The sequence below is a fragment of the Shewanella sp. SACH genome, from assembly GCF_001887095.2.
Classification (GTDB): Bacteria; Pseudomonadota; Gammaproteobacteria; order Enterobacterales; family Shewanellaceae; genus Shewanella; species Shewanella baltica.
The window spans coordinates 389,867-447,537 of sequence record NZ_MPDG02000002.1 but is presented as its reverse complement, the minus strand read 5'-3'; the positions used below and the strand labels follow the sequence as shown (position 1 = coordinate 447,537).

General features: G+C 46.6%; 54 protein-coding genes and 1 pseudogene (1 of these 55 cut by a window edge). 23 read left to right on the top strand and 32 right to left on the bottom strand.

Annotated features, from left to right (window positions below):
* Both BM607_RS09905 and BM607_RS09900 read right to left on the bottom strand, forming a co-directional pair.
* On the bottom strand, positions 1-13 hold the beginning of the coding sequence (locus tag BM607_RS09905; RefSeq protein ID WP_071938531.1) for an NADH:ubiquinone reductase (Na(+)-transporting) subunit B. The gene continues 1,238 nt to the left of window position 1, outside the view; the window shows 13 of its 1,251 coding nt (coding positions 1-13); its start codon is at positions 11-13; the stop codon falls past the left edge of the window.
* Positions 13-1,386 (bottom strand): Na(+)-translocating NADH-quinone reductase subunit A, encoded by a 1,374-nt coding sequence (locus BM607_RS09900; RefSeq protein WP_071938532.1) that lies wholly within the window; start codon positions 1,384-1,386, stop codon positions 13-15. The genes BM607_RS09905 and BM607_RS09900 overlap by 1 nt, the downstream gene beginning before the upstream one ends.
* A gap of 454 nt (positions 1,387-1,840) precedes the next feature.
* On the opposite strand from BM607_RS09900, the gene BM607_RS09895 reads away from it, so the two are divergent.
* The 3 genes from BM607_RS09895 to BM607_RS09885 all read left to right on the top strand — a co-directional run bounded on the left by BM607_RS09895 (position 1,841) and on the right by BM607_RS09885 (position 4,591).
* Entirely contained in the window at positions 1,841-2,881 is a 1,041-nt protein-coding gene (locus tag BM607_RS09895; RefSeq protein WP_071938533.1) for an NADP(H)-dependent aldo-keto reductase, read from the top strand.
* Positions 2,882-3,337: 456 nt separating this feature from the next.
* Complete coding sequence (ompV, locus tag BM607_RS09890; RefSeq protein ID WP_071938534.1) at positions 3,338-4,111, top strand: outer membrane protein OmpV; 774 nt, start codon at positions 3,338-3,340, stop codon at positions 4,109-4,111.
* 21 nt (positions 4,112-4,132) lie between these two features.
* Complete coding sequence (locus BM607_RS09885) at positions 4,133-4,591, top strand: hypothetical protein (RefSeq protein ID WP_006084046.1); 459 nt, start codon at positions 4,133-4,135, stop codon at positions 4,589-4,591.
* Between the two features lie 185 nt (positions 4,592-4,776).
* On the opposite strand, the gene BM607_RS09880 is transcribed toward BM607_RS09885, so the two are convergent.
* From BM607_RS09880 to BM607_RS09865, 4 genes are read right to left on the bottom strand one after another with little or no spacing between them, the layout of a single operon-like run.
* The gene (locus BM607_RS09880) at positions 4,777-6,069 is read right to left on the bottom strand and encodes an ATP-binding protein (RefSeq protein WP_071938535.1); all 1,293 of its coding nucleotides are present in this window, start codon (positions 6,067-6,069) and stop codon (positions 4,777-4,779) included.
* Positions 6,066-6,770, bottom strand: a complete 705-nt coding sequence (locus BM607_RS09875) for a response regulator transcription factor (RefSeq protein WP_006080306.1) — start codon at positions 6,768-6,770, stop codon at positions 6,066-6,068. The genes BM607_RS09880 and BM607_RS09875 overlap by 4 nt, the downstream gene beginning before the upstream one ends.
* 1 nt (position 6,771) lies before the next feature.
* Positions 6,772-7,155, bottom strand: coding sequence for a DUF3019 domain-containing protein (locus tag BM607_RS09870; protein WP_071938536.1), 384 nt, complete (start codon positions 7,153-7,155; stop codon positions 6,772-6,774).
* Between the two features lie 10 nt (positions 7,156-7,165).
* Positions 7,166-8,005: a MipA/OmpV family protein gene (locus tag BM607_RS09865; RefSeq protein WP_071938774.1), complete on the bottom strand. Its 840-nt coding sequence runs from the start codon at positions 8,003-8,005 to the stop codon at positions 7,166-7,168.
* 725 nt (positions 8,006-8,730) lie between these two features.
* Between BM607_RS09865 and BM607_RS09860 the strand changes: the two genes are divergently transcribed.
* Both BM607_RS09860 and BM607_RS09855 read left to right on the top strand, forming a co-directional pair.
* A complete protein-coding gene (locus BM607_RS09860) occupies positions 8,731-9,027 on the top strand; it encodes a hypothetical protein (protein WP_071938537.1) in 297 nt (98 codons plus the stop codon).
* Positions 9,028-9,081: 54 nt separating this feature from the next.
* Entirely contained in the window at positions 9,082-11,358 is a 2,277-nt protein-coding gene (locus BM607_RS09855) for a TonB-dependent receptor (protein ID WP_087486515.1), read from the top strand.
* A 69-nt stretch (positions 11,359-11,427) separates the two neighbouring features.
* Here the strand turns inward: BM607_RS09855 and BM607_RS09850 are convergent, their stop codons facing one another.
* Positions 11,428-13,128 (bottom strand): methyl-accepting chemotaxis protein, encoded by a 1,701-nt coding sequence (locus BM607_RS09850; RefSeq protein WP_071938538.1) that lies wholly within the window; start codon positions 13,126-13,128, stop codon positions 11,428-11,430.
* 347 nt (positions 13,129-13,475) lie between these two features.
* Between BM607_RS09850 and BM607_RS09845 the strand changes: the two genes are divergently transcribed.
* The 4 genes from BM607_RS09845 to BM607_RS09830 all read left to right on the top strand — a co-directional run bounded on the left by BM607_RS09845 (position 13,476) and on the right by BM607_RS09830 (position 17,962).
* Complete coding sequence (locus BM607_RS09845) at positions 13,476-14,813, top strand: cysteine desulfurase (protein ID WP_071938539.1); 1,338 nt, start codon at positions 13,476-13,478, stop codon at positions 14,811-14,813.
* Positions 14,814-14,894: 81 nt separating this feature from the next.
* Positions 14,895-15,341, top strand: a complete 447-nt coding sequence (locus BM607_RS09840) for a SufE family protein (RefSeq protein ID WP_071938540.1) — start codon at positions 14,895-14,897, stop codon at positions 15,339-15,341.
* 198 nt (positions 15,342-15,539) lie between these two features.
* Positions 15,540-16,706, top strand: coding sequence for a membrane dipeptidase (locus tag BM607_RS09835; RefSeq protein ID WP_071938541.1), 1,167 nt, complete (start codon positions 15,540-15,542; stop codon positions 16,704-16,706).
* Positions 16,707-16,789: 83 nt separating this feature from the next.
* Positions 16,790-17,962, top strand: coding sequence for an AAA family ATPase (locus BM607_RS09830; RefSeq protein WP_071938542.1), 1,173 nt, complete (start codon positions 16,790-16,792; stop codon positions 17,960-17,962).
* 27 nt (positions 17,963-17,989) lie between these two features.
* Here the strand turns inward: BM607_RS09830 and BM607_RS09825 are convergent, their stop codons facing one another.
* Together BM607_RS09825 and BM607_RS09820 are read right to left on the bottom strand one after the other, a co-directional pair.
* Positions 17,990-18,232, bottom strand: coding sequence for a cupin domain-containing protein (locus BM607_RS09825; protein WP_349289759.1), 243 nt, complete (start codon positions 18,230-18,232; stop codon positions 17,990-17,992).
* Between the two features lie 219 nt (positions 18,233-18,451).
* Positions 18,452-18,568: pseudogene (locus BM607_RS09820) on the bottom strand (cupin); the annotation flags it as partial.
* A 180-nt stretch (positions 18,569-18,748) separates the two neighbouring features.
* On the opposite strand from BM607_RS09820, the gene BM607_RS09815 reads away from it, so the two are divergent.
* Both BM607_RS09815 and BM607_RS22135 read left to right on the top strand, forming a co-directional pair.
* Positions 18,749-20,809 (top strand): toxin-antitoxin system YwqK family antitoxin, encoded by a 2,061-nt coding sequence (locus BM607_RS09815; RefSeq protein WP_249269579.1) that lies wholly within the window; start codon positions 18,749-18,751, stop codon positions 20,807-20,809.
* Positions 20,810-20,926: 117 nt separating this feature from the next.
* Positions 20,927-21,379: a hypothetical protein gene (locus tag BM607_RS22135; RefSeq protein ID WP_249269578.1), complete on the top strand. Its 453-nt coding sequence runs from the start codon at positions 20,927-20,929 to the stop codon at positions 21,377-21,379.
* 156 nt (positions 21,380-21,535) lie between these two features.
* Here the strand turns inward: BM607_RS22135 and BM607_RS09810 are convergent, their stop codons facing one another.
* Together BM607_RS09810 and BM607_RS09805 are read right to left on the bottom strand one after the other, a co-directional pair.
* Positions 21,536-21,910, bottom strand: a complete 375-nt coding sequence (locus BM607_RS09810) for a PH domain-containing protein (protein ID WP_006084057.1) — start codon at positions 21,908-21,910, stop codon at positions 21,536-21,538.
* A gap of 200 nt (positions 21,911-22,110) precedes the next feature.
* On the bottom strand, positions 22,111-24,027 hold the full coding sequence (locus BM607_RS09805) for a U32 family peptidase (protein WP_071938254.1): 1,917 nt from the start codon (positions 24,025-24,027) through the stop codon (positions 22,111-22,113).
* A gap of 216 nt (positions 24,028-24,243) precedes the next feature.
* Here BM607_RS09805 and rluA point away from each other — a divergent pair, with 216 nt between their 5' ends.
* From rluA to BM607_RS09790, 3 genes are all read left to right on the top strand, one after another.
* Positions 24,244-24,921: a bifunctional tRNA pseudouridine(32) synthase/23S rRNA pseudouridine(746) synthase RluA gene (gene rluA, locus BM607_RS09800; protein WP_011845850.1), complete on the top strand. Its 678-nt coding sequence runs from the start codon at positions 24,244-24,246 to the stop codon at positions 24,919-24,921.
* Positions 24,922-25,016: 95 nt separating this feature from the next.
* Positions 25,017-25,478, top strand: a complete 462-nt coding sequence (gene asnC, locus BM607_RS09795) for a transcriptional regulator AsnC (RefSeq protein ID WP_006080290.1) — start codon at positions 25,017-25,019, stop codon at positions 25,476-25,478.
* Positions 25,479-25,684: 206 nt separating this feature from the next.
* A complete protein-coding gene (locus BM607_RS09790) occupies positions 25,685-30,139 on the top strand; it encodes a rhombosortase-dependent M36 family metallopeptidase (protein WP_083548562.1) in 4,455 nt (1,484 codons plus the stop codon).
* Between the two features lie 71 nt (positions 30,140-30,210).
* Here the strand turns inward: BM607_RS09790 and BM607_RS09785 are convergent, their stop codons facing one another.
* From BM607_RS09785 to BM607_RS09735, 11 genes are all read right to left on the bottom strand, one after another.
* Complete coding sequence (locus BM607_RS09785) at positions 30,211-30,723, bottom strand: hypothetical protein (protein WP_071938255.1); 513 nt, start codon at positions 30,721-30,723, stop codon at positions 30,211-30,213.
* Positions 30,724-30,765: 42 nt separating this feature from the next.
* Positions 30,766-30,948, bottom strand: coding sequence for a hypothetical protein (locus BM607_RS22130; RefSeq protein ID WP_071938760.1), 183 nt, complete (start codon positions 30,946-30,948; stop codon positions 30,766-30,768).
* A gap of 207 nt (positions 30,949-31,155) precedes the next feature.
* Positions 31,156-31,926: an ABC transporter permease gene (locus BM607_RS09775; RefSeq protein WP_071938543.1), complete on the bottom strand. Its 771-nt coding sequence runs from the start codon at positions 31,924-31,926 to the stop codon at positions 31,156-31,158.
* The gene (locus BM607_RS09770) at positions 31,923-32,861 is read right to left on the bottom strand and encodes an ABC transporter ATP-binding protein (RefSeq protein WP_071938544.1); all 939 of its coding nucleotides are present in this window, start codon (positions 32,859-32,861) and stop codon (positions 31,923-31,925) included. The genes BM607_RS09775 and BM607_RS09770 overlap by 4 nt, the downstream gene beginning before the upstream one ends.
* Before the next feature lie 206 nt (positions 32,862-33,067).
* Positions 33,068-33,598: a hypoxanthine phosphoribosyltransferase gene (gene hpt / locus BM607_RS09765; RefSeq protein ID WP_071938545.1), complete on the bottom strand. Its 531-nt coding sequence runs from the start codon at positions 33,596-33,598 to the stop codon at positions 33,068-33,070.
* 7 nt (positions 33,599-33,605) lie between these two features.
* Complete coding sequence (locus BM607_RS09760) at positions 33,606-34,265, bottom strand: flavin prenyltransferase UbiX (RefSeq protein ID WP_006080284.1); 660 nt, start codon at positions 34,263-34,265, stop codon at positions 33,606-33,608.
* 1 nt (position 34,266) lies between these two features.
* On the bottom strand, positions 34,267-35,658 hold the full coding sequence (mpl, locus tag BM607_RS09755; protein ID WP_071938546.1) for a UDP-N-acetylmuramate:L-alanyl-gamma-D-glutamyl-meso-diaminopimelate ligase: 1,392 nt from the start codon (positions 35,656-35,658) through the stop codon (positions 34,267-34,269).
* 198 nt (positions 35,659-35,856) lie between these two features.
* Complete coding sequence (locus BM607_RS09750) at positions 35,857-36,480, bottom strand: hypothetical protein (protein WP_006080282.1); 624 nt, start codon at positions 36,478-36,480, stop codon at positions 35,857-35,859.
* Positions 36,481-36,649: 169 nt separating this feature from the next.
* Entirely contained in the window at positions 36,650-37,516 is an 867-nt protein-coding gene (locus BM607_RS09745; RefSeq protein WP_071938547.1) for a sterol desaturase family protein, read from the bottom strand.
* A 143-nt stretch (positions 37,517-37,659) separates the two neighbouring features.
* Positions 37,660-38,691 (bottom strand): DUF2804 domain-containing protein, encoded by a 1,032-nt coding sequence (locus BM607_RS09740; protein ID WP_071938548.1) that lies wholly within the window; start codon positions 38,689-38,691, stop codon positions 37,660-37,662.
* Between the two features lie 216 nt (positions 38,692-38,907).
* Positions 38,908-39,471 (bottom strand): porin family protein, encoded by a 564-nt coding sequence (locus BM607_RS09735; RefSeq protein WP_071938549.1) that lies wholly within the window; start codon positions 39,469-39,471, stop codon positions 38,908-38,910.
* Positions 39,472-39,617: 146 nt separating this feature from the next.
* On the opposite strand from BM607_RS09735, the gene BM607_RS09730 reads away from it, so the two are divergent.
* The 4 genes from BM607_RS09730 (at position 39,618) to BM607_RS09715 (ending at position 42,917) form a co-directional block, all read left to right on the top strand.
* Positions 39,618-40,184, top strand: coding sequence for a YajG family lipoprotein (locus tag BM607_RS09730; protein ID WP_071938550.1), 567 nt, complete (start codon positions 39,618-39,620; stop codon positions 40,182-40,184).
* Between the two features lie 29 nt (positions 40,185-40,213).
* On the top strand, positions 40,214-40,798 hold the full coding sequence (locus BM607_RS09725; RefSeq protein WP_071938551.1) for a peptidylprolyl isomerase: 585 nt from the start codon (positions 40,214-40,216) through the stop codon (positions 40,796-40,798).
* Positions 40,799-40,871: 73 nt separating this feature from the next.
* Positions 40,872-41,192, top strand: a complete 321-nt coding sequence (locus BM607_RS09720) for a hypothetical protein (protein ID WP_006080276.1) — start codon at positions 40,872-40,874, stop codon at positions 41,190-41,192.
* Positions 41,193-41,501: 309 nt separating this feature from the next.
* The gene (locus BM607_RS09715) at positions 41,502-42,917 is read left to right on the top strand and encodes an MFS transporter (RefSeq protein WP_012588511.1); all 1,416 of its coding nucleotides are present in this window, start codon (positions 41,502-41,504) and stop codon (positions 42,915-42,917) included.
* Between the two features lie 121 nt (positions 42,918-43,038).
* On the opposite strand, the gene BM607_RS09710 is transcribed toward BM607_RS09715, so the two are convergent.
* Positions 43,039-43,524, bottom strand: coding sequence for a YajQ family cyclic di-GMP-binding protein (locus tag BM607_RS09710; RefSeq protein ID WP_006080274.1), 486 nt, complete (start codon positions 43,522-43,524; stop codon positions 43,039-43,041).
* Positions 43,525-43,679: 155 nt separating this feature from the next.
* Between BM607_RS09710 and BM607_RS09705 the strand changes: the two genes are divergently transcribed.
* The 4 genes from BM607_RS09705 to BM607_RS09690 all read left to right on the top strand — a co-directional run bounded on the left by BM607_RS09705 (position 43,680) and on the right by BM607_RS09690 (position 47,027).
* Positions 43,680-44,042 (top strand): VanZ family protein, encoded by a 363-nt coding sequence (locus BM607_RS09705; RefSeq protein ID WP_006080272.1) that lies wholly within the window; start codon positions 43,680-43,682, stop codon positions 44,040-44,042.
* Positions 44,043-44,091: 49 nt separating this feature from the next.
* Complete coding sequence (locus BM607_RS09700; protein ID WP_071938552.1) at positions 44,092-45,027, top strand: 2-dehydropantoate 2-reductase; 936 nt, start codon at positions 44,092-44,094, stop codon at positions 45,025-45,027.
* A gap of 351 nt (positions 45,028-45,378) precedes the next feature.
* The gene (locus BM607_RS09695) at positions 45,379-45,717 is read left to right on the top strand and encodes a P-II family nitrogen regulator (RefSeq protein ID WP_006080270.1); all 339 of its coding nucleotides are present in this window, start codon (positions 45,379-45,381) and stop codon (positions 45,715-45,717) included.
* Positions 45,714-47,027 carry an ammonium transporter gene (locus BM607_RS09690; protein ID WP_012090145.1) on the top strand — a complete coding sequence of 438 codons (1,314 nt, stop codon included), beginning with the start codon at positions 45,714-45,716 and terminating at the stop codon, positions 47,025-47,027. The genes BM607_RS09695 and BM607_RS09690 overlap by 4 nt, the downstream gene beginning before the upstream one ends.
* Before the next feature lie 179 nt (positions 47,028-47,206).
* Here the strand turns inward: BM607_RS09690 and BM607_RS09685 are convergent, their stop codons facing one another.
* The 6 genes from BM607_RS09685 to BM607_RS09660 form a co-directional block, all read right to left on the bottom strand.
* Entirely contained in the window at positions 47,207-48,727 is a 1,521-nt protein-coding gene (locus tag BM607_RS09685; protein WP_071938553.1) for an EAL domain-containing protein, read from the bottom strand.
* Positions 48,728-48,900: 173 nt separating this feature from the next.
* On the bottom strand, positions 48,901-49,773 hold the full coding sequence (locus BM607_RS09680; RefSeq protein WP_071938554.1) for a DMT family transporter: 873 nt from the start codon (positions 49,771-49,773) through the stop codon (positions 48,901-48,903).
* 195 nt (positions 49,774-49,968) lie between these two features.
* On the bottom strand, positions 49,969-50,817 hold the full coding sequence (kdsA, locus tag BM607_RS09675; protein WP_071938555.1) for a 3-deoxy-8-phosphooctulonate synthase: 849 nt from the start codon (positions 50,815-50,817) through the stop codon (positions 49,969-49,971).
* A gap of 64 nt (positions 50,818-50,881) precedes the next feature.
* The gene (locus tag BM607_RS09670; protein WP_071938556.1) at positions 50,882-52,129 is read right to left on the bottom strand and encodes a DUF819 family protein; all 1,248 of its coding nucleotides are present in this window, start codon (positions 52,127-52,129) and stop codon (positions 50,882-50,884) included.
* Positions 52,130-52,283: 154 nt separating this feature from the next.
* Positions 52,284-53,072: a tetratricopeptide repeat protein gene (locus BM607_RS09665; RefSeq protein WP_006080264.1), complete on the bottom strand. Its 789-nt coding sequence runs from the start codon at positions 53,070-53,072 to the stop codon at positions 52,284-52,286.
* Entirely contained in the window at positions 53,072-53,467 is a 396-nt protein-coding gene (locus tag BM607_RS09660) for a SirB2 family protein (protein ID WP_006080263.1), read from the bottom strand. The genes BM607_RS09665 and BM607_RS09660 overlap by 1 nt, the downstream gene beginning before the upstream one ends.
* Positions 53,468-53,586: 119 nt before the next feature.
* On the opposite strand from BM607_RS09660, the gene BM607_RS09655 reads away from it, so the two are divergent.
* Positions 53,587-54,000, top strand: a complete 414-nt coding sequence (locus tag BM607_RS09655; protein WP_071938557.1) for a GNAT family N-acetyltransferase — start codon at positions 53,587-53,589, stop codon at positions 53,998-54,000.
* 135 nt (positions 54,001-54,135) lie between these two features.
* Here BM607_RS09655 and prmC read toward each other — a convergent pair whose 3' ends face one another.
* Genes prmC through hemA form a run of 3 tightly spaced genes read right to left on the bottom strand, consistent with a single transcriptional unit; the run spans position 54,136 to position 57,343 of the window.
* Positions 54,136-54,984 carry a peptide chain release factor N(5)-glutamine methyltransferase gene (gene prmC, locus BM607_RS09650; protein ID WP_006080260.1) on the bottom strand — a complete coding sequence of 283 codons (849 nt, stop codon included), beginning with the start codon at positions 54,982-54,984 and terminating at the stop codon, positions 54,136-54,138.
* Positions 54,985-54,986: 2 nt separating this feature from the next.
* Positions 54,987-56,078 (bottom strand): peptide chain release factor 1, encoded by a 1,092-nt coding sequence (gene prfA / locus BM607_RS09645; RefSeq protein ID WP_006080259.1) that lies wholly within the window; start codon positions 56,076-56,078, stop codon positions 54,987-54,989.
* Positions 56,079-56,092: 14 nt separating this feature from the next.
* On the bottom strand, positions 56,093-57,343 hold the full coding sequence (gene hemA / locus BM607_RS09640) for a glutamyl-tRNA reductase (RefSeq protein ID WP_006084077.1): 1,251 nt from the start codon (positions 57,341-57,343) through the stop codon (positions 56,093-56,095).
* Positions 57,344-57,671 lie beyond the last annotated feature (328 nt).

The following is a 57,671-nucleotide window of genomic DNA, read 5'->3' as shown; positions in this document are numbered from 1 at the left end:
CTTGCTTAGTCATTAACCTTCCCTCTCGATAACATCTAGACAGGCACGTAATTCTTTACCAAAGTCATATTTGCCGGGACACACAAAAGTACACAGCGCCAGATCTTCTTCATCTAACTCCAATGCACCTAAGGCCTGCGCCTCATCGGTATCACGCACCACTAAGTCTCGAACGAGCAAGGTGGGTAAAATATCCAGTGGCATCACGCGATCTAGCTGACCAAAGGCCATCATGGCGCGGGCTGAACCGCCCTGATGGGTAGTGAATTCGAACAGCTTAGTGGCACCAAACAAACGTGATGTCACCGCGCGGGTAATAGAGAATTTATCCGAGCCACCCCGTACCCAAGAAAGCACATGGTGCTGCGCATCTTCGCTCAGCACTGACACTTGGTTGTGGAATCGGCCTAAAAAGTCATGCACACCAACCGCGGTATGGCCAGATAACACTGAGCCCGATACCACGCGGTTTTGGCCGGGTTTGATGTCATCACTGACTAAAGGACTTAACTCGGCGCCCAACTGAGTGCGCAGTAAACGCGGATTTAGCACGCTCGGGCCACCTAAGGCGACGATGCGGTCGGTATATAACTCACCGGTTTGGAATAACTTGCCGTAGGCAATCACGTCTTGATAGCCGATATGCCATACCTGACGCTCTAAACTCACAGGTAGAATAAAGTGAATATGAGTGCCGACTAAACCTGCAGGATGAACCCCGTCAAAACGGCGCAGCTCAAGTTGCGGCAATGCCTCTTTCACAATCGCTTCGCCCTTATCCTGACACAGGTAAACCTTGCCCTCGGTTAAGCGGCTCAACACCAGCAAGCCAGCTTTAAAAGCCTCGGTTTGCTCGGCGATGATCAAACGCGGATCGGCGGCCAGTGGATTAGTATCAATTGCGGTAACAAAAATCCCTGCGGGCGTGCTATCGAGCGCAGGCACGCGCGAGAAAGGCCGCGTACGCAGTGCAGTCCATAGACCGCTTTTCACTAATTGCGCCTGAACGGTTGACCTTGCTAAAGCGGCGATGTCTTGATGGATTTCGAAGGAAATCTGTCCATCGCGGTTTTCGCCGTCATCACAACGAATGACAACCGATTGTAGAATTCGGCGCTCGCCGCGGTTAATCGCCACGACTTGGCCACTAGCGGGTGCAGTGAACAACACGCCCGGTGTTTTTTTATCTTCAAACAGGGCTTGGCCCTTTTGAACCCAATCGCCCTCTTCGACCAACATCGTCGGCTTAAGCCCAACGAATTCTTCACCCAGAACAGCCACTTGGGATGGCTTAGCACCGAGTTCAATGACCTGTCGCGGCTCGCCAGCAATCGGCAAGTCGAGGCCTTTTTTGATCGTTACAATTTGGTTTGAAAAATCTGCCATCACAAATATCAACCATGAAAAATTTTTAGATAAATTCAGGGTAGAGATTTGTTAACCCAGTTTCCGATATTGGCGTCACATTCCGCCGCAAATTCGTAAGTTAGATACGTAAATTTACGCCGTTTTGTGACATAGATTCACTTCCAAACTCGCCGCGATCTATAAATGTAGTTTTATAACAATTTATTCATAAATACGTTATTACTGATTTAGTCATACCTAAGGTTTACAAAAATAAGCCAAAATCCCCATCTCAGTGCAGCAAAGCGATAAAACCGTTAAAAGCGCGACTCAGAGAACAAACTTCAACCAATGGCATGCCTCAAAAGTGCGCAATACCGTTTAGCGGGCTGGCTATTTTTAGCGCACTAACATTTCAACCTATGGTTTAACCTTTGCTTTACAGCAAAAGCTTGGTAGCCTCAAACTAAGAGAGTTTTCGTAGGAGAAATAGATGGAATACAGACGCATACCGCATTCTAATCTCGAGGTCAGCAAAATCTGTTTGGGCACTATGACTTGGGGCGAACAAAATACCCAAGCCGAAGCATTTGCACAGCTGGACTACGCCATAGGAAATGGCATCAACTTTATCGATACGGCGGAAATGTATCCCGTCCCACCTAAGCCCGAAACCCAAGGGGGAACCGAGCGTATTCTGGGGCAATATATCAAGGCACACGGCAACCGTGACGACCTAGTGATTGCCACTAAAATTGCCGCACCGGGTGGTAAGAGTGATTATATTCGCAAGAATATGGCGCTGGACTGGAACAACATCCACCAAGCGGTCGATGCCTCCTTAGCACGCCTCCAAATCGACACTATCGATCTTTATCAAATCCATTGGCCCGACCGAAATACCAACTTCTTTGGTGAACTGTTTTACGATCAACAGGATCAAGAACATCAAACGCCGATCCTCGAAACCCTAGAAGCCCTCGCCGAAGTCATTCGCCAAGGTAAAGTGCGCTATATCGGTGTGTCGAACGAAACACCTTGGGGCTTGATGAAGTACCTGCAACTGGCCGAAAAACATGGTCTGCCGCGTATTGTGAGTGTGCAAAACCCTTATAACTTGCTCAATCGCAGCTTCGAAGTCGGCATGAGCGAAATCAGCCACCGCGAAAACCTGCCGCTGCTCGCTTACTCACCACTGGCCTTTGGCGCCTTAACCGGCAAATACTGCAACGACCAATGGCCTGAAGGTGCACGCCTGACCTTGTTTAAGCGTTTCGCCCGTTACACAGGTTCGCAAATGGCACTGGAGGCCACGCAAGCCTACGTCGATTTGGCCCGCGAGTTCAAACTCACGCCAGCGCAAATGGCGTTAGCCTTTGTTAACTCACGTCAGTTTGTCGGCTCCAACATTATCGGCGCCACCGACTTGTATCAACTGAAAGAAAATATCGACAGCCTAAAAGTCACACTATCGTCTGAGCTATTAGTGCGATTAAACGAACTGTCCGATAAATTCAGATTACCTTGCCCTTAGCCCCCGAATCTTAGCCCCCGAATCTTAGCCCCTAGGCTTAACCCCTAGGCTTAACCCCTAGGCTTAACCCCTAGGCTTAACCCCTAGGCTTAACCCCTAGGCTTAGCCCCTAGGCTTAGCCGGCTAAGTCGTTTGAATAACCAATAGCATCAGGCCAATACACCTGATGCTATTGATTTCATTCAGCTCAACGCCACTTTCCCATTCTAAATACCGCCTCCTTGTCGCACCTCGCTTTAGGTTAACGGCAAACCCTCTACCCCAAACTCTCTTACACTGACCAAGCACAAAGCTATCGTATTACCCTCGTTAAACTCGCAGCAGCATACTCAGCCCGATACCCTTCGACGGTCCTCCGGTAAAATGCTTCAGGTTACATTCGGATACAGAGTCCTGTTAAGAACTGAAATATAGTGGCGCCACAGTCACTAGACAGATGTCTTAAGGATCAAAAAAATGAAAAAACTTTGCTTTGTAATCACAAGTGTTTTGATGTCGAGCCACGCGCTTGCTGAAAGCAATACCTACATTCGTAACGGTAATATCTATAGTCATCAAGATCAGTTCTTTGCTGGCGCAGGTGGAGCTACTGGCAGTCAGTTTTATAAGGGTCAAGATCACCAGACAGGTATCTACCTCAATGGCGGCTACCACGGAGAGGACTTCAACGCCGATCTGTCCGGTATCAACTACCGCTTTTTAGGCACCAACGACAGTGCCGTTAACTTCAGCATTTTTGTGGTTGCCAATCCCGGCTTTGATGCCAATGACGCCGATATTTTAACTGGCATGAAGGATCGCAAATTCAGTGGCGATCTGGGTTTAAACGCCGACATTCATTTAGGCACAGGCACGTTATCAACCAAATTCCAACACGATGTGACAAATGTTTATGATGGTTTTCAAGCTGATATCACCTACTACCATCCAATAAATCTGGGCTTTGGGGATCTGGTGCCTTATGCGGGTGTGCACTATTTCAGTAAAGACTTCGCAAACTACTACACAGGTGTGACGTCATCTGAAGCCACGGCGCAGCGCCCTGCTTATCAAGCCGACGGCACCTTCGCATATAAGCTAGGTTACGCTTTGGTTATTCCAGTCACTAAGCATTTAGACATTACTCAAGCCACTGGTTACTCGCACATAGCTGCCAACATGGCTGACTCTCCGCTAATCGACAGTAGCAACCAGTGGGTTACTACTCTTGGCGTGAGCTATAGCTTCTAACTAACCTGACGAGACAAGACCATGACATCGATCAAAAAAACGTTTTTGTGTGCTGGATTAGCCCTGATGCTTTCAGCTTGCGCCACTTCATACGATACCGAAAAACAATTTTGGTCTTTCGGTAAAGGCTTTGAAACCGCACAGATTGCACCCGATAGCTGGCAGATTAGCTTTGTTGGCAATACCAACACTGACCGCGCATTGGCCCGAAAGTACGTCATGCGTAAATCGGCTGAGTTATGCAAACAGGCAGGTTATAGCTACTTCACTTTCACTCGCGAACAAACCGATCGTGACGCAGTGGGCCAATTTGGGGTAGGAAAGAACAGCAGTAACGACATTTTGTGGGGGAGTTCGACGATGAATCAAGAAACTTCTGTCATGGTCGAAGTCACAGGTTTACATAGCAAACCAGAAAATACCAGTTCACGTATCTACGACACGGATTACATACTTAACAATGTCGATGTGAAAGGTTAATTGCGAATCAAACGAGCACCAGCCTAGCTTCTAGGCTGGTGCTGTTTTATCGCTACATCGAGACATTGCTCGCTTTGCCTGATGGTTATGCAGCATTAAAATCCAGTCTTAAACTCTTGCCTTAAACTCCGCTTTAAAATTCAGCCTTAAATTCCGGTCTAAATCTCCAACCCTAAACTCCAGCGTTAAACTTCAGCCTTGAATTTTAGTGACATGCGAGCGCCACCGAGCTCAGGGGAGCGTCCAATACGTAATGGGGCATTCATCCAACAACCAATTCTGTCGACAATCGCCAATCCCATGCCATGACCGGAATTTCCACGACTGTGCTGACCTCGTACAAAAGGCTTAATCACCTGCGCAGACTCCAGTTCATCTATGCCTGGACCGTCATCGTCAACGTGTAACCAGGTCCCGCCCTCCTCGACTGCCAACGTCAGCCGAATCTTTGCCTTACCAAAACGCAGCGCATTATTAAGCAAATTATTCACCTGCATTGATAAGTACTTAGGGTCTGTCTTGATCTTGAGAGCTGTGGGATAGGGAACCAGTTCAACCGAAAAATCGGGGTACACTTGACCTTGATACTTTTCGAGTAGCCAAGCATTGAGTTCAATCGACTGCCAATCGGGCTGGATATTCGCTTCATCGAGGCGGGCATAACTCAGCAACGTCATTACCAAGTCTTCCATAGTGTCTAGATCGCGGTTCAAGCGCTGGAAATACTTCACTCTGAGCTGTTCGCTTTGGGTTTCTTCCAGCGCCTCAATGCCAAATCTTAGCCGTGCGATCGGAGTTTTTAAATCGTGAGAAACAGCTCGACTGAGCAGTTTATTGTCATCGATCAATTGCTGAATACGATCCGCCATACGGTTGAATTCGCTTTCAATAGTACCTATGTACGACGTTTTTCTAACAGGAATTCTCTGCTGCAACTCCCCCATACCAAACGCTTGGGTCGCCTTACTGAGATTAACCAGCTGACGGATCAAGGGTGACACCCACACCAACAAAATCAGCACCACGCCGCCATAAAAAAGCATGGTATACAGCTTATTCAAGTCAAAGCTGACATCGGTGGGCGTGACGATATCGGTGTTAATGTTCAATACCTGCCCCGTTTTTGGCAGTAAATAATGCAAGGAGATGCCGTCATCGGACTCCAGCAGGAGTGATTCCCCAGCATAAAACGCGGTTTTTAGGGCTGAGGGTAAAACGAAATCGGCTTCACTCGCTAAAGACAATTGCTCTGAATTTAGCTGGTTCCAGCTTGCGATAAAACTGTGATTGTTAACGCTATCGTTATCGAGCGTTTGCGCCAGTGTGCCGCCCAGTAGTTTTAATGCGGCGAGGTGAGTGGCTGGGGTTTGCGTGTCATTATCATGATCTAGCAGACTGGCAAACTCGCTTATCGACCAGCCTAGGCTCGCAATGGCCACCAGCACCACCAGCACCAGTGAAGTCATCAACTTCTTCATAAAGCTTGCTCACCTTCGTCGCGGCAAAACAGGTATCCCTTGCCACGGATGGTTTTCACTTTATAGGGCTGGCTTAACGCTTCCTGCAATTTTTTGCGTAAACGCGATATGCGAATATCAACCGAGCGATCTAGGCCATCGTATTCAATGCCTCGAAGCTGAGCCACCAGTTCATTACGACTCACTATCGTGCCCGCCTTCAATGCCAGCAGCCACAACACATCGAACTCATTGGCATTCAAATCCAACGGCTGTTTATCAATAGTGACCGATTTGGCCGTCGCATTGAGTACCAGCGAATCAAACACTAACTGTTGTTTTTGTTCCTCATCACCCACACGGCGTAACAGGGCTTTTATCCGCGCTAACAACACCTGTGGCCGGATCGGCTTTGTCAGGTAATCATCTGCCCCGACATCTAATCCGCGGATCTCATCCCCATCCTCAACACAAGCCGTCATAAAGAGAATGGGTCCAGCATAAAATGCCCTCGCTTCCTTACAGACATCGAAACCATTCTTAACGGGTAACATCACGTCGAGTAACACTAAATCAGGTATCTCTTCGGCTATCATCTCTAAGGCAAAATCGCCTTGGCTGGCAACCGTGACTTCGTAACCGTGATCCAGTAAATAATCACTGATCCACTCTGCCAGCGAGATATCGTCTTCGACCACTAAGATGTGCTTTTCAACTGACATATTAGAATAACCTCCAACCTGACTGACTCTGTTTAGGGGCCTTATAAACCCAAGTCACCACTACTTTGACCTGCGCCAGTGGTTGCACATCATCATTACGGATCAAACTAAAGGTCGCCGTTTTATCGCCTTCAAAACTATATTGGTATTCTTGCATGGCTTTGCCGCTCCAGCAGATTAGCTGGTGCTGGCGGTCAGTGAGTATGAGGCAATACTCGCCGCTCGCAGGTGTTTGCCATCGAAACAACACATCTTGATAGCAAGTTTGCCCTTTATGGAGCGCAATGCAGCGCTCTGGGGTCGCAGTAAAAATCACCGAATCGTCCTGACCCCAAGCAAAAAAAGGCGCATTCAGTAACACTAGCCATAAATAAAATCGCTTCATGCCCACGCCCCTAAAACACATAGCTGATAGAGGCATTAAAGTACGATGCATAGCCAGCTTGATTGAAAGGGCTGTCGGTCACTTCTTGGGATAACACATTGAAGCGATACATGGCTCTAAATACAAAACTCTCGCTCAGCGGATAGGCAACACCGAGCTCCATGCCGTAGCTAAAAGAACTGCTCGGGTGATATTCGGGAAAGAGTTCGGTTGCTTCTTCTTTGCTGACACCAAAAAGATAACGATTCAAGGTGGCTGATGAGTAGCCCACGCTCCCCAATACGTGAAAATTCCAATTACGTACCTGCCAAGACTTACCCAATCTGGCGGAACTCTGAATACCCTGATCATCATAATAATCAGATACTAATCTGTACTGGAAAACGTAGTTATCGCCCCAGTAACGCGTGGCACGAAAACCTGCGCCAATATAGAGCGAATCTTCCGATAGTAGATAAGCATTGCGGCCAGCTTCATCGAGTGTGCTGGGGTCCACATCTGGACGTGACCATGAACCCTGTAAATTCGCCAATAACAGATCAAAGGACCAATCCTCTGAACTCCAAAGATTCACCCCAAGATTAACCCCATCCTGAGATTGGTGGATCATCTCAACAAACATGCCTTTGTACTGATACATGCCACTGACCAACAGCGACAATTGCGCAGCGCCGGAATCGGTTTGCCGAACATCAATTTGGTTGACCCCGTAAACACTCATACCCAGTTCAAAATCACCGCCGTCGGCAAGGCGATTTGAACCTCCATTGACACTGCTAGCAATATCCGATGCCGCAGCGGTACCGGGAAGAATGCTGAGCGTTAACACAAAAAACCAAAGAATACGCATGCCCATTTAATTCACATTTCTAGTCGTTATTTAGCGCTACATATTACAACAGTTTGTTAGGGTGTGTTGACGTTTCAGGGTTGTTTTTGCAGCGATTTGGCTGGCTTTTATGCAAGGCAAAGCCCGTGTGGTGTAGTTATTCTACATAAACGGGCGATAACGCGGCAGAAATGCCAGCCAAACGCTGCCCGAAGGGTTCGTCTGGCAAGCTCTTGCTCTTTGTCACTCGTCATTTGAGTAGAATAACTACACTTCACTCCTCGTTTCGCGATCACGAACTTGCCAGAGCGAACAAAATTCAATCTCGAAACGTCAACACGCCCTAGTCTTTTTATCCGCCACTGCACAAGCAGTGACATTTTTGCGACGATAATATCGTCAGATAAGAAGTACAGTCAGCAAAGCGCAAGGAAGTGAACCTAAGCGAGGGGAAACTTCGCGCCCAATACGCTTATCAGCTGAATCGATTGAGGATGTAAATAGGGCCTTAAAACCTTCATCTTCGTCAATCCACATAAATTGAAATGATTAAAATCAATAATAAAAACAAGTTAATAGATTAAATTACCCCATCATCGAAACCGATTAAGTATTCTTGGTTAACAAAAGTTAACTAGACCCAAGACTGACAATTCAAGTAGGGTCGGGTCACAAATTAGGATCAACTGTATCTCGCGCTCGACGACTGGTGCGGCGCTAAGATAACTCTGACCCATAGAAGAATAATGACTCACTCAAGTTCCCCGACTCACAGAACGTGGCTTTGGCTACTGCTCGGCTTGTGGCTGATTGTCATCCAATCGGTTGCGCTGTCGCATTCTGCTGAACACAGTTTGGAACATGAGCATGCCCACTGTTTCCTGTGCGATTTTGGTCATGAGCAAAATGCAGGTCCATCGTCTGTGCTTATGCCGCCGATGGGATTGCAGCAAGCTGAAAGCATCCCGCAGAAACCTTATCAACAACCGAGTTTACCTTGGTTACGCCACTTCAACGTGCGTGCACCGCCCTTACTGTTTTAAGCAAATTCAATCATTTAAAAATCTATTTTTTTGCTTATCTAAAGGAAAGGCACAATGAAACTTGCACTATCTTCAATAGCGCTAGCAGTGGCTGGCGTGTGTTCACCGGTTATGGCCGCTCAATTACAAGGTCAAGTGACCGATCTGCAAGGCGCACCTATCGCTGGCGCCCTTGTCAGCATCGACGGTGGGACGAGCACAACCACAAATCCTCAGGGCCAGTATCAGTTAACTGTCGCCGACAATAGTCATATCCATCTCCACATTAGCGATGCCGAGTTTAAGCATGTTGATAGGGATTTGCAGATAACCACTGGCGCGATGACCCAGGATATTTCACTAACCAAAACGGCGATGGAAAACATTGTCGTGACCGCATCGCCGCTCGCCCGCTCTGCGCTCGAAAGCACGACGCCAATCAGTGTGTTAACCGAAGATCAACTCAAGCTCAATATCGAGCCGACGCTAGGTGACACCTTAGAAAAATTGCCCGGCGTTCAAGCCTCCCACTTTGGCGCGGGGGCGAGTCGCCCCATCATTCGCGGCATGGGCGGTCCTCGAGTACAAGTGCTTGAAAATGGCCTGTCTGTTGGTGATGCATCGACGGTATCGGCCGATCACGCGGTAACAGCAGAAGCCGCCTCGGCGCAGCAAATTGAGATCCTGCGCGGCCCCGGCACATTGCTTTACGGGAACGGCGCCATTGGCGGTGTGATCAATGTGGTGGATAAGCGCTACCACGAGAGCCCAGTCGATGAGCTGTCGGGGCAATTTGGCACTCGCTACGACACAGCCAGTAATGGCCGTACCTTTAACGGGGATATCGATGGTGGCAATGGTCAGTTCAATTGGCATGTAGATGGCACCCACCGCATTACCGACGATGTCGATATTCCGGGAAATGCCATTGCCAATCTGCCCGAAACCCATGGAAAACTGGCGAACAGTAACCAAAAACTCGACGACTATGCCGCAGGTGTTGGCTATACGGGTGACACGGGATTTGTCAGCGTATCCGGCGCGCGCACTGAATCGAATTACGGTATTCCCGGCCGCGGCGAAGCCGATGCACCCGATATCACCATAGATTTAAAGAAAACTGCATGGCAGCTGCACAGTGGTTTGTTAGATCCATTTGCTGGCTTCAGTAAACTGCGTTTTGATGCTGGCTATACAGATTATCAACATGCTGAGGAAGAAGATGGGGTAGCCGGCACGACTTTCTTTAACAAGCAAAGTGAAGCGCGCTTAAGCCTTAACAATCGTCCTTGGGGTGAGTGGCAAGGCACTATGGGGCTGCATGCCGTGCACCGTGACTTTGCCGTTGAAGGCGAAGAAGCGCTGACACCAGACAGCAAAACCGATACCTTAGCCGCCTTTATCGTGCAAGAGCGTAAGGTCGGAGATTTTCGCTTCGAGCTTGGCGGCCGCTTAGAGCATTACCGCTTAGCGCCAGACAGCATGACGTTAGACACACTAAATGGCGAACAAACCTACCAAGCCGAAGACCTAGTCGATAATGATCTCACCGTATCGGCGGGTATGGTGTGGGACTTCGATCCCGCCTATAACTTGGGACTGTCGCTCACCCGCGCCCAACGTTCGGCCACCGCCGAAGAGCTTTACAGCTATGGTCCCCACGATGCCACCCAAAGCTTTGAGCTTGGTTCGCAGTTCAGCGTTGAAAATGGTCAAATCATCACTAACAGTGGCAATAACGATAAAGAGGTCGCCAACAATATCGACTTAACCCTGCGCAAATTAGAGGGTGCGTGGACAGGCTCATTGAGCATGGCCTACAACCGAGTCAATAATTTCTATTACGAGAAAAATACGGGCTTAATCGCCTCTGACATAATCAACGGCGATGCTGAAGGTGATTTACCGGTTTACCAATACACCCAAGGCGATGCCGAGCTTTATTCCCTCGAGGCCCAAGCCAGTATCCCGTTCAACGATACTTGGTCATTGGATATGTTCAGCGATTACACCCGCGGCAAGTTGGTCGATGGTGGTAACTTGCCACTCATTTCGCCCATGCGTATCGGTTCAACTTTAAACTTTGACCAACAACAATGGCACGCTGAAGTCGGCGCGATTGGCTATGCTAAACAAACGGATACCGCCGAAAATGAAACCGAAACGGCCGGTTATGCGCTAGTGAACGCCGCCGTCACATACCGTTTATATACTTCTGCGGGTGACATGCTGTTCTATGTCAAAGGCACAAATCTACTCGACCAAGACGCGCGGCCACACACCTCGTTACTTAAAGATTACGCTCCACTGATGGGACGCAACTTTATGTTAGGTGTCACCTATAACTTCTAAAAACAGGAGTTGTAAAAGACAATAAGTTAAGCCCAAAGCGAAGTCCTAGACTTCGCTTTTATTTTTCAATTAAACAGCACGCACCTTGAACTGCTGCATGGTTTCCCTTAGTGAATTGGCCTGCTGAGACAGTGACTCACTGGCTTTTGCAGTTTCATTGGCGCTGCCAAGTACCAATTCCCCTGAATCTCGAATCTCATTAATCCGCTCACTGATATCCTCAGCGGTGACGGCTTGCTCCTCGCTTGCGGTCGCGACCTGAGCATTGGCCTGAGTCAGTTCAGTTAAGGCATCTAAAATCTCAAATAGGTGCTGCTTGGCTTGATTAACGAGCAATGATGACTCACTGATTTGCTTATCATTATTGGCGAAGGATTCGACTGAGGACTTAGCATCTTTCACGAGTGTTTGGATAAGATCGCTGATCTCCTGCGTGGCGGTTTGGCTACGAGTTGCCAGCGCCCGCACTTCTTCGGCGACCACAGCAAACCCACGTCCTTGATCTCCCGCCCGCGCCGCTTCAATCGATGCATTCAAGGCCAACAAGTTCGTCTGCCCCGCTATCGCATCGACTACAGAGACAAAGTTGAGGATTTTTCCGGTACTCGCTTGAACCTGTTGAATAAGTTGATTCGAATACTGGGCACTGGCAACTAACTGTTTGGAGATTTTCTCACTCGCATCGACAACCTCACAACTTTCTTTCACCTTATGCTCGGCTTGTCCCGCTGAGTATGAAGCGGTTTCTGCACTGCTCGCCACTTCAGTGATCGTTGCCGCCATTTGGGTCATAGAGGCGGCGACTTGGTCGGTATTATCTTGCTGCCTTAACATGGCCTCACGATTATTTTCGGCCACCGCATTAAGCTCGGTCACCATAGAGGCAATTTCTTCACTTCGAGCAATCACTTGGCCGACAGTTTTACTTAAGGTCCACGCCATTTGATTCATACTGACTGTGAGTTCGCCCAGTTCATCCTTAGAATCGACGCGCAGCTCTTGGTTAAAGTTACCCTGTTCCATCTTAGCGGCAGAATTACGTAACCGATTGATAGATTTGACCATGTATTGACTGCAAGCGATGCCAATCAATAAGCCTATGACTAAAGACACGATAGAAATAATCGTTAAGCCATAAATCGCCCTAAGCTCTTCGTCCTCAGTCACAGAAACCGCGGTTTGAGTCATTTGCTCTAACCGCTCAACGAACTGACTTAGCTCAGTATTAAACTCGTTTTGCGCAACCTCTAAGGATTCAACCCGCTTAGCTAAAGCGGCTGGTTCTTCTTTTTGCTGGATACCTGTGATGACAGTGGCAAGTAAAGCTTCATAGTCACCAAAACGTTGAATAATCGTGCCAATATCTTGATTTAACTGCTGCGTTTTTTCATGTAATAGCGGATTTTTAGCCTCTTTTAATGCCACATTGAGCATAGACTGAGTCGAGAGTAACTCCTTATTAATGTCTTCTTTATGCTGAATCACATCCGCAATAAACGCCGCTAAAATGGGCTGACTCGATGCGGCTTCAATATCCGCCGCACGAAACGCTTTTTCTAAAATGACCGAGCTTTCGAGCTGCTTAATGGTGACGTCGGTTGATAATCTCACTAATGGAATATTTTCCTTTGCAATGCCTTGGATTTCCTCAGAAACTCGCTGCATTTTCAACAAACTAAAACCAGACAAAATCAGGATCAGCACTAACATCACCCCAACGAGGGCGATCATCTTATGTTTAATCCGTAAATCTTTTAAAAACTGCACCATAAAACGGGTCTCCAACAAACACCGATATCAAAGGACGTCCCATTGAGAATAGTCGCAGTTTTCACTTTGGGTGGTTGAATTGAGCGTAAAGTATTAGCTGAATTTAAAAGAAAAACTTAAACATTAGAAAAATCGCATCATAGCTAAGCTCGATGATATGTTAGAAAGTCAAAACCCGTTTAAGGCGCGCGAAATACCAGAGGGCAGAAGTTTGAACAAACGTTGGTGAAATTAGACGCTCAATACCGCCTTCCAATACCTACACCTCAACAAACCGCTAAAACTTGCATTAACATGGCAGATCACAGAAGATCCCTTGGCCTTTTTCATTGCCTTTAGCCTCATCTATGACTCAACCTGCATCGCCTACGCCAAATACTGTGACTCACACAGCGACGAATACTGTTACCTCACATCCTTCGGCAAGTGCCTCTCCTGATGCCACAGCGGTTCTTTGTTCATTAGAAGCAGAGCAGCGCAATGCTAAAATTAGGTCGCAATTCCCAGCGTTAAATCAACTGCTTGATGGCTATCCCTTGTGTTATCTCGACACCGCAGCCACCAGCCAGAAACCGCAAATGGTGTTAGATGCCATGGCGCAGTTTTACGCTAACGACAATGCTAATGTACACCGCGCGGCGCACCAGTTATCGGCGCGATCGACCTTAAGTTATGAAAAAGTGCGCGATCAACTGCAACTATTTTTAAAGGCCGAACGCCGCGAAGAAATCATCTTTACCCACGGCACCACAGAATCAATCAACTTAGTCGCCTTTGGACTCACTGCACACGTAAGCGCAGGCGATGTGATATTAATCGACGCCGCCGCCCACCACGCCAATATCGTACCTTGGCAGGAGCTGGCGAAACGCACAGGTGCGCTGATTAAGCCTATCCCTCTCGATCAAGCTTGCCGCTTAGATGTCAGCGCCTATAAAACCTTGCTCGAGTTAAAGCCAAAAATCGTCGCGCTTTGCCATGTTTCCAACGCCCTAGGCACAGTCAATCCCGTGGCTCAGTTAGTTCAGTTAGCAAAAGCCCAAGGTGCAATAACCTTAGTTGATGGTGCGCAAGCAGTGGCGCATTTAACGCTGGATGTGGCTGAAATCGATTGTGATTTTTACGTTTTTTCGGGGCATAAAATGTATGGTCCGACTGGCGTTGGCGTGCTTTACGGCCGTTTCGACGCTTTAGATAATCTCGCGCCACTATTAACTGGTGGCGAGATGATTAAACGCGTGAGTTTTGAAGCGACAGAATTTGGCAGCCTACCGAATCGCTTAGAAGCGGGCACGCCGCCAATTGCCGAAGTCATAGGTTTGGGCGCGGCCATTACATTTTTACAAACCGAGCTCACACCGCAGGTTCAAGCTTATGAAGCTGAATTAGTTAACTATTTACAAAGCCAATTGCGCGCGCTCGGTGAAGTGCATTTATACGGCGCTTTTGATGACAATATTGGCGTCGTCGCCTTTAATCTTGCCGATGAACATCATCAAGATGTGGGCATTTTGCTGGACCAACAAGGGATTGCCGTGCGCTGCGGCCATCACTGCGCCATGCCATTAATGCAGAGTCTGAATCTTAAGGGCTGTTGCCGCGCCTCTATCGGTATCTACACCAATAAAGACGATATCGACCGCTTTATTGCCGCGTTGGCCTCGGTAAAAGACTTGCTGCTGTGATCCAGTATTTAACGACTGAACCACGCGACTCATGCGTTCAAGATAAGTTACGCTCAAATAAGTGAGACAGGATTTAGCCCTATGACAGATTCGACTATGCCTATGCCAAGCGAGACCGATTTTCACTATTCAGTGCAAGATGCCGAGACCTTGCTAGCGCGTTTTACCAAGGCACCTAACTGGCAGGAAAGATATCGCCAAATTATGTTGCTAGGGAAAGACTTACCGAGTTTAAGCCCAGAACTTCGCGTCGAAGCCGCTCAAGTAAAAGGCTGTGAAAGTGATGCGTGGATTTATCATCTCGAACAGGCTGGGAAGCACTATTATTTAGCCGACAGCGATGCCCGCATTGTTAAGGGATTGATCGGATTATTGCTTGGCGCCTGCCATGGCAAAAGTCGCGCTGAGATCCAAGCATTTGATCCTACAGCTTACTTCAAACAATTGGGGTTAGAAGGTCAGCTCAGCCCATCACGCACCAACGGCCTTAATTCACTCGCAAAAGCCATGCTTGAAGCCACTCTATAGCTTCACGATATCTTCACGATAGCCACAGGCCAAGGGTTTTCATTTACTGCGATAAGCGATAATTGAAACCGCTTGGCAATAACAAATCATCACAACTCCAGCTCGGGGATAAAGGCCAAAAAAGGGATTTAATCAAAGACTTCTACGCCCTAAAAAGGTATAAAGAAGTTACATTTGAGTTATTGATAGGAACCGAGCATGCCCATCAAGGCAGTCAATCACCACCGTCGTACTCTTCTTAAAGGTCTTGGCGCAGCAACCCTGTTAAGCCCACTCGCCAGTTTACCTAGCTTTGCCGCCGCACAGAGGCGGATATATGTCGATGGTTTATCCTTCCTTCCCGATGACTTAAGTGATGTAACAGCCTCTAAACTCGATGCTTATATATGCGATATTTCGGCGATTGAGACCATAGAACAAGCCGATGGCACTCAAAACTACAAACGCACCTATAAAGCCTGCATGGAAAGCATTAAGCAGGCTGCTAAACGGGTGAGCGATCATCCCGATATTTTACTGCAAGGCCTGAGGGGAGGAGATATTCAACGTGCCCGCGACAGCCAGCGCACTGCGGTATTCTTTCAAATCCAAGGCGCAGATTGTGTCGAAGAAGACAGTGAAGCTAATCAGTGGGCACGGGTGGATGAATTCCATCAACAAGGGCTGCGCGTATTACAGCTCACCCACCACTATGGCAATACCTTTGCCGGCGGCGCCTTAGACAGTGATGCCAATGGCGGACTCAACAAGCCGCTCACCACCCATGGACGCGAACTTATCGCCAAACTCAATCATGCCAATATCTTGGTCGATGTGAGTCACTCCAGCGCCCAAACCGCTTTAGATGTCGCTAAGATCACGAAGTCTCCCATAGTGCAGAGTCACGGTGCAGCGCGCGGCATAGTTAACCATGCCCGTTGTTCACCCGATGAAGTGATCCGCGCCATCGGCGATAGCGGCGGCGTATTCGGCGTATTTATGATGAGCTTCTGGCTCACCAATAATGCCGTGCCCACGATCGATGACTATATTCGCCAACTGGAATACGTCTCGCGTGTCGGCGGTGTGGATAGTGTGGCAATCGCCAATGACTTCCCACTGCGTGGCCAAGAAAACTTACTGGCTCTTGATAACAATAACGCCCAAGGCATTAAAGAATATCAAGAATGGTGGTACAGCCTGAGGGCAAAAGGCGTGCTAGGTTTTGATGCAGAGCCAAGGCATGTCGTGATACCCGAGCTAAATCATATCGATCGCATGAGCCGTATCGACGATGCCTTAGCCAAGGCACGCTTTAAAGCCACCGACCGCGACCGCTTTATGGGTGGCAACTGGCAACGCGTGCTCAATAAAGTACTACTGTAAATAGCATTGTTTTATCGCCCTGTTTAATTTACGTTGTCGAAAAATTTACGGGCTTATCTGCTCGTTTCAGTCTTGGATATTCTATGCTGACCACACTCGCCATTTTCAATTATCGCTCTCTGCGTGAAATCGTCTTGCCCCTAGGGCAACTCAATTTGATCACAGGGGCAAATGGCAGTGGTAAATCGAATCTATACAAGGCGCTACGTTTACTGGCACAAACGGCGCAAGGCGGTGTCGTCAACGCATTAGCCCAAGAAGGCGGACTCGACTCCAGCTTTTGGGCGGGGCCAGAAAACTTCACCAAAAGCATGTTAGCGGGCGACACAGCCATTGAAGCCACCGTCAGGCAAGCGCCAAAACGCTTAAAGCTCGGCTTTGCCGGCGAGGACTTTAGCTATCTTATTGAACTCGGTTTACCTGAACCCGACGCTACTACGCTGTTTGGCTTAGATCCACAAATCAAGCGCGAAGCCATTTGGAACGGACCTAAGTATCGCCCCTCTACAGTGTTAGTCGAGCGCCGTGGTCCTATGGTGAAAAGCCGCAGTGCTGATGGAAAAGGCTGGATAATCTTAGGCGCCCACCTGCAAACTGGCGACAGTATTTTTACCGAGCTTGCCGATCCCGAGCGCTGCCCAGAAGTGCTCAAGCTTCGCGATAGTATCCGCGCGTGGCGCTTTTACGATCACTTCAGAACCGATGCAGAAGCCCCTGCACGGCGACCACAATTAGGCACGGCCACGCCGGTATTGCACCACGATGGCCGTGATTTAGCCTCGGCAATTCAAACCATTTTTGAGATAGGCGATAAATCGGCTTTCGATCATGCGGTGAGCGATGCATTTCCCGGTGCTAAGGTTCGAATCGAGCCTCAAGCGGGCGGCATTTTAGTGCTCGCATTTCATCAGCATGGTTTATTAAGGCCACTCAATGCCAGTGAATTGTCGGACGGCACCTTGCGTTATTTGCTGTTAATCGCCGCCCTACTGACCCCAAGACCGCCAGAACTTATGGTGTTAAACGAGCCAGAAACCAGTCTGCATCCAGATTTATTGCCTGCGCTGGCACGCTTAATTGCTAAGGTATCAGAGGAGTGTCAGCTGTGGGTGGTTTCCCATGCTAATCGGCTTATTAATGCCTTAAGTCAATTTGAACACTGCAATACCTTGGCCTTAGACAAAACCTTAGGCCAAACGCAGATCCAAGGCCAAGACTTGCTCAATACGCCCAGTTGGCTATGGCAGAATCGTTAGTCGGCGGTGTTAACGCGACTGCCCTCATCAATCGTAAAATACCGCGAGCCATAGGGTTTCTGAGCTGTTAGAAGTCGAAGCAATGCGGTGTTTTTGATGGGGCACAATCGTTAAGTAATCACCTGGGGTTAGTGTAACGGGTTCACCTTGTTCAAATTCAAGCGTCGCCTCCCCTTTAAGTAACATCACCCATTCATGTTGAGTTTGATCGTACCATTGAGCTTCGGGTAGATACCCAAACCACCTGAAGATGCAGGATTCAGCGGGAATTTAACGCACTTTAGGCAAGGCGGCTATTTGCAGACCTAGTGGACTAAGTTAAAAATAGCCAACACGGCATAAAGTGCGTTAAAACCCGCCGGGACGGAGCGCTTAGGGCACTCCACTTCCGTGTTGCATCAATTCAGAAGGTGGCCGACATTCTGTCATTGATGCGCCTTGAATTGAAGCACCCTAAGCGCTCTGAAACTCGTATCTTCAGGTAGCTTGGGTATATTGCCCATTAGAGACAATGCGCTCTATGGTCACAGTGTCATTACCCGCCAGTTTTTCAAACACTTCCGCCGATAAATCAGTGGGTAATTTTGCAAAAAAGTTATCAAGCATTTTGTGTTTATTCCTCTGCTTTTATTCGCTCTCTCTGCTGATTAAACTGTATTTTTAACAATCAAACATTGAGAAACGAAACCATTAACCGCTATGATATGCGCACTGAAATACTCAAGGGCCATGAGTACCCATCAGATAAGCTTATTGTTTTACATATGGATATGGAGATCTCCCCCAATGTCGTTGTTTCGCGCACTAAAAGCCAAATTATTTCCCTCAAGCAAAACTAGCTGCGATCCGAAAGACATTTATGTTCATACTGAACCACAAGTCCCCAGCCAAGAGCAAACGCAGGAGCCGTTAGTCGCTGCGCCGCTATTCCAGCGTCACTTCAGCTTAAAAATCCATGCGACAAAGGCAGACGCGACCGCTTGTGAAGAAAATGCCAACCACGGCTTAACTCTCTATCACTACGATACGCCCCAAGTCATAGAACTCTTAGGCTGGGAAAATGCCAATGAATGCTGCGACTTTCACCAAACCGAATTCGACCGCCTCGAAATCGGCAATCAATCCCCTTTTCCCGAGCAACACTTTTGGCTCGGCAAAGACAAAGTCTGCAGTATCATCCCAAAAACGAACGACCAGACAACAGCATTATGGCAAGTTGAACTTAACAATCTAGTGGCTTTATTGATAAGCCACTTTACGCTCGATGCAGACAATATAGTACAAGGCGACATTCAAGATTACGCCAGTTTAACAGGCCAACTGCATCGCACTTACCATCAACTCCATTCTGAAGACGGCGCGGGTATGCTGAGAATTGTCACCCAAAGTCCAGGCCTCACCCAAGCCGTCGATTCAAATTACTTTGGCGAGCGTAATGGGATTTCGCGCCAATTCGACGCCCTAGGGACACTGCTTTTTGAAGGCCACTTTGTTAATGACCTACAACTCGGCAAACAAACATGGTACGACCATGAGGGCAAGAAAACGCAAAGTGAAGATCGCCACGCGAATGGCATGTATGTCACCCGTTATCATACGAATGGCAAAATAAGAGAAACCGCCGAACTCGACCGCAGTGGCAACTATATCAACAACTTGGCGCGTTTCTACGAATCTGGGAATTTATGGCTTAACCGCCCTATGGTGGCGAATAAAATCCACGGCATTGAGTATATGTACTACGAATGTGGCGCCCTACAAGCCGAAATTACTCATGAGCATGGCAATATAGTGCAAGAGTTTTGGTTTCACACCAATGGCTTGATCAAGCAAACCATCTTCATTAATGACATGGGTAAAAGCGTCGAAACCTTTTATGAAAGCGGACATATCGCATGGCGAGAGCAGTTCAATGCTGAAGGTTTGATTGAAGGGGAGCGTAAAGAGTGGCATCCAAATGGAAAGCTCGCCAAACAACTCAACTTCAATAACGGTATTGCCCACGGCGACCGAGAAAAATGGTATGCCAATGGTCAGCTCGAAGAGAAAATCCCCTTCGAGAATGGCAAAGAACAAGGCACTGCCTATTGGTACCATGACAATGGCCAACTCGCCCTTGAGATCTATCTTGAAAAGGGACTCAGAGAAGGTCTGTTTAAAAGCTATTACCAAAGCGGCGTGCTTTCTGGCGAAGGCCAATACCAAAATAATCTCTCGGTAGAGCCCTTTATTGAATATTACGAAAACCAGCAAGTTCAAATGTATTTACCGCACACCCAAGGCAACCGTGACGGCACTGCTCGCTGGTTTTACCAAGATGGCACCATTCGCACTATCTCTGAGTATGAAGTGCGTGACGGCCAAGGCTACCTCAGAGAATCCAGCTTTTATAACAAAAAGGGGATCCTCGAATCCTATCAGAGCCACTCTAATACCCGCTGCGGCTATCATCTTGAGAATAATCAAAGGGAATACTATCAAGACGGTATTGCCGACACTCGCATCGAATACTATGAAGATGGCACTATTCGCTGGTTACTCACCCGTACACAAGGGGATTTATTTAGCTCTAAATCCTTATCACCTCAAGGTTTAATCTTAGAAACTGGCACAATCCAAATTATTGATGGCCGTTACCTCGATATCGGCCATTGGCAGCGTTTTACGCCCCAAGGACAAGTGTATCGTGAAGTTTGGCTAGATGAAGAAGGCCAACTTATAGAAAGTCGTCACTACTTTGATGCTAATCAGCCTCTATCGACTCAAGAAGATGACGAAGCAGAATGGGATAACGCAGAGCCCCGTAATTATGGCTACGATTGTTGCGACATCAGTGACTATGATTAAAGCGAAGACGAGAGCGATGACTTTGATTATGATCGTGCTGATTGGGAAAATGACGGGCTAAACCAGCGTTCAGATAACAGTGAACACAGTGCTAGCCATAGCAGCAATAGCGCATATTTGTCCCGCAACAAGTATCACAGACTCAATGGCGATACCACAGCGAAACAAGCACAAACACAAGCCGCAGCGGATGTCGACGCCAAAGAGCCGATATTGTCTTACCACTTAAAATTTGACGACGAAAGTAAGCTTTATTCAATGAAGCGCTATCATCCCAATAGCCACATTGCCGAAGAAGGTAATTTACAGATCCAAGGAGAAGAACAATTCTGGGTCGGTATCCACAATCAATACGACGAGCAAGGTAAGCTTTATTCAATGAAGCGCTATCATCCCAATAGCCACATTGCCGAAGAAGGTAATTTACAGATCCAAGGAGAAGCACAATTCTGGGTCGGTATCCACAATCAATACGATGAGCAAGGTAAGCTCAAGCTCTCCGAAACCTACACTATGGCAGGAGAGCCGATAGAGCACACCACCAGCACGAATGCGATATTGTTAAATTAATCAAGTTGATATGGATAATGTCAGTACCAATTGATATGAAGGGTAGTATAGATAATGCGGTAAGCCCTGATTTAACTTGGCTTACCTTATTTGTCTTACTTACCTTAATCGCCAGCTCGATAGAAGTAATGGAAATCTAAGTAGCAACACTTAAAACTAAAGCGCAAAAGTGGCGATAGTCTTTTGAATACCGACGACATCCGTACCACGCTTGAGTTCTTTGACTAAAGGCTCACTCTGGCCTGAGATCCAGATTTTGAGCTCGGCATCCATATCAAAATGGCCTGTGGTTTCCACTTCAAAATGGGTAATGGATTTATACGGTATGGAATGGTAAGTAACTTTCTTGCCAGTAAGCCCCTGCTTATCAATTAAGATCAGACGTTTATTGGTGAAAATAAACAAATCGCGGATCACTTTGTAGGCGAGTTTTAATTCTTCTTGAATGCCCATGATGGGCCTTAATTCCTCGGCTAATTCCTGTAAATCAACCTCAGAAGCATTACCGAGTAAACCGTCTAACAATCCCATTTTAACATCCCTTATTATTGATATTATTTTCAATAAGATATCCGCTGATCGTCGCATGTGCAATATCGGGCTTTGATGAAAATATGGGAGTAGCTATGGTGAGAACAACATCAATGATAGGTAGGCAGATGTAGGCGCGCAGATGTTAGCTGAATGGGTGTTAGGAGCATTGCACTGGGCAATGCTCCTAATAACAAGTGTTAAAGGTGTTTCTGGCCTCGCACTTGACGGTTTTCACCGACCACCATCATTTCGCATTTAGGACAGTCGAATACCAACTTGAGCACATCGTTACCGATTTCAAGCACCATAGGATCGGCCTTGATGCCTGGTACTTCCTTCGGACACAGATTGAAGTTAAAGCGCAGACAATGCTTAGTGATCATCAATGGCACGTCTTCGGTGACGCCGTTTTTCTCATAGGTGTCTTGGATCTCAATTACGCCGTGGCGTTGATAAAAATCCTTGGCCTTCTCATTAGCGACGTTACCTAAGTAACTCAAATGCTTGACGGGATACACTGCATCTTGATTATGTTTCCACGGCAGTGGACGCACATAACCTTGTACACGGGCAGCCTCTAAGGCGGCAACGCCATCACGGCGCAGACCATTGAGCACAGACGCTGGCAAGAACCATGCTTGCGCCGTATCGATACTGATACTGCGGGAAACAAAGTCGGTACTACCGAGCTTACCCAGCTGAGTGCGGGTATTTTGCAAGGTCTTGTCGACATCTGTCGCAAGTGTCTTCTCGACCACTAAATTGACTGTGGCGCTTAGGCCATAGATATCGGTCAAGGTCAGCGCCAGTCCGTCTTGAGTGTCGCTCAAACGTAAATCGACGCCGATAATCCGCTTAGAAGATTCTTTCGATAACAGTGCTTCGAAGGCTTGGTTATGGTTACGATATAAGGTCATACCGACTTTTAAATCCTTTGGCACCTGCAATATATGCAGTTTTAAGCCTTCGGCGCGGTTAACCCGCAGGCCTTGCAGTTTGTCATCCGATTGTTTTGCCATGGCAAAATTCGCAGGGAAGAACGCTAAGCCATCGCCGTTATTAAACTCATGGGTTGAGCTCACTTGGATAAAGTCTTTGCCTATGCTGACCACTTTACCGACTTCTTCGCCTATGTATTTTGGCGAACGGAAATCTTTAATGCCTTGGCTACGTTCGTTAACAAAGTAATCTGTGCTGCCGCGGTTAAAGGTCTTTTCAGGATCGGGGATGAAGGAATGTTCACAGCGGCCGTGGGACGAAGCCTTAAACTCAGGGCGACGCGCCATAATCGCATCTAGCTTTTGGCGATAATGCGCGGTGACGTTTTTAACGTAACTTAAATCTTTTAAGCGACCTTCAATCTTAAACGAGCGAATGCCCGCATCGATTAGCGCTTCGAGGTTTTCAGTTTGGTTATTGTCTTTTAAAGACAATAAATGTTCATTCTGCGCTAACACGTCGCCTTGACGGGTTTTAAGATTGCCCGGCAGACGGCACATTTGCGAGCATTCACCGCGGTTAGCACTGCGGTTACTAAAGGAATGACTCAAGTTACACAAACCACTGTAAGCCACACACAGAGCGCCGTGGATAAAGAATTCGAGCTGCATATTAGTATGCGCGGCCACATCACGGATTTGGCTCAAGCCTAATTCGCGGGCGAGCACCACCTGAGAAAAACCAACTTGCTCTAAGAACGCCACTTTTTCTGGGCTGCGGTTATCCATTTGTGTACTGGCATGCAGGGCAATCGGCGGCAAATTGAGTTGCAATACACCCATGTCCTGCACAATCAGCGCATCGGCACCGGCTTCGTACAATTGCCAAATGAGTTTTTCGGCATCGGCCAGTTCGTTATCCATCAAAATGGTATTGAGGGCGACGAATACCTGAGCATGATATTGATGAGCATAAGTACAGAGTCGCGCGATATCTTCAACACTGTTACCTGCCGTTGCCCGCGCACCGAATGCGGGCCCCCCTATGTATACCGCATCGGCACCATGGCGAATGGCTTCGATACCGTAGTCAGCATTTTTTGCAGGCGCCAATAACTCAAGGCGGTTATGGACGTGAGAAAGATTCTCGGGAGTGTATATCTCTGGCTGGCTCATGGCTTCAAAGGCTCAACAGGGTCATTAACAAAAAAGAGCGTAATTATAGCAAGAACTCAAATACAGCTCTATCAGCAAATCATCAACTAATGCGCTTTACTTCGGTGCTTTAGTCATCTCAGAAAGGTTCTTGCCACAGGCAATCTTTGGGCGCCGCACTTGCACCCTCAAGCCTAGCAGAGTATCTTTGCGGCGCATTGACGAATAGGCCTCATTATGACTGATTTTATTTACCAACCACCGACAACCCCTTGGCTCGATATTCTTTATCAAGATAAAGACATTATCGTCATAAACAAACCTTCGGGATTGTTGTCTGTGCCCGGTCGCGATCCAGCCCATTACGACAGTGTCTATGCTCGGGTAAAAGCTGAACATCCCCATAGCCAAATCGTCCACCGCCTCGATATGGCGACCTCAGGCGTAATCGTTGTCGCCCTTATTCGCAGCGCCGAACGTGAATTAAAACGTCAGTTCCACGATAGAGAAACCAGCAAGACCTACTTTGCAAGGGTCGCTGGCCATGTCAAAAATGATACCGGTAGCGTTGATTATCCGCTGATCTGCGACTGGCCGAATCGCCCCAAGCAGAAAGTCGATCATCTTGTGGGCAAACCGTCGTTGACTCACTACCAAGTAATAAGTCGCGCCAAACGCTCGACGCTGGTGAAACTCACGCCAATCACAGGCCGCTCACACCAATTACGCGTGCATATGATGGCACTAGGTCATCCGATCTTAGGTGATGGTTTTTATGCCGATCCACTGGCCAAATCCTTAGCACCACGCCTATTACTGCATGCGGCAGAGCTCACCATCAAACATCCCTACACGGGTGTCAGTATGACTTTTAGCGCAGAAGTACCTTTTTGTGAGCCTTTGGGCGAACAATGATCACTAAAATCAACTAAGACGGGCAAAATCGGTAGCAATTCCCCATAAAAAAACGTAACTTTATGACAATTCATTACGTTATAGAGAGTTTATTTATGGATACCGCATTTCAGCGCGATCAACTCGATAATCATATCCTCGAAGCCCTAATGCAGGATGCCCGCACGCCCTTTGCCGAACTCGCTAAACGCTTTAGCGTCAGTGCTGGCACTATCCATGTTCGGGTAGAGAAAATGAAGCAAGCGGGGATCATCACAGGCGCGCAGATCACAGTAAACCCTAAAGCCCTAGGTTATGACGTCTGCTGTTTCATCGGTATCAATCTTAAAAGTGCAGGCGATTACCCCGCCGCCATAGCCAAACTCAACGCCCTCGAAGAAGTCGTCGAAGCCTATTACACCACAGGTAACTACAGTATTTTCGTAAAGGTAATGTGCCAATCCATCGATGGTTTACAGCACGTACTCATCAATCGCATTCAATCGATCGATGAAATCCAATCAACAGAAACCTTAATCAGCCTACAAAACCCAATAGTCAGAGCGGTTAAGCCTTAAACAGGAAAAACAGTAAATCCACCATAAATAATGTGCCGACCCATAAAATGTGACATAGGTCTTTTTTCAACCAAAGGTGTTAACTGAGTGGTGAAACTGTGTTACAACTTCATTGCTAAAATCAAAGATTGCAGCATAACTATAACAATCAAGCTAAATGCACGTTCCCTATAGTGCTGAAAGCATTAATTGACAAGGAAGAAGTTGTGAAGACAAAACTATCGATCGCCATATCAGCGGCGCTGCTTTCAGCTGCCGCCAATGCAGACAACAATACACTCCGTATCAACCAAATCTCAAATAACCTGACCAACAGTCAACAAACTCAGGCCGCTAACTCAGTCAGCGGTATGAAAGATCAGTATGATGTCCAAACTGGCACTGCGACTTTCCAATGGGCGAAATCTGGTCAAAGAACCCCAGATATGGGTGCATTAGATGCTAAGTACAAACTCGCCTTTGCTGCAGATTTTTACCTCAATCAAGTCACCGGATTATCGACAAGTAAAAACACCAATTTGAAGCCAATATTAGCAAGCCTACACGATACTGGTCGTGGCGCTATGATTGCAAAATATCAACAAGAATATCAAGGAGTTGAGGTATTCAATAGCAGTTTCAATGTTTTAATGGATCGTGAATTTAATTTAGTCGCAACTTCTGGCAGCTTATCACCCACAAGCACTGCCAATGTCACTGAATTGAAAGGTATAAAAACAGATTTCAATGATCCCGAAAATGCAGTACAAGCTGCATCAAGAGCAATGGGCGTTGCCGATGTGAGCATCAGTGCGACGTCTAAGATTGGTAAATATCAGTCCTTTAATGTAGCCGCGTCTAATAGTTCAAAAATGCTTAAGGGGGAACCTAGAGCTAAACCGGTATTTTTTGAATTAAAGGGCTCACTTGTTCCTGCGCATTATGTCGAAATTGAAGTCGCCGACAATGAAAGTGTGGATTCTGAATTCTATTCTTTTGTCATTAGTGATGTAGATAACAAAGTTTTATTTAAACATAATCTTACCGCACAGGAAGCTGCATTCAATTACCGTATATACGCTGACGAACAAGGTATTCCATGGGATGGGCCTCATGGTAATGTTGTCCCCGCGATGAGCAAAGACCAAGTCGATGCGACTGAATATTTAGATGCTCCTATGGTTACTATCACTTCAGGCCCTATCAGCACAATGGACCCTTGGTTAGCAGAAGAGGCTACAACCACCTCTGGTAATAACGTATTTGCTTACGTGGACGCCCTTGCTCCAGATGGCTTTACCAACGGCGACTTTACAGCTGAGATCACCAGCGATAAAACCTTCGACTACAAATACAATACAACTCAAGCTGAAAGCTCAGTTAATAACCGTAAGGCATCGATCGTTAACTTGTTCTACATGAACAACTATCTACATGATTTGTTTTATGATCACGGTTTTGATGAAGCAGCGGGTAACGCTCAAGCTCAAAACTATGGTCGTGGCGGCGAAGAAGGTGATGCGATTAGGGCTGAAGTTCAAGACAACTCAGGCTTTAATAATGCCAACATGAGTACACCAGCTGATGGCCGATCACCTAGAATGCAAATGTATCTCTGGGATAGCAAAGATGCCGTGAACGGTGAAGACTATGGCGTTACAGTGACTTCTGATGCAGCTATCGGTTTGCTCGATTCAACACAACGCGCCAGCTTTGGACAAGGTCAATTTGAAATCAGTGGCGATGTGGTTCGTTTAGTTGACGGAGTAGCTCCTGTTAACGATGGTTGTAGTGCACCAACAAATACTGCTGAATTAGCTGGAAAAATTGCCATTATCGATCGTGGTGTCTGTGGATTTACCGTTAAAGCTAAGTTTGCTCAGCAAGCAGGTGCTATTGGTGTGCTTATTGCGAATAACTCTGGCACTGTAGAACCAGCACCTATGGGTGGCACCGATGATACAGTTAAAATCCCTAGTATTGGTTTATCAAAAAATGATGGCGCATTGATTTATGCGCAACTCGATGCGACTAAACCCGTCACAGTCACCATGTTCAATACTAAGCCATTTAAAGATAGCTCTTGGGATAATGCGATTGTTGCCCACGAATGGGGGCACTACATCAGTAACCGTTTAGTAGGTAACTCATCAGGTCTAATCAACCAACAAGGCCGTTCGATGGGCGAAGGCTGGGGAGATTTCCATGCATTGTTAGTGATTTCTGAAGAAAATGATGCACTGATCCCTGGCAACGAGTTATTCCAAAAACCTTATGCTGCAATTACTTATGTTGCATCCTTCTTTAACGGCATACGTAACTACCCTTATAGTACTGATATGGAAGTCAACCCACTAACCTTCGGTAATGTTGAACTTGGCAAAGGAACTGGAGCTGATGTCAATGGTAATGCTGAAGTCCATGATGCAGGTGAACCTTGGGCCGCAATGCTTTGGGACTGTTATGTTTCATTAATCAACGACGAACGTTATAGCTTTGCAGAAGCTCGAAGCATGATGATGAACTACCTCGTTGCCGCTTATAAGATGACACCAATTGCGCCAACTTATACCGAGGCTCGTGACGCCTTACTTGCCGCAGCCTACGCAAATGAACCGAAAGACTATGAGCTTTTCGTTAAAGCCTTTGCTCGTCGTGGTATGGGTCTTGGTGCTGTTTCACCCGCTCGCTACGATGCCAAACATCAAGGTGTTGTAGAATCTTATAAAGCTGAACTATCTAGTTTTGGAGTTAGCAATCACACAGTCAATGCCGATTACGAAGGCTTGACAGTAGGTTATTGCAGTAAAGATGGCATTCTTGATAAAGGTGAGACAGGAACGGTTAGCTTCACAATAACTAACCGAGGCAGCAAAACATTTGAAGGACTAGAAGGTAAGGTTGAGGTTACAAGTGGCCAAAATATTACCTTTGCAAATGATGGCAAAGTCACATTTGGTTCTCTTGACTTATTTGCTGAAGCGACGAGTATTCCTATTGAACTGACGCTCAATGAGGCTGCAACTGCAGATAGCGTAGTATTAAAACTGACGTTCCCATCGTTAGATGAAGGAACTGAGGCTGATGAGTATAGCTTTACTACTACAGTTAACATGGACTTCAAAGATAAAGCCCCTGTTAGCAATATGTCTATAAGTGATATGGAGAATCAGGCAGGGTTAGTCGATTTTAAAGAGCACGTCATCAGCGGTGGTGATATGGCCAAAGGCACTGCGAAACTTGAAAACGATTATGTAGACTACTTCCCTGTTGACACTCAATACCTTCGTATCGCCAACAACGGTTTTGCTTCAGACGTTGCTTACGAGACTAAGCCTGTAACTGTTGGCTATGGTGGCGACTTTAAAATTAGCTGGTTCCAATACTTTGAAATTGAAGAAAACTATGATGGCGGTGTGGTAGAAATCAGTATCAATGGAGGCGATTGGGCGGATGTAACACAAGTTGGTGGTGTATTTGAAGGTGCTGGCTATACGGGTGTACTCGAAGATCTACTTCCTGGACGTCAAACCTTTACTGGCTTCATGGCGTTCCCAGGCGCGAATGAAACAGTGAACTTCGGTACTAAATTAAATGGTAACGAAGTTCGTTTCCGCTTCCGTATTGTTTCAGATACTAACTCGAATGAATTTGGTTGGATTGTCGATAACATTACCTTCTCAAATATTGTAACGAGTGTGTTTAATGAACAAACGGCGGGCGATCTCAATGCCTGTGATAACCGCGTACCTAGTGTAGTTTTAGCTACAAGTGCATCAGAAGTAAAAGAAGGAGATGCCGTTAACATTAATGCAACAGCAATTGATGCTAACGCTAATGATGTCCTCACTTATACTTGGACACAAACCTCAGGAACGACTGCTACGCTGACAGGAGCCAATACAGCATCATTAAGTTTCAATGCACCAAGTGTTGACGCCAATGAGGTTTTAGAGTTCATGCTAACAGTGAATGATGGTACAGCGGATGTTGTTAGCACTGTATCTATCAAAGTAAATGATAATAATCGTCCAATCGTCACTTTGACTCCTAGCGCTACAGAAGTTAAAGAGGGTGCATCAATAAGCATCAATGCAACAGCAGTTGATGCAGATACTAGTGATACCCTTACTTACTCTTGGGCACAAACCTCAGGAACTGCAGCGACACTGACAGGTGAAACCACTGCATCATTAAGTGTAACCGCACCACTGTTGGATTCCTCTGAGGTATTAGAATTTACACTAACCGTGAATGATGGTACTGACGATGTTGTAAGTACGGTGTCAGTAACCGTAAACAATAATAGTCTTCCAACCGTTAATTTAACCCCTAGTGCAACCGAAGTTAAAGAAGGTGAAGCAGTTAGTATAAACGCTGTAGCAGTTGATGCTGACGCCAGTGATGTACTCACTTACTCTTGGACTCAAACGTCAGGAAATACAGTAACATTAACCGGTGCAAATTCGGCTTCGTTGAGCTTCACTGCGCCGCAAGTAAGTGCAACTGAAACACTCACGTTTGCCTTGACAGTAAATGATGGCATGGACGACGTGGTAAGTACTGTGTCAATAAAAGTAAATGACATTCCAGTCGAAACACCGAGTAAATCTTCAGGTGGTAGTTTAGGTTGGCTATCATTCATCTTGTTACCTTTGGCAGCACTACGCCGCCGTAAATAATAAGATTAACCAAAATTAAAAAAGCCGCAATTTGCGGCTTTTTTATTATCTGTACTGATGCCCAACACTCTCTAAATAATGGGTGTTTTATCCATTGGACTATAATCAACTTCCAACTCAGCCTGACCAAACTCCTGCAGATGTTCAAGCACATCAAGCAAAAAAATACGGCTATCGAGTGGGATCAGTCGATAGGTATTCTCGGCAATGTTATCAATGCTAAAACCAGGGGAGAATGTTGATAATGGCAACTGACTAACAAGTACTAACGAACCTTTTAGCTTTCCAAATACAGACATTTGCGTATCGTAAACCACTGTTCCTTTCACTAACTGTTCCGTTGAGGTAGTAAACTGACGACCATTAAATTGATAACGATATAATTTATTTTTCTCAGTAGATGAATTAACACCTTTGGGTGCTGGAGCTACTTTTTGCAGTGGATTTAATACAACATCTTGTGAGGGTGAAGTTGCAACCTTAGCACTATTATCAGAGAGGTTATCAGTGGCTACCGTTTCGTTTTTTGCATTAGTACAGCCAAATAAACAACTCACAACAAGCATATATAAAGTATTTCTCATACTTTTACCCTTAAAAACGACGAGCCGAGTTATAGATTTACCTTAACAAGTTCCTATAACAAATGAAGCAAAATAATGCCTAAACCAAAATTTACGTATAATACCAATCGTATTAAATATCTGTTCATTCAGCAGGAGTTCAACGCGCTTTAGACAAGGCGGAGGCTTGAAGGCATAGTGGTGCTCTGTCGAAAGCCTTGAACGCAGTATAAAGCGCGTTGCCATGCCGTTAACATCAGCCACCCTTCGGGAGCCTCACGGGCATCCCACTCCGGTGTTGCATTGACTTAAAAGGGAATAACCATTTCTACGTCAATGCGCCTTGGATTGGGATGCCTGTGAGGCTCTGAACTGATTAGATATTTAATGTGATTGGTATAAAAAGAGCATTAAAATTTATGCCCTTCAAAACTCAATCTTGATTTTAAGCAGTTACGAACGTAACCCTATCCCACGTGAGACCAAATAGTAAGCTAAGGTCCACAGGGCGCCACAAAAACCGATCATAATGGCGATGGATAATGGCACGCTGATATCGGCGAAGCCTAAAAAGCCATAGCGGAACACGTTGATCATATAGACCACAGGGTTGAGTGCCGACACGCCTTGCCAGAAAGGTGGCAAAAGTGACAGGGAGTAAAATACCCCGCCAAGGTAAGTTAATGGGGTAAGTACAAAAGTGGGGATGATACTGATATCGTCGAAACTTTTAGCAAAAACAGCGTTAATCAAGCCACCTAAGGAGAATAGCACTGAGGTTAAAAACACTGTCATTATCACTAAACCAGCATGATGCAAGCTAATATCAACAAAGAACATGGCCACAAGCGTCACTATTAGGCCGACACATAAACCGCGCGCCACGCCGCCACCAACATAACCAGCAATCAACACATAATGGGGCACAGGAGCCACCATCAGCTCTTCTAAATTACGCTGAAACTTAGCACTGTAGAATGAGCTCGCCACGTTCGAGTAAGAGTTAGTGATCACTGACATCATGATCAAACCTGGGGCGATAAACTCCATATAAGATACGCCGCCCATCTCTCCAATTCGGCTGCCGACTAAGTTACCAAAAATCAAAAAATACAAGGTCATGGTAATCGCAGGCGGCACTAAGGTCTGGATCCAAATTCGCGTAAAACGATTGATTTCTTTGCTTAAGATGCTTTTAAAGGCGATAAAATAGAGCTGGTTCATGCAGAGACTCCCTGAGTTTTCTTCACGAGTTCGACGAAGAGTTCTTCTAAGCGATTAGACTTGTTACGCATCGATAGCACTTCTATATTAGCCGCACTTAATTGGCTAAAGACATCGTTGAGATTTTGCTCTTTAACCACATCCACCTCTAAGGTATGAGAGTCAGTTAAGCGACAAGCCATGCCATCGAGTACTGGTGCCGTTGATGTATCGCGACGCAGATCGAGAATAAATGTCTCCATATTCAGCTTACTGAGCAGCGCCTTCATGCTAGTGCATTCCACTAAAATGCCTTTATCAATAATGCCGATATTACGGCAAAGCATTTCAGCCTCTTCAAGGTAATGGGTGGTCAGGATGATCGTCACGCCTTGCTGATTAATTTGTTTGAGGAACTCCCACATAGAGCGACGCAGTTCAATATCCACGCCTGCGGTAGGCTCATCTAAAATCAACAACTTAGGTTCGTGCATCAGGGCGCGGGCGATCATTAACCGTCGCTTCATGCCGCCGGATAATTCCCGCGATTGGCTATTACGTTTTTCCCACAAATCCAGTTGGCTTAAGTATTTTTTGGCGCGCTCAAGGGCAACAGGCTTAGGCACACCATAGTAACCCGCTTGATTCACCACGATTTGCAGTACGGTTTCAAACTGGTTGAAGTTAAACTCTTGCGGCACTAGACCAATACAAAGCTTGGCGTGTTCTAGCTGCTTATCGATATCATAATCAAAGACTTTGACCGAACCTGAACTCTTCTGCACTAAGGAGCTTATAATACCAATCGTGGTGGATTTACCCGCACCATTGGGGCCGAGCAAGGCAAAGAAATCCCCTTGATTGACGGTGAGGCTGATGCCTTTGACCGCTTCGACACCGCCTTTATAGGTTTTTTTAAGCCCTTCGAGTACCAGAGCATGGGTAATATTCGCCATATTTGTACCGATCCTTACACATTAGAAAGTAATAAGATGGTGCTAAAAAACACAATTACAATGATGGGTTGCAGAACTAAAGCAAAAAATTAGCTAATCGATTGAAAAACCAATCTTTAATGGTTCAATTATTTATACTATTTTTTATATAACCGTAAAAAGCAAAACTCCCGCCTGTTGCGGGAGTTTTAAACGGTATCGGACACTTAATCGAGTGGCACGACTTTCGCGATGTAAGGTAGATTGCGATATTGCTCTGCATAATCAATACCATAACCCACGATAAACTCATCAGGGATAGTGAAACCGATAAAATCGACCTTCACATCCACTTCACGACGTTCTGGTTTATCCAGCAGGGTGCACAGTGCAAGGCTCTTAGGCTCGCGCAGTAACAGCATCTCGCGCACTTTGCTTAAAGTGTTACCTGAGTCAATCAAGTCTTCCACAATCAATACATCGCGACCGGCGATATCTGATTGCACATCTTTCAGCACTTTCACATCCCGTGAGCTGGTCATAGCATTGCCATAACTGGAAACCGACATAAAATCGATTTCAACATGGCCTTTAATTCGGCGACACAGGTCAGCCATAAAGACCACTGAGCCTTTTAACAAGCCTACCATCAGCAGACGTTCGCTGTTGGCATAATGGGCATTGATTAGCTCGGCCATTTGATCCAATTTCTGGCTTATCTCTTCCGCAGAGATCATCACTTCGGTGGTGTGTTTCATATAAGTCTCAATTGTCGAGGTCGCGGTTAGACTGTTTGTCATAACCCCAGCGACTCGTTAATGCATGGTCAACGCCCAAATGATCGAGAATTCGAGCGACCATGAAGTCTACCAGATCTTCAACCGATTTGGGATTGTGATAAAAACCGGGGGCGGCGGGCATAATGGTCGCGCCGAGGCGAGAAAGGCTCAACATATGCTCTAAGTGTATGGCACTAAAAGGAGTTTCCCTCGGCACTAGGATAAGTTGGCCGCGCTCTTTAATCACCACATCGGCGGCGCGTTCGAGTAAATTATTACTCATTCCGGTAGCCACAGCCGCTAACGTCCCCGTCGAGCAAGGGCAAATCACCATTTGTTTAGGTGCAGCGCTGCCCGATGCGGGCGGTGAAAACCACTCATCTTTGCCTAACACCACTAACTCGCCAGTGATAATCACGCCTTTTTCGTGCAGCAAAGCCAACAGCTGGGCATGGGCTTTGTCGCTGTTGGCGCTTAACTGCAAACCGTGTTCAGTCGCTAATACTACGCGAGCGGCACTGGAGATCATCAAAAACACTTGATAACCCGATACCAACAGACACTCGAGCAACTTAAGGCCATAGGGGGCGCCCGAGGCGCCCGTCCAAGCTAAGCTAATTGCCTTTGTCGACTTTGTGTAGCTCATCTTAAACCTGCTCTGCAGTTGAACGCTGCTCTAATGCGGCCAGTAACTTCTTATGTAACCCGCCAAAGCCACCGTTACTCATCACCACTATGGTGTCGCCCGCCTTGGACGTTGCCGCCACTTTGGCGACCACATCATCAATTTGATGTAACACAGTAACAGGGATCACCGCCGCTTCCATGGCTTCTTTCATATTCCAGTCGATGGTATCGGCTTGATATAAAAAGGCTTCGTCGGCTTGCATCATAGAAAAAGCTAAAGTGTCTTTATGGACACCGCTCTTCATGGTGTTTGAGCGCGGCTCGAGTACCACAGTAATCTTGCTCTGACCGACCTTAGCCCGCATGCCTTTTAACGTGGTCGCAATCGCCGTTGGATGGTGGGCAAAGTCGTCGTATACGCTCACGCCGTTAACCGTTCCGAGTAATTCGAGTCGACGTTTAGGTGGCATAAACTTAGCTAAGGCTTCAATTGCAGCACTCGGCTTAACGCCCACGTGACGCGCGGCAGCAATGGCCATCATGGCGTTTTCAATATTGTGCTGACCAATCAAATCCCATTCGAGAATGCCTTGGGACTCACCATCAAAAAACACTTCAAAGCGATGGCAATCATCACTTAAGGCTTTGCCATACCAACCGTTGGCTGATTCGGCTAAATGATAGGTTTCTTGCTCGCTCCAGCACCCCATATCAATCGTCTGCTTAACGGCATGGGAATCGGCGGGCCAAACGATCTTTCCTTCGCCAGGTACAGTGCGAACTAAATGATTAAACTGTTTTTGAATCGCGGCCAGATCGGCAAAAATATCAGCATGATCGAACTCAAGATTGTTGATCACTAAGGTACGTGGATGATAATGCACGAATTTCGAACGTTTATCGAAGAAGGCACTGTCGTATTCATCGGCCTCAACCACAAAGAAAGCCGTCTTGCCTAAACGCGCCGACACACCAAAGTTTTGCGGTACACCACCGATTAAGAACCCAGGCGCATAACCACAATCATCTAAAATCCAGGCTAACATGCTAGAAGTCGAGGTTTTACCGTGAGTGCCAGACACTGCCAGTACCCAACGCTCAGGCAAAATATGATCGGCTAAAAACTGCGGGCCAGAGGTATAAGGGATGCCAATGTTCAACACGGCTTCCACGCAGGGATTACCCCGGCTCATGGCATTACCAATGACAACTAAGTCAGGATAATGCCCTGCTTCACCCAGCTGGCTGGGATCAAAACCTTGAATAAGCTCAATGCCTTGGTCCTCTAGTTGCGTGCTCATTGGAGGATAGACATTGGCATCCGAGCCCGTCACTCTGTGCCCTTTTGCCCTAGCCAATAACGCTAGACCACCCATGAAGGTTCCACAAATTCCTAAAATATGTACGTGCATACCGCTCGCTCTGATGTTTTGAATTCAACGCCATTCTAATCCATCGGGCGACAGATTGGCAGGTAACAATCGGCGAAAAGCACTGCAATCGCAAATGGCAGTTTTTAAATCCGTGGATTTCACATTCGAGTTGCAGAACTGAGATTTTTAGATAACAGGAAAACTAACACAAGGCCGAAAACTGTTGCAATGCAGGTACTAACGTAAGTCACGGTAGAGCTGAGCGTGCTGACTGCGGTGACGACTAAATAAGAATTGACGTAACGCTTCACGCTCTTCGGTTTCAGCCTGAAACTTAACGAAGGCCAGACCTTTCTCGCTACGAATAGGCTCGATATCGACGCGCATAGTCTCGCCATTGGGCAGTTGCAATTGCAGATCTTTACTGCCTAGCAATTGCTTAAATTGCTGCTGTGATTTAGCGCGAATAGCCATGCCAGAACTGGATAACGAGGCAACTGACCATTGCTCACCTTGATCGTGGTCGAATATCCACACATCATCGGCTTGGGTTAACCGCCAACTGCGCTCCACTCCCGAAGCATCTAGCACTTCAGGCACGCCTAAAGTGGGTTGAAACTGTCCAAAGTCATCCACTTTCATCAGTAGTGGAAACCAGAGTTTATAAGGCCCGACTTCGGCTAATAGAGTGAGTTTTGCCTTACCGAGAATCGAAGCGATAACTTGCGGCACTTCAGTTGTGACTGTGAGCACATGATTGACCAGGGGATCGTTAGTCAAGGCAGTGCCCACACGAGTCGGCGAAAAAAGTTCGCTAAAACAAGCAAGCTCCTCCGCGGATAATCGAGGTTCATCCATCATGATACGTCCTCCCAAGTTAAATTCCTTATCCCAAAAAGTACCACCAAAGTATGGGATTGTACATTTTTACACCAAAACAGTGGCAAAAAACGGAATATAGGCTAGCAAGGCTAAATTCAAGACTCTATTAGCCATTTGCGCTATTTAACTTGGAAAATGCAGTGGATAGTTATTCCTCGCTTTTTAAACTGCTAGAAGGCGGAGCAAACAAGATATGTAGTCGTTGTTTAACACTCAAGCCTGTCGCGGTGACCTCAGCAAACATGTCTCGCCATTCGCTAAACGTCACTTTAAGGGGATTAAAACTATTCACAGGCTCAGTGATACCGTAAATCACAGTCTCTACCTCAGGCTCAAAAGTGCCAAACAGCTTGTCCCAAATAATCAGCACACCCGCATAGTTTTTATCTATATATTGGGGATTACGACCGTGGTGCACCCTGTGATGTGACGGTGTATTGAAAACCCATTCCAACGGTCCGAGTGATTTAATCGCTTGGGTATGCACAAAAAATTGCAATCCCAGATTGAGTAATACCACAAATACCACCCAGTTTGGGTCGAAACCTATGACCACCAGCGGCAACCAAAACACCCACATGCCCGCAAACGGATACATTAAACTCTGGCGAAACGCGGTGCTAAAATTCATATTCTCAGAGCTATGGTGCACCACGTGAGCCGCCCACATCCAACGCACTCTGTGGCTCGCCCTGTGGAACCAGTAGTAACAAAAATCCTGCGCAACCATCAAGGCAATAAAGCTTAATGGGCCCATTTCAATATCGAATAACTTCCAACCAAACATCGCCAGATACAGCTTAGCGATCAACAAGCCAGTGAGTAGATCGGCACCTTGATGCATGGCCGCAAGGCTGAAATTACACAGCACTTCTTGGCCGCGATAACGTGCACTCAAGGGTAGCTTTTGTTTTTTATCGCCAAAATACCATTCCAGTAAAATACACACGAAAAACAACGGCGCGAGCACGAGCAGTAACACTTCGGGGTGCTGGATCAGCGAGGCGATATCCATATAAGGTCGTCCTGTTCTCTTGTTGTTTTATGATTATTTTTAGTGTTTTTTATATCGATTCTGAGCGAATTTTATAATCCGCATTAAACGCCACAACACAGACAACAGTGGTCGATTAGTCGCATTTTACGACCCGCATACGGTTACCAGCGGGCATAGTGATCTTCGGCAAGTCCCAGCACATTATTCAACTGATAACTGCGCCCTTGATTATCGGTAATCGTGCCGCTGAAATGACCGATGAATTGACGGAAATTACTCTTAAGCAAGAGCAAATTACGCTTTTCACGGCGACAATTGCGCGCCGCAAACTGTAAATCCACTTGACCATTTTGACTGTAGACTCGCCAGACTTCGGCGCCGAGCGTGGCGTGTCGATCAAACTCAAATTGCACTGACCCGAGTAAATGACGCTCGCCATTAATCCAGAAGACATTTTCAGTAGCGCCGGTTTCATTGACGCCCGCGGCTAAATTAAGCCCCATAATGCCCTCATGGATCCGCGCGTTGATCGACGCCCAGCGCCAACTGGTATCGCGGCGCATGTAACCCGCCGAAAAATCATAACCAGCTAAAGCGTGATTCAGCGGCTGCGGCTCATGGGATACAGTCAAACTACCTTTAACCGTCAAACCATTATGTTTCTGTGTGTAAGTCCAGCCGTTGTATCCAGTAGGACTACACATGGCCATAGGCAAACTTAAGGGTGCTGAGTGCAAAGTCACATCGGCTTGAATATTTTTAGTATCAATGATTAACCGCCAACCGCCCTCTACAATCTCAAAACTTAACTGCGCTCCTTTACGGCCAATACGACTTTTACCCTCAGCGGGTGATGGCGTCATCTGATAGCCAAACCTCAAAGGTTTTAGCCAATCAAGCTGGGTGAGAGTGTTGGTTTTTATGTCGTATAAATAACAAAACGCACTGCCGACGTAAGCAATATCGGCGAGTGCGATACCAAGGACATAACGCGGCGTGACCAAAGAGACAAACTGAAACTGTTTATAATCGAAATGCTTGGCCCACGCTGAAGCGGGTTTATCCATAGTGTTGAAATAAGCAAAGTCCGCTAAACCTAAGGTTTTGACTATGCCATCGAAATGCCCGAAATGGGGTAACCCCTTCGGATTGATCAGGCTATCTGGGGCGATTTGCGTTGCTATCGTTAACATGACTAAGCCTTACAGAAATAACGCGGGAGCATCTGTGCTCTCTCATTCTAAACATCGAATTTTTACTCTAACCCGTCCCCCTTTGCATTAAAAGAGTGCAAGGTCAAAATGTTGTCATTTTGTTACCAGTCAGTATTCTGTTTAATGCTTTATCGTCCTAGGTTATAAAACGAAAAAAGCGCCCAAAGGCGCTTTAATGCTAGATGCTAAGCAGGACTAGAATCGATAGCTCATTCCAAAGTTTATCCCCTGCAACGCTAACTCCTTCATCGGAAGATATTCATATTCCAAATTCAAACCGAATCCTGACTTAAAGCGATATTGCCAACCAACCGCGCCATAAAAGCCGACATCGTTCGAGTCCATCTCCTGCTTATCCATCTCATAGCTCACTTGAGTGTAGGCAGCGCCCAGCTTGGCATAAAGGCTGTTACCGCGAGACAACGCATACTCTCCGTAGGCTGTGGTTCTAACACCGTTATAACTCAAGTTTTTTATCTCGCTGATAATACTGACAAGCGCACTCGCAACACCACCGGAACCAGCTAAATAACCCGCTTCAAACCCAAAATGCTCGTTGAGCATATAACGGTAATATAAGTCGCCACTCAGGGTGTCACCGGCATCATATTTACCATTCTTAGTTTCAAACTCTTGGCTACCGTAACCTAAACTGCCGCCGAGTATATGGGCAGAATCCCCCGCGAATGCATTGGTGCTCATGATGCTTGACGCCAGTGTCAGGCTCACAATGAACGAAATTAACGACAGTTTTGGCATATTTTGCACCTAAAGAAATGAACTAACCCATAGTGAACGCTGGATATTATCACTAAAAGCTGTACTCCAACTGAATCGAGGTGTTCTGTGGCATCAAAAGTGATTTCTGGTATGCTGTAGCCACTTTTACTTGTACGAGAGATCCCATGAAACGGCTATTACTGACTTTGACTTTCCCCCTGCTGTTCGCGGGCTGTGCCAGCCAAAATCCGACTCATATGGCTTTCAGTCCCCAAGTGCCCAATATCAGCCAACAAACCGCGCAACGTGTTCCTATCTCTCTTGAAACCGTCGATACACGCACCGTCGATTTCGTGGCGCGTTTTATTGAAGAAGGGACAAAAACACGTTTGGTCGGCCCGAGTGAACCGCCTAAATTGCTGCTCGATGAAGTATTCCGCGCCGGCTTTAGCCAAGCGGGTTATCAAATCGATCCTAGCGCGACTAATTCAGTGCAAATTCAATTAGAAGAATTGCAAATGGATGTCACTAAAAAGACTTTTGGCTATGAGGCAAAACACAGTGTGTTAATCGCAGTGCAAGCCAAAAACTCAACCCAAGAACTGGTTAAACGTTACAAGGCAAAAGGCACCTTGAAAGGCCCTTTAACACCTGATTTTGCGACCTTAGAGCTGGATATGAATAAATTACTCGGCCAACTCACAGGTGAAATTCTCAATGATCCTGAGCTTAATCAGTTTCTACAACAATAAAAGCGTCAGTTTATTATAAGGAAATCAATATGCTCCGTTGGATATCAGCCCTCTTATTTCTCTTTATGAGTCACAATAGCCTCGCACTCGACATTCAGGCAGATACCTTGTATCCCAGAGTCGAGTTTGACACTAGCTTAGGCAAAATAGTGGTCGAGCTAGATAGGACACGCGCACCGATCACTGTCGATAACTTTTTAACTTATGTCGTCAAAGGCGAATACGACAACACGATATTTCACCGTGTGATCAGTGACTTTGTTGTGCAAGGCGGTGGACTCACCCCTAAGTATGAAGAGTTGCCAGACGGCAAGCCGATAATCAACGAATCTGGAAATGGTCTCACCAACAGCATAGGCACTATCGCCATGGCGCGGGAAAACGAGCCGCACTCAGCCACACGCCAGTTCTACTTCAACGTGGCCGACAATACTAAGCTCGACCCATCCAAACGCCGTTGGGGTTATGCCGTATTTGGTGAAGTGATTGAAGGTAAAACAGTCCTCGAAGCTATGGCTGTCGTTGAGACAGGCACGAACACTAAGCTCAATTGGCCTGATGTCCCTGTGACACCTATCATATTGAAAACCGCTAAGTTATTACCAAAACAGTAATCCAAAAATAATTTCGAGCAAAAGCGCTAATTTTGCATCTATACTGTTATAGCAAACAGAAAGGAGGCAAACGATGACGGCAACTGAGTTCATCGATAATAAAGCGCCCCAACTCGCCTTTTATGGAAAAGCGTTTTTGAGTGAAGAACTCGACTTCCATGAAGTGCAACTTTACTTATGGGACACGTTAGAAGAATGGCAGCAATTGAATTCGACTGGCGAAGCGCAAACGGAAACTGAAAAAGTGTTTTGGCACTTGCTTCACAGCTTTAACAGGTGGCCTGACTGTGTGATCCGCGGCAATCAATACCTGCGTAAGCAAGTGAATGATTGCTGTGACTATCTGAGTTTAGGCGGCCGAGTGCCGCAGGGATGCGTCGGGATAAGACCTTAAGTTCAGCATTCCTATTGATAGAAAATGGCCCTGTTATCAGGGCCTTTTTTATCGCGTAATTCATTCCTCCCCCTTCATTTTTGTGGTCTCTTTTACTCAAGGTATTAATACAGGCAATCAATGCCGACAATTAATGCTGACGATGAAAATCACTGCAAACGCTTAGCAACAGAAGATTAACGCTTAAGCTATATTCAATCACCAAAATGCGCCAAACGAGAGCCTTGTACAAAAGGAATGCCATTAGCCCTTGAACCCTATGGCACCTTACCCGTAAGCTAGGCGGATTAAACACTTAGACTCATACCTATGTCCGCAACAGGTTTTATTCAACGTACACTCGATGCGCTCAGTGTCTATTATCACAAGCGGGTTTTAATCCTGTTATTACTGGGTTTTTCCGCCGGTCTACCATTAATGCTGGTATTTTCAACGCTATCCTTTTGGTTGCGTGAAGCCGGTGTTGATCGCACTTCAATCGGTTATTTCAGCTGGATAGCCTTGGCCTATGCGTTTAAATGGGCTTGGTCGCCCTTAGTCGATCGACTCTCACTGCCGCTGTTAACTCGCTTTCTAGGCCGACGCCGCAGCTGGATGCTGTTCGCTCAGCTGTTATTGGTGGGGGCTATCTTAGGTATGTCGTTCAGCGATCCGCTCAAGGATCTCGAGCGCTTGGCGCTGTTCGCGTTAATGGTCGCCTTTGCTTCCGCCACCCAAGATATTGTGGTTGATGCCTTTCGGATTGAATCCGCCCCAGAAAAGATGCAAGCCGCATTAGCCGCCGCCTATCAAGTGGGTTATCGCAGCGCCATGATTATCGCCACCGCAGGTGCACTCACCATAGCGGCTTGGGTCGAACCCGGTAACACAGCATACAACTTAGTCGCCTGGCAAACCTCTTACCTGATTATGGCGGGATTAATGTCCGTGGGGATTTTGACCACACTTTTTAGCCGTGAGCCCGAAGTCGATACCCGCGCCGCCGATGCAACCGAATTAGCCTTAAAGCAACGCTTAAGCGCCACTTATCCAAGAATTATCGCTGCTGGCATGTCTTGGGTATACACGGCCAGTATTTTGCCTTTTATCGACTTTTTCAAACGCTATGGCCGCAGCGCTATCCTCATCCTATTGCTGATTTCTTGCTACCGGATCTCAGATATTGTGATGGGCATTATGGCGAACGTCTTTTATGTGGATATGGGCTTCACTAAAGAAGAAATTGCCTATTTGAGTAAAATCTATGGCCTGATCATGACCTTAGTCGGCGCAGCCTTCGGCGGTGTTTTGTTAGCGCGTTATGGCACGATGAAGATCCTTTTCCTTGGCGCTTTGCTGGTTGCGGTAACCAATCTGTTATTCGCGTGGCAGGCAGTGATTGGCTACAACGTACCCTTTTTAACCTTTGCCATTTCCGTAGACAACTTTAGCGCAGGAATCGCCACGGCGGCTTTTATCGCCTATCTATCGAGTCTCACCAGCAGCGGCTACAGTGCAACGCAATATGCCTTACTGTCTTCGATTATGTTGCTGTTCCCTAAGTTTATCGCGGGCTTCTCGGGGGCTTATGTCGACGCATTTGGCTATGTGAACTTCTTTGTCGCCGCCAGTGTGATTGGTTTTCCTGTGTTGTTTTTGGTTATCTTAGTCAACAAGTATGCGCCGCACCCCAGCACATCATTAATGGATGATTCGTCAAAAAGTGCACCAGCAAAATCGGATTAAGGTCTCATAGCACTTATGTCATCAATATAAAAAAGCCCTCACACCTTAGTGTGGGGGCTTTTACATTTAAAGACGAAATTACAAACGCGATACTGCATCACGTTAAACCAAATTTGCTCGATTAATCTTTAAAGTTATCAAATTGGAAAGGCTGGCCTAACTCAGACTCACGTGCCAACGCCATGACAGCTTGTAAATCATCACGTTTTTTACCTGTAACTCGTACTTTCTCGCCTTGAATAGACGCTTGCACTTTAAGTTTGCTGTCTTTAATTAGCTTGACCAGTTTTTTAGCGATTAAGGTTTCTATACCTTCTTTAAACTTCACTTTTAGGGAGAAGGTTTTACCACTGTGGATGGCTTTCTCATCGACTTCCATCGAAGACGGATCCACATTACGTTTGCTCAGTTGCATACGTAAAATGTCCACTAATTGTTGGCATTGGAAGTCATCTTCAGCGGTTAACGTGACCACATGGTCCTTATATTCCACGTCAGCCGTTTTACCGCGAAAATCGAAACGTGTCGCCAGCTCACGCTTAGTATTATCAACCGCATTACGCAGTTCAACTTCATTCACTTCTGACACAATATCCATTGAAGGCATAGTTTTTATGTCCCATATCAAATTAATATGCAGCTAGTTTACCCACACACAGGCCTAAGTTGAAGGTAAAGCCTAGAATAAAAGCGTAATCATGGATGACTTTAGTGGTGGATTTTCCTATCATTGCCCCACTCTAAGCTAATGCAAACATATTTGTGATAACTAAAAACACCCTATTTAAGCTGGCTTTAGCCGTAGCCTTTGTCGTGATCAGTTATCTGGTATTTTCCAGACCAACCTATTCGCAAAGTATTCCGAATATCGACAAGGTAGGCCATCTTGGGAGCTTTTTTTGCCTCTCCTATCTCTCCTACCTTGCTTTCAAACCTAAGTGGTATTGGCTATCGCTCACATTGGCGAGCTACGCCATTTTAATTGAGCTAGTGCAATCGCGTTTGCCCTACCGTAGCGCCTCTGTGGCGGATGTCATTGCCGACTTTGCGGGCATAGCGCTGTTCTACTTTTGTAATTGGGCCTATGGCAAATACTTCCGTGCTGCGCAGTTACGGGAAGATTAATCCGAACGCTTTCAATTGGCGCTGATACAGAAATTTCAAGGCTGCGAATATGACTCATGCTGTGGATATTGCCATTTTAGGTGCAGGTGCCGTTGGGCAACTGATCTGTCGCCAATTGACAGTTGCGGGCATGAATGTCGGTTTCATCGGCCGTAATGCTCTCGAATCTAGCCAGCAAGTACTGAATTTCACCCCATTAGCGTCTGCAGATGACCATCAACAGATACAAGCTATCCCGTATTCGGTGCCTATCTTAACTGCCGATGCGCTCGACAATATCCGTCTGGTGATTGTCTGCGTTAAAGCCTATCAAGTGCTCGATGCGCTCTCTCCCTTGCTCAAGCAACTGCCTAGCCAATGCCATATTTTGTTATTACACAATGGCATGGGACCTCATTTAGCGCTGGCACCGCTGATTAATGCGCAAGCCAATGGCAGAGGGCTAAGCCTAGGGACAACGTCTCAAGGGGTGTTACGCCAAGCCCCTTGGCTGATTAAGCAAACCGGACAAGGGCTGACTCAGCTGGGGCATTTCACAGGCGCTGAACTGACGAAGCATTATCGCAACGCTTTGCTGGCTGCCATTCCGAGCAGTGAATGGGTCGATGCGATTGTGCCTTGCCTGTGGCAAAAACTCGCAGTCAATGCCGCCATCAATCCGCTCACGGCGCTATATCAATGCCCCAATGGCAAACTAGCTGAGCCAGATTTTAGTGAAATGATTAAGGGTATTCTCGATGAGTTGGTCATGGTTGCCGCACATGATGGCGTGTCGCTTGATCAATCATTTTTGCACGACAGGGTCTACCAAGTGATCCGCCTAACAGCTGGGAACTTCTCGTCGATGCACCAAGATATTGCGCATCAAAGGCGAACCGAGATAGACCAAATTAACGGCTATATCTGTGAGCGTGCACAAGCGCACGGTTTAAGTGCGCCAGTCAATGCCGAGCTTTGGGCGCGAGTCAAACAGCTAGCAGTTTAAGCGAGCACAACTAGCCTAGTTCAATTAAAGTTAACCTAATGTTTAATCAAGATAATCTGTAAATCACGATTTAATTCCCCGCATTCATGCAGCGCATTAAAACGCTGACTCCCTTCGCTTTATATCCACTCGACACTATCTGCACAGATACTTGCCAGCAGAACTCATCTTGCACCAATAAAACGCACCAAATCAGGGCGGTTTGATTCTGTTTTGCACCGTTTTGCATCAATTCATGATGCTATTTCGGTGCGACTGAATGTTAACGCAATGATAATAAATGCTTTGTTTATATGGCCTGATTCCTGCTTTATTCCAATAAATTGAGTCTGAAGTTTGTTGGAGAAAAAATTGAAACTGGTCACCGCAATCATTAAACCGTTCAAATTAGACGATGTACGTGAAGCCTTAACTCAGCTCAACGTCCATGGCATGACAGTCACTGAAGTGCGCGGCTTTGGCCGCCAAAAGGGCCATACAGAATTGTATCGTGGCGCCGAATACGCAGTGGACTTTTTGCCTAAGATGAAGCTCGAAGTCGCCATTCACTCCGATCAAGAAGAAGCCGTTATCGAAGCCATTATTGCCGCTGCCCATACGGGTAAAGTGGGCGATGGCAAAATCTTTGTGACCGAACTCCAACAAGTCGTGCGCATTCGCACTTCGGAAGAAGGAGTGGATGCCCTATGATGCTAGCGAACTTCAGACTCAGTTTTAAATATCTATTGATATTATTCAGTATGTTGGCGACCAATGCTGTCGCCGATGAGGGTCAGTTCAGCGCCGCGAATACTGCGTGGATCTTAAGCTCATCCGCGCTGGTGTTGTTGATGACCTTACCCGGATTAGCCTTATTTTACGGCGGTTTAGTACGCAGTAAAAACGTACTCTCGATATTGATGCAGTGCTTCTCTATCGCCGCCCTTGTCTCAGTTTTATGGTTTGCCATAGGTTATTCGCTCGCCTTCGATGCGGGCAATAGTTTTATCGGTGGCTTAGGTAAAGCATTACTGTCAGGCGTTGGCCGCGATAGTCTCAGTGGGGATATTCCTGAGCCCCTGTTTATGCTATTTCAAATGACCTTTGCCATCATCACGCCGGCACTGATCATCGGTGGCTTTGCCGAGCGGATGAAATTCTCAGCTGTGCTCATCTTTTCAGGGGCTTGGTTATTATTGGTTTATGCGCCGATCACCCACTGGGTGTGGGGCGGAGGCTGGTTAGCCCAACTAGGACTGTACGATTTTGCTGGCGGAACCGTGGTGCATATTACCGCCGGGGTTGCAGCGCTCGTGGCGGCTAAAGTGCTAGGTCCGCGCAAAGGATTTTTAAACTCGGCGATTATGCCGCACAACCTGACCATGACAGTCACAGGTGCGGGCATGCTGTGGGTCGGTTGGTTCGGTTTTAATGGTGGTAGCGCACTCGGCGCCAATGGCACCGCTGCCATGGCGATTTTAGCAACTCATCTCGCCGCTTCTATGGGCGCGATGACCTGGGCAGCAATTGAGTGGATTAAGTTTGGTAAACCCAGCGCCCTTGGCATAGTCACCGGCATGGTAGCAGGCTTAGGCACTATCACTCCGGCGTCTGGTTATGTTGGCCCAGCGGGCGCCTTAGTGATTGGTTTACTCGGCGGGATCGTGTGTTTTTACTCAACGGTCTATATCAAACAGAAACTTAAGATCGATGACTCCTTAGACGTTTTCCCCGTACACGGGGTCGGCGGTATTCTCGGAACCCTTTTGGCCGGAGTGTTTAGCTCGACCCAATTAGGCGTCTTCAGCGGCTACGGTTTTGCGGCCGTGAACGAAACCATGATAGACCAACTTGGGGTACAGATTATCGGGGTCGCGGCAACATTCACTTATACAGCTGTGGTCACTTGGTTACTGTTCGTGATCATCCGTAAACTACTTGGCGGCCTTCGTGTCAGCACAGAACAAGAAGTTAACGGCTTGGATTTATCGGAACACGAAGAAACGGGCTATAGTCTTTGATTAAGCCTCTTGCCAGAGCAGTTAACCAGAAACTTTAAAAGAGACTTTAAAAAGAGGCTTTAACGCTAAGCTTTCAACCAGAGGCTTAAACCAAAGCCTTTAACACGCACTTTTAGCTATAACGCTTGAACAGCAATAAGGGCACCTAGATGCCCTTATTGCTGACTGGTTTGATGATGCTAATGTTTAAAATGCTCAACTAACCATAGCTTTAAATCGGCGAGTTTCATCGGCTTAGCAAAGAGATACCCTTGTAGAAAATGCACTTGGCGACTGGTTAAATAATCCGCCTGCTCCTGCGTCTCAACCCCCTCTGCCACCACGACATAATTCATCTTGTGGGAAAGCTCGATAATAGTATCGAGCACATGGGAAGTGACAGAATCTTGTCCTATGGTATCGATAAAGCATTTATCAATTTTCAGATAGTCTAACGGCATCGTTTGCAGCAGGGATAAAGTGGTTTGCCCAGTACCAAAGTCATCAATTGCCACTAGAATCCCTAACTGTCGCAAGCTTTCAATACACTGGCAAATATCCGGCGTTAATAATTGCCGTTCGGTGATTTCAATCAACGGCTTAACGCCAATACGCTCCAGGGAATCCCGCAGATGAATAAATTTCGACTCAATATCATCCTGCGTAAAGTGTTCTGGCGCCACGTTAAACGCAATTCTAAAGCCCGGTTCGACCTTCATATCGGCAAAATCTTTTAATGCCCGCTCAAAAATATAGTTGGTTAATGGGACAATTAACTTGCCCTCTTCGGCAATGGGAATAAACAAATCAGGCCGCACTAAGCCCATTTGTGGGTGCTGCCAACGCACTAATGCCTCAACGCCTTTTGCCTTACCGTCCTCGGCACAAATCACTGGCTGATAAACCAAGAAAAACTCTTCGTTCTCTATCCCACTGCGAATGTCATCGGCAAGGGAATGGCGAGTAACCCTTGAATAGAGCACAAATAGGATAGTACCCGTAATCAAGACTATGCTAACGGGCAAAGAAATGGCCAAAAATATCCAAAAGAAATGCCAGAAAAAGGCAGGTGACATTGCTAATAACACTGAAAAATTGTGCTTGTCAGAATCGAGCGTCATCACCTCATTTTGTTTAAATTCGGGTGACTCTGGAATCGTTTTACCATTTATAGATAAAGCGGCATTGATCACTGCGCTGGGAAACACATTGGGTTGTACAAAGGAGTCTAATAAATATTGCCCTTCAATAATCACAGCAGCGCCGTGCTTAGATATCGGTTCCCAGTTTGATGCCACTATCGCAGGCACCTCAGGCATAAAAGGCGTGCCGCCAATAATAAACTGGTTAGGTATTTCAAGATTTTCAGTGGTACTGACTATGCCTAAAGGAACGTCGATATCACCTGTTTTAGATGAACAATAAACACGTTGCGAATCAAATATTAAAGCTGAGCGAAAGTAAGGCTGGAACAACATATAGTTGTGTAATTCTTGACACTCAGTGTCCTTCAGCGCCAATGCATAATGACTGATTTCATCGGCATGAGAGATCAAAGTATCTATGTGACCAACATAAATCCCCCCCACACCTTTGACTTTATCTTCCACAAAATACTGCGCAGAGAGATAACTTGCGACCACAGCAACCCCTATGGGAAACAATATCACTGCCAGCCATTGCCACAATGGCAGATTTAATTTTGCTATTTTTCTTCGCATAGTTCTCTGTTTAGTTCCTTAACTCGCACAGCACTCGGTTAAAAATGGTATCAAAATCTAAGCTGCAAGACGTGTATATGTTTGTATCTCAGTTCATGTCAGCTTGATATAAACTGGCTAAATCGCATTTTATTCTAGTATAAAAAATCGACATGGTATCAATGAGTTTGAAACTATTCCCACATCACTAAAATGGCGGCGATAGCAATAAGGATTAATCCAAGCATATCTTTTATCTTTACTTTTTCCTTCAACCAAAAGGTGGCAATTAAGATCATAAAGAAGACTTCAACTTGGCCTAAGGTTTTTACATAAGGCACTGCCTGCAGCGACATAGCACTAAACCAGCCGATAGAACCTAAACAACTGGCGGTACTAGTGAGTAAGGTTAGCTTAGGTCGCTGCCATAACGCGGCCAGTGTGGATTTATCCTTAAGTAACAGATAACTGACTAACACTAAGGTCTGTAGACTAATCACGAATAACAGCACCCAAGCGGCGCTATGGGGGAAGCCGATATTCAAACACAAACTCGCCTCCCGCACCCAAAGCGATGTCAGCGCAAACGAAGTACCACAGGCTAAACCAATCAATACCGTATTGAGCGACAGACTTCGAAGACCTTGTTTGGCACTCATCAGAAAAATCGCCACACCGCCCAGTAATACACCCGACCAACCTAATGGTGATAAATGAGTGCCAAAAAACACTGTGCCTAATATCGCCGCAACCACAGCTTCACTCTTAGCCAGCCCAGCCCCAATGGCAAAGTTCTGCAGCTTAAACAGTTTCACCATCAAACCCGTCGCGAGGATTTGCATTGCCGATGCACCTAAGATAAAGCCGATAAAACGGCCGCTAAAATAGGGAATACCGACATCCTGCCAAAGATTTAAACCTGCCAGATACACGGCGGCAATTGGCCCAGCCCAAATAAAACGCGCTAAGGTCACGCCCGCGACACTCACCTCTTTACTCAGCTGGCTTTGAAATGCATTACGCCAAGCCTGCATAAATGCCGCCAGCAAAGTTAGTAAGATCCACATGAAGGTATTCCGTAAAGAATCAGGTCGGCAATAAAGACGAGGGTAAGGCAAACCTCATCATAAAACATTAATGTTTCAGATAGCTACAGGGTTATGGCAACCCGATTCTTTCAGCTGAAAAACAAAAGCCCCGAACGGGTCGAGGCTTTGGGATTAAATCATTAAGTCACTAATTCATTAAGTCTTAGCTTGCGATTACTTGCTGGTATCGATTGGATCGAAGGACTTAACCAAATCATCGATCGCTTTCATTTGCTTCAGATAATTTTCTAACTGATGCAAAGGCAAGGCACATGGGCCGTCGCACTTAGCGTTATCAGGATCGGGATGTGCTTCAATGAATAGACCCGCTAAACCTAGCGCCATACCGCTGCGCGCTAACTCGGTCGCCTGTGCACGACGTCCGCCAGCAGAATCGGCACGGCCACCAGGGCGTTGCAGCGCATGGGTCGCATCAAAAATCACTGGGTAGCCAGATTGTTTCATCTCATCCATGCCCAACATATCAACGACTAAGTTGTTATAACCAAAGCTTGAACCACGTTCACACAGGATGATCTCGTCATTACCCGCTTCATTAAACTTAGTGATGATATGGCGCATTTCGTGCGGCGCTAAAAACTGTGGCTTCTTCACGTTGATGATAGCGCCGGTTTTTGCCATAGCGACAACCAAATCTGTCTGGCGGGCTAAGAATGCTGGCAACTGAATGATATCAACCACTTCAGCAACAGGCGCACACTGGTGCACTTCATGCACGTCAGTGATCAAAGGTAAGTTAAAGGTCTTTTTAATTTCTTCAAAAATCTTCAAACCTTCTTCCATGCCAGGGCCGCGGTAAGAGTTGATTGAGGAGCGATTCGCCTTATCAAAGGACGCCTTAAACACATAAGGAATACCCAGTTTTTGGGTCACTTCGGCGTAGGTTTCAGCAATCGACATAGCGAGATCGCGAGACTCAAGCACGTTCATGCCACCAAACAACACGAAAGGTTTATCGTTGGCAATCTCGATTGAACCTAGGTTTATGATTTTATTACTCATCGCAACTTCTCTCTAAAATGCTGGAACCTTTCCCAGCGATGAACTGAATATAGGGCTAAGGCCGCTATGCCGCAACTGCTTGTAAAAGCTGGCCACAGAGCCACGCCATGTAAGTCCCTAACGCATAACCAAATACGGCTAACAGCACGCCAACAGGCGCTAAAGCGGGGTGGAATGCTGCAGCAACAACAGGGGCAGATGCTGCGCCGCCGACGTTCGCTTGGCTACCCACGGCCATGTAAAACAGCGGGGCTTTAATTAACTTAGCCACCAATAACATAAAGCCTGCGTGCACTAACATCCAAATAATGCCCACTAAAAAGTACAAAGTCGTATCGAGCACTTTACTCACATCCATGTGCAGACCAATCGTCGCCACTAAGATGTAAAGGAAGGCCGACGCCACTTTTGATGCCCCCGCCGCCTCTAAATGGCGCACAGGGCTGAAGGACATAGCCAAACCAATGGTTGTGACTATCACCACTAACCAGAAGAACTTAGAGGTTAAGCTGTAATCTTCGGTCCAAGGGTAGTTCGCTTCAAAAAATGGTCCAAGGAAATCGGCGGCCATATGAGCGATACCTGTGATACCAAAACCAACGGCGACAATCAGCATAAGATCGCGCAGATTAGGAATGCGGGCATTTTCAGCGTGATACTTTTCAACTTTGTCTTTTAACGCTTCAATTGCTGAGGTATCGGCACCCGTTCTCGCATCAATCTCTTTCGCCTTTGAGGCCATAAATAACAATACGGCCATCCAGATATTGGCGACAATCACATCGACTGTCACCATCACAGAGAAAATATTGCCACCTACCGCATAGATTTCTTTCATCGCGGCTTGATTTGCGCCGCCACCAATCCAGCTTCCGGCTAAGGTCGTCATGCCGCGCCATACCGCATCAGGACCATCAACTCCAATTAAAGAGGGCTCGATGATCGACACTAACAGCAAGGCAATCGGGCCACCGATAACAATACCGACAGTGCCGGTTAAAAACATGATTAAGGCTTTCGGCCCTAAACTTAAAATAGCTTTTAAATCAACGCTTAATATTAATAAGACTAAACACGCTGGCAGTAAATAACGTGACGCCACAAAATACAGTTGTGAGGTATTACCGTCGATCACCCCAAAGGTATTCAATAAAGAGGGTAAAAAATAACACAATAAAAGTGCGGGAATGAAACGATAAAACTTCTGCCAAAAAGGATGACTACTGCTACTGGTATAAAATACAAAACCTAGAATTGTCGCGAGTATCCCTAACGCCGTGGCATCGTTCGTCACTAAAGCCGTGCTTGTCATGCTAATTTCTCCCTGTTAATACAGTTATTATTTTATTTTTATTAGAGACTTAACCTTTAAGTCCCTGGGTCAAACTTTCATCTGCCCAGTGTTATTATTTTTGCTGATTGGATTGAACCGTTGATAAATAAGAAGAGCCCCGAAAGGCTCTGCTTTAATGGTAAATCTCGGCATGCTCGTTTAATTCTTTGAGCTGCATCTTCACGATTTCGATCACGGGGTCGTGGGGGCTGTTATCGACAAAATGCTGCAAATCAGCAGCGGCCACATTAATACAACCCAGCTGCTGCGCGATAAAGGCTCGCTCACGATTGAGGTGCACATCATCGCTATGCCATTGCAACAGGAGACTGCAACATTCCATCGCCGCCTCAAATTGATGCGACACTATGCAACCGGCTTTTAGCTCATGCAGCATACGCGTCAGCAGTTTCTTCACCGTTGCAGGTTTTAAGTAACTCGCCTTAAGCTCGGCCGCATTGCCTAACTCGCCGCGCACTAACACATGCAACTGGTGACGGCTGAGCTCCTTGCCCGTCAAAGGGTCCAGATAACTCACTTCACCGGCAATCTTGCAACGCAGCACCGTATTGCCGGGTAGCAATATTGGTTCAAGCTCAAGATCTAACTGCTTCGCCAGTAACATCAAGACAGTTGCCAGCGTAGTGCTATTCCCTTGGCGGCTAATTAAGCAAGTACCTAAATCCGCTGCCTCAGTACTAAAGTAGTTATCGCGGACACAAAAGCCTAAATCCTCGTAAAACCAATGCAACAGCGCATTAAAACGCTGTTGTTGGTCAACCAAGTAATGACTTAATACGGCTCCCGCCATTTCAAACCAAGCCCATTTAGCGGCTTCTAGTTTAGAAAATCCAAGGTGCGCACCTACATCCAATGCCGACTCGGGCAATGAAATGCCATCTTGCAGAGTGTAGTTACCCATTAACCCAATAATACCGCTTGTTTAAAATGAGCCAATTTAGCAGCATAAACCAACCAGCCTATCGCGCCTAAGTAAGCAAACACTTTGAACAACTTGTTTCTGTTCGCCTTTATGGCAATCGCGCCTAGGACAATATAGGCAACCACAGCACCGATTTTTTCGGTCATCCAAGGATCGACAAAAGGAAATTGCTGGATCATAAAACACAGGGTTAAGCCCGACAGCAGTAAGAAAGTGTCGATAACATGGGGCGCTATCTTGAGCAGTTTCTTCTCCATCAAAGCCGATTGGCGCAGATGCAGAACAAAGCGCACGGTAAGCAGCAACACGCTTAACGCGATAAAGGTAAAATGCAGATGTTTAACCGCAGGATATAGACTGTAAAAAGTTTCCATTACGATACTTATGGCCAGTGACAAAGGCGCTAGTTTACCCTAATCCGTGACGGCATACCAATGCCTATCAGCCTAGATAGCCAGAGCTAACATCATAAAAAATCAAACGAGAAGAGACGATGAATTTAAGCTTAATTAACGATGAATCAACCGAGTTCGCCGATGCCGTAAAACAAAAAATCGTCGAGTTTAACCAAGCCCAATGGCAAGGGCTTAGCCGTAAAAATCTCGGCCTCAAATTACAAGACGCTGAAGGCAAACTGTTAGGAGGAATAAGCGGTAAAACCTTCGGCAATTGGTTGTTAATTGATTACCTGTGGGTCGATGACGCCCTAAGACACCAAAAAATCGGCACGCACTTATTGTTAGAGGCAGAAAGCCAAGCAAAAGCGCGCGGCTGCCAATTTGCCCTACTCGATACCTTAGATTTTCAAGCTAAGCCTTTTTATGAGCGCCACGGCTATCACGTGCAATGGATACAACAAGCCTACCCAGAAACCGGCAGTAAATTCTTTATGGTGAAAGCGTTGTGATGTTTAAGGCTTGCGATCGTCAGCTTAACATCTGCTTAAGGTGACTCTTTAGAAAACAAAAACGCCATTGGCGATAACCAATGGCGTTCGTTAAATCGGTATAACTGGGTAAATATCTTCACTTAAAGCAGCGCGTTATTCTGCCCATTTACCCATAGTACATCTGTCATTGCTACCAAAGTCTCGCACTGTGGCGACATTTTCATAGCCCAGTTCGATAAGCTTAGCTCTGAGTCTTACCGCCTGTTCGAAGCCATGCTCGAGCAGGATATAGCCGTTAGGCTTTAAGTAATCTCGGGCAGTGTTGGCAATATAATACAGATCGGCAAAGCCTTCCTCGGCGGCGGTTAACGCGCTTTGGGGCTCAAAACGCACGTCACCTTGGTGCAAGTGTTCGTCAGTCTCATCAATATAGGGCGGATTTGAGACGATTAAATCAAAGTCACGCGACTTTACAGCGCTAAACCAATCACTTTGAAGAATATCAACCTGTGGCAGCTTTAAGTTCTCACGGTTCGCGATAGCCAAAGCCACGGCATCATCGACTTTATCGACCGCCGTGATTTGCCAAGACTCACGCTCAGACGCCAACGCCAGCGCAATGGCCCCAGTGCCTGTTCCTAAGTCGAGCACTTTGGCATAGGTAGAAAGCGGCATGTTCAAGGCGGTTTCGACTAAAATTTCCGTATCAGGACGCGGGATCAAAGTCGTGTCGTTGACGATAAAAGGCAGTGACCAAAATTCGCGCTCACCGACAATATGTGCCACAGGCACGCCCTTTTGGCGTTTCTGCACCATTTGCTGGAAGCGTTTCCACTGCTCAACCGTCAAGGATTTTTCAGGCCAAGTGTATAAATAGCTGCGACTTTTATTGAGGCAATATAACAACAAAACCTCTGCATCCAGATGAGCGGATTCAGAGGTTGATGCTAACTGCACATAAGCCCATTGCAGAGCTTCGGCTATGCTAGATTGATCTGACAAAACTACCCCTGCTCGTCAGCCAGTGCGGCTAACTGATCGGCTTGATGCTCTTGCATCAGAGGCAATAAAATAGCATCGAGATCGCCTTCCATCACTTCGTTCAAGCGATATAAGGTCAAGTTGATGCGGTGTTCGCTCACGCGGCCTTGCGGGAAGTTGTAAGTACGTACACGTTCGGAGCGATCGCCACTGGCAACCAGACTACGACGGGTCGTTTCTTCGGCGCTACGGCGTTTTTCGTCTTCAAGAGCTTGTATACGTGCGGCCAGTACACTCATGGCTTGGGCACGGTTCTTATGTTGCGAGCGTTGATCTTGGCATTCCACCACGATCCCCGTTGGAATGTGGGTAATACGAATGGCAGAATCGGTTTTGTTAACGTGCTGACCACCCGCGCCCGATGAACGGAAAGTATCTACTTTCAGATCGGCTGGGTTAATTGAAATCGCTTCTGCTTCAGGCACTTCATGTAATACAACCACAGTAACCGCTGAAGTATGCACACGGCCTTGAGATTCGGTTTCTGGCACACGTTGTACGCGGTGACCGCCAGACTCAAACTTAAGTTTGCCGTATACGCCGTCGCCACTGACCTTCATGATCACTTCTTTGAAGCCACCATGTTCGCCTTCGTTACAGCTCATGATTTCGATCTGCCAGCGATTTGCTTCGGCATAACGGCTGTACATGCGGAATAAGTCACCGGCAAAAATCGCCGCTTCATCACCGCCTGCACCTGCACGGATCTCAACGAAGGCGTTTTTATCGTCGTCAGGATCTTTTGGCAATAATAGAATTTGCAGTTCATCTTCAAGATGCTCGAGCTTAGCCTTAGCGGCTTTCATCTCTTCCTGCGCCATTTCGCGCATTTCAGCATCGTCTTCTTCCAGCATTTCTTTGGCAGAATCGAGATCGACCTGCGCTTGCTGATAGGCTTTAAAGCCAGCAACAACGTCTTCTAACTGGGCATATTCTTTCGATAACGCGCGAAACCTGTCTTGATCCGAAATGACGCTAGCATCACCCAGCAAAGCCATGACTTCTTCATTGCGCTCGAGCAAGCCTTCCAGCTTGCGGATAACGGATTCCTTCATTTAACTCGCTAACCTTAGTTTTTATCTAATCCAAGCGCTGATCTTAACTGACCGAGAGTATTCAAATCGCCCTGACGACTCGCTGCCGTGAGGGCCTGTGTCGGTGCGTGGATAAGTTTATTGGTCAGGCGATTGGCTAGTTCAATCAATACCTGCTCAGTGTCTGAGCCCTGGGCTAATTTATTCAGGGCGCGTTCCACTAACTCATCTTTTACCGCCATGCTCTGGCTGCGATACTCGCGAATACTGTCGACCGACTCTAAAGAACGGATCCAATCCATAAATAAGAAAGATTGTTCTTCAGTAATTACTTCAGCTTGCTCGGCGGCTTCTTTTCGAGAAGCCATATTCTGTTCAATAATGCTATGCAGGTCGTCCACTGTATACAGAAACGCGTCATCCAAATCGGCGACTTCCGGCTCAATATCCCGGGGAACTGCTATATCAACCAATAACATAGGTTGATGGCGACGCTGCTTTAGCGCTTTTTCGACCATGCCTTTACCTAAGATAGGCAGAGGGCTGGCGGTAGAGGATATCACGATATCGGCTTTTGGGAGATAATCTGGTATCTGTGCCAGTGTAATAGCTGTTGCACCAAACTCCTCGCACATGCCTTGAGCACGTTCTAACGTCCGGTTTGCCACCACCATTGAAGCCACGCCGTTGTCTTTAAGATGCTTCGCAACCAGCTCTATGGTTTCACCCGCGCCAATCAATAGCACTTTTGTGGTCGATATGGATGAGAAAATATGTTTCGCCATGCTAACCGCGGCAAATGCCACTGACACTGCGGCGGCGCCGATTTCAGTATCGGTACGGACTTTCTTAGCGACCGAAAAGGTATTTTGAAAGAGTCTATCTATGGTTAAGGCAACCGTACCAGCCTCTTTGGCCTTAACGAATGCTTGTTTTACTTGGCCGAGAATTTGCGGCTCACCCAAGATCAACGAATCGAGCCCAGAGGCCACACGCATCAAATGCCTGACGGCATCCTGACCGTGATAATTATAGAGACAAGGCGCGACGTCCTTATGATCAAGGCCGTGATATTCTTCAAGCCACGCAATAATGTCGGCCTCATCGCCGTTGTTGCAATACAACTCAGTGCGATTACAGGTCGAGACAATAACGGCTTCACCCGAGCGTGTACGACTGGCCAGACTTTTCATAGCGTCATGAATTTTGTCCGGAGAGAAGGCAACTTTCTCGCGCAGGTCTACCGTGGCTGTTTTATGGTTAATACCGATTGCTACAAGGCTCATCTGACTCTTTCTAGATTCTTGGCGACTCTCTTAATAAGGGCATTCTACTGAATCGGCCCAACTAAAAACAGAATACGCTTAACAAAACCGAATAAAGGTCTAACTTCTTACCTAAATTTTCTATCAATGATAGGTAAGGCTGGATTTGCCCCGAAGGAACAAATCTAAGTGACCGCCGATGGAAATTTTACGTTTGGCATTGGTATTCTTTCCAAGCCCTCGTATCATAAGGACTTTGGTATATCAGTCATAGATGAATAATTTGAAGCGCCTCACAAAAACCATTTTCTCTTGTTTTACCTTAAGCGCCCTACTCTTGCTGGCGGGG

Bases quoted from the DNA above. Each gene is read 5' to 3' on its own strand.
- BM607_RS09745 (WP_071938547.1), bottom strand. From the start codon at position 37,516: ATGGATATCGCCTCGCTGATCCAGCACCCCGAAGTGTTACTGCTCGTG.
- BM607_RS09870 (WP_071938536.1), bottom strand. From the start codon at position 7,155: ATGAAGCGATTTTATTTATGGCTAGTGTTACTGAATGCGCCTTTTTTT.
- BM607_RS09860 (WP_071938537.1), top strand. From the start codon at position 8,731: ATGACTCACTCAAGTTCCCCGACTCACAGAACGTGGCTTTGGCTACTG.
- BM607_RS09810 (WP_006084057.1), bottom strand. From the start codon at position 21,910: ATGGGATTGTTAGACGGTTTACTCGGTAATGCTTCTGAGGTTGATTTA.
- BM607_RS09740 (WP_071938548.1), bottom strand. From the start codon at position 38,691: ATGTTAACGATAGCAACGCAAATCGCCCCAGATAGCCTGATCAATCCG.
- BM607_RS09760 (WP_006080284.1), bottom strand. From the start codon at position 34,265: ATGAGCTACACAAAGTCGACAAAGGCAATTAGCTTAGCTTGGACGGGC.
- hemA (WP_006084077.1), bottom strand. From the start codon at position 57,343: ATGAGCCTTGTAGCAATCGGTATTAACCATAAAACAGCCACGGTAGAC.
- BM607_RS09840 (WP_071938540.1), top strand. From the start codon at position 14,895: ATGACAGATTCGACTATGCCTATGCCAAGCGAGACCGATTTTCACTAT.
- BM607_RS09875 (WP_006080306.1), bottom strand. From the start codon at position 6,770: ATGTCAGTTGAAAAGCACATCTTAGTGGTCGAAGACGATATCTCGCTG.
- BM607_RS09670 (WP_071938556.1), bottom strand. From the start codon at position 52,129: ATGACAAGCACGGCTTTAGTGACGAACGATGCCACGGCGTTAGGGATA.
- BM607_RS09710 (WP_006080274.1), bottom strand. From the start codon at position 43,524: ATGCCTTCAATGGATATTGTGTCAGAAGTGAATGAAGTTGAACTGCGT.
- BM607_RS09830 (WP_071938542.1), top strand. From the start codon at position 16,790: ATGCTGACCACACTCGCCATTTTCAATTATCGCTCTCTGCGTGAAATC.
- BM607_RS09690 (WP_012090145.1), top strand. From the start codon at position 45,714: ATGATGCTAGCGAACTTCAGACTCAGTTTTAAATATCTATTGATATTA.
- BM607_RS09665 (WP_006080264.1), bottom strand. From the start codon at position 53,072: ATGGGTAACTACACTCTGCAAGATGGCATTTCATTGCCCGAGTCGGCA.
- BM607_RS09855 (WP_087486515.1), top strand. From the start codon at position 9,082: ATGAAACTTGCACTATCTTCAATAGCGCTAGCAGTGGCTGGCGTGTGT.
- BM607_RS09785 (WP_071938255.1), bottom strand. From the start codon at position 30,723: ATGAGAAATACTTTATATATGCTTGTTGTGAGTTGTTTATTTGGCTGT.
- BM607_RS09735 (WP_071938549.1), bottom strand. From the start codon at position 39,471: ATGCCAAAACTGTCGTTAATTTCGTTCATTGTGAGCCTGACACTGGCG.
- prfA (WP_006080259.1), bottom strand. From the start codon at position 56,078: ATGAAGGAATCCGTTATCCGCAAGCTGGAAGGCTTGCTCGAGCGCAAT.
- BM607_RS09845 (WP_071938539.1), top strand. From the start codon at position 13,476: ATGACTCAACCTGCATCGCCTACGCCAAATACTGTGACTCACACAGCG.
- BM607_RS09880 (WP_071938535.1), bottom strand. From the start codon at position 6,069: ATGAAGAAGTTGATGACTTCACTGGTGCTGGTGGTGCTGGTGGCCATT.
- BM607_RS09850 (WP_071938538.1), bottom strand. From the start codon at position 13,128: ATGGTGCAGTTTTTAAAAGATTTACGGATTAAACATAAGATGATCGCC.
- BM607_RS09805 (WP_071938254.1), bottom strand. From the start codon at position 24,027: ATGAGCCAGCCAGAGATATACACTCCCGAGAATCTTTCTCACGTCCAT.
- BM607_RS09680 (WP_071938554.1), bottom strand. From the start codon at position 49,773: ATGTGGATCTTACTAACTTTGCTGGCGGCATTTATGCAGGCTTGGCGT.
- asnC (WP_006080290.1), top strand. From the start codon at position 25,017: ATGGATACCGCATTTCAGCGCGATCAACTCGATAATCATATCCTCGAA.
- hpt (WP_071938545.1), bottom strand. From the start codon at position 33,598: ATGAAACACACCACCGAAGTGATGATCTCTGCGGAAGAGATAAGCCAG.
- BM607_RS09660 (WP_006080263.1), bottom strand. From the start codon at position 53,467: ATGGAAACTTTTTACAGTCTATATCCTGCGGTTAAACATCTGCATTTT.
- BM607_RS09715 (WP_012588511.1), top strand. From the start codon at position 41,502: ATGTCCGCAACAGGTTTTATTCAACGTACACTCGATGCGCTCAGTGTC.
- BM607_RS22130 (WP_071938760.1), bottom strand. From the start codon at position 30,948: ATGGCAACGCGCTTTATACTGCGTTCAAGGCTTTCGACAGAGCACCAC.
- BM607_RS09895 (WP_071938533.1), top strand. From the start codon at position 1,841: ATGGAATACAGACGCATACCGCATTCTAATCTCGAGGTCAGCAAAATC.
- BM607_RS09815 (WP_249269579.1), top strand. From the start codon at position 18,749: ATGTCGTTGTTTCGCGCACTAAAAGCCAAATTATTTCCCTCAAGCAAA.
- BM607_RS09770 (WP_071938544.1), bottom strand. From the start codon at position 32,861: ATGGCGAATATTACCCATGCTCTGGTACTCGAAGGGCTTAAAAAAACC.
- BM607_RS09720 (WP_006080276.1), top strand. From the start codon at position 40,872: ATGACGGCAACTGAGTTCATCGATAATAAAGCGCCCCAACTCGCCTTT.
- BM607_RS09775 (WP_071938543.1), bottom strand. From the start codon at position 31,926: ATGAACCAGCTCTATTTTATCGCCTTTAAAAGCATCTTAAGCAAAGAA.
- BM607_RS09700 (WP_071938552.1), top strand. From the start codon at position 44,092: ATGACTCATGCTGTGGATATTGCCATTTTAGGTGCAGGTGCCGTTGGG.
- rluA (WP_011845850.1), top strand. From the start codon at position 24,244: ATGACTGATTTTATTTACCAACCACCGACAACCCCTTGGCTCGATATT.
- kdsA (WP_071938555.1), bottom strand. From the start codon at position 50,817: ATGAGTAATAAAATCATAAACCTAGGTTCAATCGAGATTGCCAACGAT.
- BM607_RS09685 (WP_071938553.1), bottom strand. From the start codon at position 48,727: ATGCGAAGAAAAATAGCAAAATTAAATCTGCCATTGTGGCAATGGCTG.
- BM607_RS09730 (WP_071938550.1), top strand. From the start codon at position 39,618: ATGAAACGGCTATTACTGACTTTGACTTTCCCCCTGCTGTTCGCGGGC.
- BM607_RS09725 (WP_071938551.1), top strand. From the start codon at position 40,214: ATGCTCCGTTGGATATCAGCCCTCTTATTTCTCTTTATGAGTCACAAT.
- BM607_RS09835 (WP_071938541.1), top strand. From the start codon at position 15,540: ATGCCCATCAAGGCAGTCAATCACCACCGTCGTACTCTTCTTAAAGGT.
- mpl (WP_071938546.1), bottom strand. From the start codon at position 35,658: ATGCACGTACATATTTTAGGAATTTGTGGAACCTTCATGGGTGGTCTA.
- BM607_RS09885 (WP_006084046.1), top strand. From the start codon at position 4,133: ATGACATCGATCAAAAAAACGTTTTTGTGTGCTGGATTAGCCCTGATG.
- BM607_RS09655 (WP_071938557.1), top strand. From the start codon at position 53,587: ATGAATTTAAGCTTAATTAACGATGAATCAACCGAGTTCGCCGATGCC.
- BM607_RS09750 (WP_006080282.1), bottom strand. From the start codon at position 36,480: ATGATGGATGAACCTCGATTATCCGCGGAGGAGCTTGCTTGTTTTAGC.
- ompV (WP_071938534.1), top strand. From the start codon at position 3,338: ATGAAAAAACTTTGCTTTGTAATCACAAGTGTTTTGATGTCGAGCCAC.
- BM607_RS09900 (WP_071938532.1), bottom strand. From the start codon at position 1,386: ATGGCAGATTTTTCAAACCAAATTGTAACGATCAAAAAAGGCCTCGAC.
- BM607_RS09865 (WP_071938774.1), bottom strand. From the start codon at position 8,005: ATGCGTATTCTTTGGTTTTTTGTGTTAACGCTCAGCATTCTTCCCGGT.